At 38.0% G+C, this 46142-nt stretch carries 42 protein-coding genes and 1 rRNA gene; 28 read left to right on the top strand and 15 right to left on the bottom strand.

The genetic code is table 11. The features are described from left to right. Positions 1 to 114 precede the first annotated feature (114 nt). The 5 genes from ACFYKT_RS21890 to ACFYKT_RS21870 all read right to left on the bottom strand — a co-directional run bounded on the left by ACFYKT_RS21890 (position 115) and on the right by ACFYKT_RS21870 (position 4103). Positions 115 to 822: a sulfite exporter TauE/SafE family protein gene (locus ACFYKT_RS21890; protein WP_389224193.1), complete on the bottom strand. Its 708-nt coding sequence runs from the start codon at positions 820 to 822 to the stop codon at positions 115 to 117. Between the two features lie 51 nt (positions 823 to 873). Then, a complete protein-coding gene (locus ACFYKT_RS21885; RefSeq protein WP_389224190.1) occupies positions 874 to 1266 on the bottom strand; it encodes a hypothetical protein in 393 nt (130 codons plus the stop codon). A gap of 3 nt (positions 1267 to 1269) precedes the next feature. After that, entirely contained in the window at positions 1270 to 1467 is a 198-nt protein-coding gene (locus ACFYKT_RS21880) for a helix-turn-helix transcriptional regulator (RefSeq protein WP_389224187.1), read from the bottom strand. Between the two features lie 133 nt (positions 1468 to 1600). Continuing rightward, on the bottom strand, positions 1601 to 3736 hold the full coding sequence (locus tag ACFYKT_RS21875; protein ID WP_389224184.1) for a heavy metal translocating P-type ATPase: 2136 nt from the start codon (positions 3734 to 3736) through the stop codon (positions 1601 to 1603). Further along, complete coding sequence (locus ACFYKT_RS21870) at positions 3705 to 4103, bottom strand: ArsR/SmtB family transcription factor (protein ID WP_389224181.1); 399 nt, start codon at positions 4101 to 4103, stop codon at positions 3705 to 3707. Before ACFYKT_RS21870 ends, ACFYKT_RS21875 begins: the two co-directional genes overlap by 32 nt. Before the next feature lie 338 nt (positions 4104 to 4441). Here ACFYKT_RS21870 and ACFYKT_RS21865 point away from each other — a divergent pair, with 338 nt between their 5' ends. Together ACFYKT_RS21865 and ACFYKT_RS21860 are read left to right on the top strand one after the other, a co-directional pair. After that, positions 4442 to 4939: a sigma-70 family RNA polymerase sigma factor gene (locus ACFYKT_RS21865; RefSeq protein WP_389224178.1), complete on the top strand. Its 498-nt coding sequence runs from the start codon at positions 4442 to 4444 to the stop codon at positions 4937 to 4939. Further along, positions 4939 to 6252 carry a DUF4179 domain-containing protein gene (locus ACFYKT_RS21860; RefSeq protein WP_389224175.1) on the top strand — a complete coding sequence of 438 codons (1314 nt, stop codon included), beginning with the start codon at positions 4939 to 4941 and terminating at the stop codon, positions 6250 to 6252. The genes ACFYKT_RS21865 and ACFYKT_RS21860 overlap by 1 nt, the downstream gene beginning before the upstream one ends. Positions 6253 to 6366: 114 nt before the next feature. Here ACFYKT_RS21860 and ACFYKT_RS21855 read toward each other — a convergent pair whose 3' ends face one another. Then, positions 6367 to 6585: a hypothetical protein gene (locus ACFYKT_RS21855; RefSeq protein ID WP_389224172.1), complete on the bottom strand. Its 219-nt coding sequence runs from the start codon at positions 6583 to 6585 to the stop codon at positions 6367 to 6369. A gap of 483 nt (positions 6586 to 7068) precedes the next feature. Between ACFYKT_RS21855 and ACFYKT_RS21850 the strand changes: the two genes are divergently transcribed. Beyond that, positions 7069 to 8811: an ABC transporter ATP-binding protein gene (locus tag ACFYKT_RS21850; RefSeq protein WP_389224169.1), complete on the top strand. Its 1743-nt coding sequence runs from the start codon at positions 7069 to 7071 to the stop codon at positions 8809 to 8811. Then, the gene (locus ACFYKT_RS21845; protein WP_389224166.1) at positions 8808 to 10544 is read left to right on the top strand and encodes an ABC transporter ATP-binding protein; all 1737 of its coding nucleotides are present in this window, start codon (positions 8808 to 8810) and stop codon (positions 10542 to 10544) included. Before ACFYKT_RS21850 ends, ACFYKT_RS21845 begins: the two co-directional genes overlap by 4 nt. A 140-nt stretch (positions 10545 to 10684) precedes the next feature. On the opposite strand, the gene ACFYKT_RS21840 is transcribed toward ACFYKT_RS21845, so the two are convergent. Next, positions 10685 to 11932: an ATP-binding protein gene (locus tag ACFYKT_RS21840; protein WP_389224163.1), complete on the bottom strand. Its 1248-nt coding sequence runs from the start codon at positions 11930 to 11932 to the stop codon at positions 10685 to 10687. Between the two features lie 243 nt (positions 11933 to 12175). Between ACFYKT_RS21840 and ACFYKT_RS21835 the strand changes: the two genes are divergently transcribed. The 5 genes from ACFYKT_RS21835 to ACFYKT_RS21815 all read left to right on the top strand — a co-directional run bounded on the left by ACFYKT_RS21835 (position 12176) and on the right by ACFYKT_RS21815 (position 16353). After that, positions 12176 to 12931 carry an SDR family NAD(P)-dependent oxidoreductase gene (locus tag ACFYKT_RS21835; RefSeq protein WP_389224160.1) on the top strand — a complete coding sequence of 252 codons (756 nt, stop codon included), beginning with the start codon at positions 12176 to 12178 and terminating at the stop codon, positions 12929 to 12931. A gap of 26 nt (positions 12932 to 12957) precedes the next feature. Then, positions 12958 to 13392 carry a MarR family winged helix-turn-helix transcriptional regulator gene (locus ACFYKT_RS21830; protein WP_389224157.1) on the top strand — a complete coding sequence of 145 codons (435 nt, stop codon included), beginning with the start codon at positions 12958 to 12960 and terminating at the stop codon, positions 13390 to 13392. A 21-nt stretch (positions 13393 to 13413) separates the two neighbouring features. After that, complete coding sequence (locus ACFYKT_RS21825; RefSeq protein ID WP_389224154.1) at positions 13414 to 14148, top strand: glucose 1-dehydrogenase; 735 nt, start codon at positions 13414 to 13416, stop codon at positions 14146 to 14148. A 144-nt stretch (positions 14149 to 14292) separates the two neighbouring features. Continuing rightward, positions 14293 to 15474, top strand: a complete 1182-nt coding sequence (locus ACFYKT_RS21820) for an MFS transporter (RefSeq protein ID WP_389224151.1) — start codon at positions 14293 to 14295, stop codon at positions 15472 to 15474. A gap of 45 nt (positions 15475 to 15519) precedes the next feature. Beyond that, a complete protein-coding gene (locus ACFYKT_RS21815; RefSeq protein WP_389224148.1) occupies positions 15520 to 16353 on the top strand; it encodes a MerR family transcriptional regulator in 834 nt (277 codons plus the stop codon). 85 nt (positions 16354 to 16438) lie between these two features. Here the strand turns inward: ACFYKT_RS21815 and ACFYKT_RS21810 are convergent, their stop codons facing one another. The 6 genes from ACFYKT_RS21810 to ACFYKT_RS21785 form a co-directional block, all read right to left on the bottom strand. Then, on the bottom strand, positions 16439 to 17365 hold the full coding sequence (locus ACFYKT_RS21810; RefSeq protein WP_389224145.1) for a ketopantoate reductase family protein: 927 nt from the start codon (positions 17363 to 17365) through the stop codon (positions 16439 to 16441). A 61-nt stretch (positions 17366 to 17426) separates the two neighbouring features. Next, positions 17427 to 17597 carry a hypothetical protein gene (locus ACFYKT_RS21805; protein WP_389224142.1) on the bottom strand — a complete coding sequence of 57 codons (171 nt, stop codon included), beginning with the start codon at positions 17595 to 17597 and terminating at the stop codon, positions 17427 to 17429. After that, positions 17579 to 19030: a carbon starvation CstA family protein gene (locus ACFYKT_RS21800; protein ID WP_389224139.1), complete on the bottom strand. Its 1452-nt coding sequence runs from the start codon at positions 19028 to 19030 to the stop codon at positions 17579 to 17581. Before ACFYKT_RS21800 ends, ACFYKT_RS21805 begins: the two co-directional genes overlap by 19 nt. Positions 19031 to 19188: 158 nt before the next feature. After that, positions 19189 to 19920, bottom strand: coding sequence for a LytR/AlgR family response regulator transcription factor (locus tag ACFYKT_RS21795; protein WP_389224136.1), 732 nt, complete (start codon positions 19918 to 19920; stop codon positions 19189 to 19191). Next, positions 19889 to 21658, bottom strand: a complete 1770-nt coding sequence (locus ACFYKT_RS21790; protein WP_389224133.1) for a LytS/YhcK type 5TM receptor domain-containing protein — start codon at positions 21656 to 21658, stop codon at positions 19889 to 19891. Before ACFYKT_RS21790 ends, ACFYKT_RS21795 begins: the two co-directional genes overlap by 32 nt. Before the next feature lie 128 nt (positions 21659 to 21786). Further along, on the bottom strand, positions 21787 to 22626 hold the full coding sequence (locus ACFYKT_RS21785) for a TetR/AcrR family transcriptional regulator (protein ID WP_389224130.1): 840 nt from the start codon (positions 22624 to 22626) through the stop codon (positions 21787 to 21789). Between the two features lie 98 nt (positions 22627 to 22724). Between ACFYKT_RS21785 and ACFYKT_RS21780 the strand changes: the two genes are divergently transcribed. Together ACFYKT_RS21780 and ACFYKT_RS21775 are read left to right on the top strand one after the other, a co-directional pair. After that, positions 22725 to 25808 carry an efflux RND transporter permease subunit gene (locus ACFYKT_RS21780; protein ID WP_389224127.1) on the top strand — a complete coding sequence of 1028 codons (3084 nt, stop codon included), beginning with the start codon at positions 22725 to 22727 and terminating at the stop codon, positions 25806 to 25808. 204 nt (positions 25809 to 26012) lie between these two features. Beyond that, a complete protein-coding gene (locus ACFYKT_RS21775; protein ID WP_389224124.1) occupies positions 26013 to 26432 on the top strand; it encodes a VOC family protein in 420 nt (139 codons plus the stop codon). A 317-nt stretch (positions 26433 to 26749) separates the two neighbouring features. Here ACFYKT_RS21775 and ACFYKT_RS21770 read toward each other — a convergent pair whose 3' ends face one another. Beyond that, the gene (locus ACFYKT_RS21770) at positions 26750 to 27658 is read right to left on the bottom strand and encodes an NERD domain-containing protein (RefSeq protein ID WP_389224121.1); all 909 of its coding nucleotides are present in this window, start codon (positions 27656 to 27658) and stop codon (positions 26750 to 26752) included. Between the two features lie 152 nt (positions 27659 to 27810). On the opposite strand from ACFYKT_RS21770, the gene ACFYKT_RS21765 reads away from it, so the two are divergent. The 10 genes from ACFYKT_RS21765 to ACFYKT_RS21720 all read left to right on the top strand — a co-directional run bounded on the left by ACFYKT_RS21765 (position 27811) and on the right by ACFYKT_RS21720 (position 39090). Further along, a complete protein-coding gene (locus ACFYKT_RS21765; protein ID WP_389224118.1) occupies positions 27811 to 28278 on the top strand; it encodes a DinB family protein in 468 nt (155 codons plus the stop codon). A 133-nt stretch (positions 28279 to 28411) separates the two neighbouring features. Then, positions 28412 to 29299 (top strand): ROK family protein, encoded by an 888-nt coding sequence (locus ACFYKT_RS21760; protein ID WP_389224115.1) that lies wholly within the window; start codon positions 28412 to 28414, stop codon positions 29297 to 29299. 261 nt (positions 29300 to 29560) lie between these two features. Beyond that, positions 29561 to 30862, top strand: coding sequence for an ABC transporter substrate-binding protein (locus ACFYKT_RS21755; RefSeq protein WP_389224112.1), 1302 nt, complete (start codon positions 29561 to 29563; stop codon positions 30860 to 30862). An 86-nt stretch (positions 30863 to 30948) separates the two neighbouring features. After that, positions 30949 to 31809, top strand: coding sequence for a carbohydrate ABC transporter permease (locus ACFYKT_RS21750; RefSeq protein ID WP_389224109.1), 861 nt, complete (start codon positions 30949 to 30951; stop codon positions 31807 to 31809). Further along, on the top strand, positions 31809 to 32624 hold the full coding sequence (locus tag ACFYKT_RS21745; protein ID WP_389224106.1) for a carbohydrate ABC transporter permease: 816 nt from the start codon (positions 31809 to 31811) through the stop codon (positions 32622 to 32624). Before ACFYKT_RS21750 ends, ACFYKT_RS21745 begins: the two co-directional genes overlap by 1 nt. 25 nt (positions 32625 to 32649) lie before the next feature. Beyond that, positions 32650 to 33672 (top strand): LacI family DNA-binding transcriptional regulator, encoded by a 1023-nt coding sequence (locus tag ACFYKT_RS21740; RefSeq protein WP_389224103.1) that lies wholly within the window; start codon positions 32650 to 32652, stop codon positions 33670 to 33672. A 39-nt stretch (positions 33673 to 33711) separates the two neighbouring features. Further along, on the top strand, positions 33712 to 35376 hold the full coding sequence (locus tag ACFYKT_RS21735) for a glycoside hydrolase family 13 protein (RefSeq protein ID WP_389224100.1): 1665 nt from the start codon (positions 33712 to 33714) through the stop codon (positions 35374 to 35376). Positions 35377 to 35461: 85 nt separating this feature from the next. Beyond that, positions 35462 to 36043, top strand: coding sequence for a peptide deformylase (gene def, locus ACFYKT_RS21730; RefSeq protein ID WP_389224097.1), 582 nt, complete (start codon positions 35462 to 35464; stop codon positions 36041 to 36043). A gap of 25 nt (positions 36044 to 36068) precedes the next feature. Then, positions 36069 to 36914, top strand: a complete 846-nt coding sequence (locus tag ACFYKT_RS21725; protein WP_389224094.1) for a pentapeptide repeat-containing protein — start codon at positions 36069 to 36071, stop codon at positions 36912 to 36914. 178 nt (positions 36915 to 37092) lie between these two features. After that, positions 37093 to 39090, top strand: coding sequence for a methyl-accepting chemotaxis protein (locus tag ACFYKT_RS21720; RefSeq protein ID WP_389224091.1), 1998 nt, complete (start codon positions 37093 to 37095; stop codon positions 39088 to 39090). 119 nt (positions 39091 to 39209) lie between these two features. Here the strand turns inward: ACFYKT_RS21720 and pdxR are convergent, their stop codons facing one another. Then, positions 39210 to 40652 (bottom strand): MocR-like pyridoxine biosynthesis transcription factor PdxR, encoded by a 1443-nt coding sequence (pdxR, locus tag ACFYKT_RS21715; protein ID WP_389224088.1) that lies wholly within the window; start codon positions 40650 to 40652, stop codon positions 39210 to 39212. Between the two features lie 130 nt (positions 40653 to 40782). Here pdxR and ACFYKT_RS21710 point away from each other — a divergent pair, with 130 nt between their 5' ends. The 7 genes from ACFYKT_RS21710 to ACFYKT_RS21680 all read left to right on the top strand — a co-directional run. Further along, complete coding sequence (locus ACFYKT_RS21710) at positions 40783 to 41397, top strand: LysE/ArgO family amino acid transporter (protein ID WP_389224085.1); 615 nt, start codon at positions 40783 to 40785, stop codon at positions 41395 to 41397. 72 nt (positions 41398 to 41469) lie between these two features. Next, on the top strand, positions 41470 to 42093 hold the full coding sequence (locus ACFYKT_RS21705; RefSeq protein ID WP_389224082.1) for a nucleotidyltransferase family protein: 624 nt from the start codon (positions 41470 to 41472) through the stop codon (positions 42091 to 42093). Positions 42094 to 42132: 39 nt separating this feature from the next. Continuing rightward, positions 42133 to 42693, top strand: coding sequence for a GNAT family N-acetyltransferase (locus ACFYKT_RS21700; RefSeq protein WP_389224079.1), 561 nt, complete (start codon positions 42133 to 42135; stop codon positions 42691 to 42693). A gap of 107 nt (positions 42694 to 42800) precedes the next feature. After that, positions 42801 to 44015 carry a multidrug effflux MFS transporter gene (locus ACFYKT_RS21695; protein WP_389224076.1) on the top strand — a complete coding sequence of 405 codons (1215 nt, stop codon included), beginning with the start codon at positions 42801 to 42803 and terminating at the stop codon, positions 44013 to 44015. 66 nt (positions 44016 to 44081) lie between these two features. Further along, positions 44082 to 44969, top strand: a complete 888-nt coding sequence (locus tag ACFYKT_RS21690; RefSeq protein ID WP_389224073.1) for a DMT family transporter — start codon at positions 44082 to 44084, stop codon at positions 44967 to 44969. 87 nt (positions 44970 to 45056) lie between these two features. After that, complete coding sequence (locus ACFYKT_RS21685; RefSeq protein ID WP_389224070.1) at positions 45057 to 45512, top strand: GNAT family N-acetyltransferase; 456 nt, start codon at positions 45057 to 45059, stop codon at positions 45510 to 45512. A gap of 520 nt (positions 45513 to 46032) precedes the next feature. Further along, positions 46033 to 46142 (top strand): 16S ribosomal RNA (locus ACFYKT_RS21680); the annotation flags it as partial.

Below are 46142 nucleotides of genomic sequence, written 5' to 3'. Positions count from 1 at the left end.
GCGTACCCATGTGTTGGAATAGATTCACATAATATGAAAGTAATGTTAGGAAGCGTGTCGAAAAATATTTTTTTGACACCCCACCAACGGGTCAAACCGTTGATAAATCAATATTTATAGAGGGAGGTAAATACCTGTACAACTTAAGAGGATGTATGTAAATATTCTAAAAATCTGCTGATTAATCCTCTTGAATATAATCTGCCCAATTACTAGCCCAATAAATACCAATGGCATTGCATAAAGGCTGGATACCCATATTATTTGGTCCGTGCCACTAAAGATTATTTGGGTTATTAAACTAATAAAATATATAAACAGATAAAAAGCTAACGTAGTTGCTCGTAGCTTTCCCTTTTCGGTATCCGTCCCTGTGAAGTAAAGCAATAATGGAGGTCCTGGCATACCGATACTTGTTGTTAATAGACCAGATAACCCACCAATTACAAAATCCCTATATGGTGTTTGTTTAACCTTGAAATTTCCCATCAATAGCAATGTTAATATTAAAAGTAAGATGCTTACGGTTATTTTAAAAACGTTTATATTAATGGAAATAAAGATTAATATCCCAAAAGGGACACCAACTATACTTCCTAAAGTAAATCTTTTTAGTATGACAAAATCAATGTCCGATCTTATTTTCCAAATGAGTGACAAGGAAATAATTAAAGATAAAATAATGTTAATTTGTATGGCTTCTTGTGGCAAGAATAACATTAGCAAGAAAGGCGTAGCCATTATAGAAAAGCCAAAACCTGTACTTGTTTGCAGAATAGAGGCCACTAAAATAATACATATAAAAATTAATTGATCCCCCAAAACAGACCTCCTACTAATTTGGGACTTGTAGAGAAAAAATATTCTCTGTTACTAAATGAGCTTAGAATAAACAATCATTGTTCCAGGAATAGTGAGAACCATGATGGAAAAAAGCACAGCCAGTACTTGGGTCGAATCAAGTGTTAGTGACCCAAGGGGACCAGTTAGCCTAAAAAGAATAAGCATTGTGCCGAATAACACAAAATAATTGACCATCATTGCTTTTCCTTTAATTTCTTTAGAACGTTCATCGTTTGGAAATAAATGTGGTGAAAGATAGGCAAACATTAGCTGACTTAATCCTAGAGCTAGCAGCATGATTGAATTGGGAAATTCCCCATTGAATAGATCCTGGTAATTTAAATAAATACCCATCCCAGTTAGAAAGATACCTAGAAAGAAATAGATCATTTGATTTTCTTTGGTTTTATTTCTTCTAGCCATTCGTCAGTCCTCCTCATAAATAAAAATATCTTCAATTTGACAGTGAAATACACGAGAAAGTTTAAATGCTAACGTAATAGATGGATTGTAGCGCTCCTTTTCTAGTGAAATGATCGTTTGCCTTGATACATTCAACTGCTCAGCTAATTCATCCTGAGTTAAATGGTGTACCGCGCGCAAAGCCTTAATATTATTTTTCATATGATCACCTACTCGAGGTAAATTTTACTTTACGTTAAGTGTACTTTACAACTCTTCTTTTTATAAGTCAAGTTCACACGGATACAAATGTATTAAAAAGTGGGACAAGGAATCTGTCCCACTGTCCCACTTCTTATTCTTTAACCTTCAATAATCGGAGTGAATTGAAAACCACAATGAGTGTAGCGCCCATGTCTGCGAAAATGGCCATCCATAAGGTGAGCCAGCCTGGAACGATTAAGATGAGTGCCAGTAATTTGAGTCCGAGGGCGAATATAATATTTTCTTTAATGATTCTTAATGCCCTGCGGCTTAATTGAATGGTATAAGGTAATTTATTTAAGTCATCAGCCATTAATGCAATATCAGCTGTTTCAATGGCTGTATCGGTTCCAGCACCGCCCATGGCAATTCCAACCGTTGCAGTGGCCAAGGCTGGTGCATCATTAATGCCATCTCCTACCATTGCCACTTTCCCGTATTGTTTCCTTAATGATTTAATGGCTGCTAATTTATCCTGCGGCAATAATTCGGCCTTTACCTCGCTTACTCCGACCTGCTTGGCTATTGCTTGACCTGTTGCCTCATTATCTCCAGTTAGCATAATAGTCTTTTGAATACCAATAGCTTGCAATTTTTGAATCACTTCAGAGCTGCTCTCACGCACCTGGTCGGCAACAGCAATTAACCCAATAATCTCCTCAGTGGTACCTACTAACATAACGGTTTTTCCTTGAATCTGTAATGTGTTCACTTCTTCATGTACAAAACTAGAAAGAGGAGTCATTTCTTCAAAGAGCTTCGGACTCCCTATATAATACTTCTGACCATTTACGAAAGCTTTTGCACCTTTACCTGTAATGGAATGAAAATCATCAGCTCTATAATCATTTAGGGAAATCCCTGCTTCTTCAGCTTTGCGAATAATCGCAGAAGCTAACGGATGCTGTGAAAATTTTTCAATGGCCATTGCAATCGCTAATAATTCATTCGTATCATGCCCGTCGATAGCTTTCATATTTGTTACTTCAGGTGTTCCTTTTGTTAACGTACCTGTTTTATCAAAAGCAATGACCTTTAATCTTCCTGCTTCTTCTAAATGAATGCCGCCTTTAATTAAAACGCCTTTCTTTGCTGCATTCCCAATCGCTGTAACAATAGCAACAGGAGTAGAAATGACTAATGCACAAGGGCAACCGACAACGAGGACAGCAAGGCCGCGGTAAATCCATTCAGACCAATCGCCTCCTATAAAAATTGGAGGAATAATCGCGATTAATAAAGCAATTAACATAATTGCAGGTGTATAGTATTTCGCAAACTTATCAACAAAAGCCTGAGAAGGAGCTCTTTCGGCCTGTGCTTCTTCTACTAAATGAATGATTTTTGCAAGGGTTGTGTCTCTAACGCGCTTTGTTACCCTTACTTCTAATGATCCCTCTTCATTTAATGTTCCCGCAAATACCTCATCACCAATCGTCTTTAAGACGGGGATGGATTCTCCAGTGATGGCTGCTTGATTGATCGAGGATTGCCCTTTTATTACTTCGCCATCCATGGCTAGCTTTTGCCCTGGTTTTATGATTAAAGTATCGCCTAATTCAATGTCTTCAACAGCTAATTCTAATTCTTGCTGCCCGCGTCTAATGAGTGCTGTCTTTGGTGCAATATCCATTAGCGAGCGGATCGATTCGCGTGCTTTATCCATTGAATAGCTTTCTAATGCTTCGCTTAAGGCGAATAAGAAAACAACGACTGCTCCTTCACTCCATTCACCGATAATGGCAGCACCGATGATTGCGATCGTCATGAGCGTTTTCATATCAAATTGAAGTTTTGTCAGATTTCTTAATCCTACTATAAATAAGTTATAACCACCGATTAGAATAGCTAAGGCAAAAATTAATATGGTGGCCAAATGCTCTTCTCCAAGTGAATATATGGAGATGTAGCCGAAAAGGAGAAAAATAAGCGAAGCCATTGTTGTCCGATTTTCTGCCTTTTTCCAGAAAGGTATTTTTATCTCTGGGACCTTTTGATTCTCAGGAAGTACTTTAATACCATCGAAGGCGCCAGCTTTTTCTAGCTGTTCAACTGTTGCCTCTCCGATCACAGTTAGCTTTGAAGCGCCAAAATTTAATTGAACATCATTGACGGTTTCAATCTCACGAACATTCCTTTCAAATTTTGCTGCACAGTTGGTACAGGAAAGACCTTGTAAACGATATATTTCTTTATTATTTTCGATTGCTTTCCCCAATATGGACACCTTCTTTGGAATGAATGGATGCGATAGACACTAGTTGATGTACATGTTCATCTGCAAGGGAATAGAAGACAAGCTTTCCTTCTTTTCGATGCTTGGCTAATCCCATATCTCGCAAAAGCCGTAAATGATGGCTTGCTGTAGCTGTTGATGAGCCGATAATATTTGCTACATCACAAACACATAATTCTTCTTCTATTGTTAGGGCAAATGCAATTTTTATTCGGGTTGCATCAGCCAATGCTTTAAAAAGTAATTCTACACCACTTACTTCATCTACCCTCCTTTTTACGCGATTGACCTTTTCCTCATCAAAGCAAAATGTTTCACATGTATCATTCGTACTTAAATATTTATTGTTTTTACTCACATTCGCACCTCATTCAAATGATCATTTGATTGTATTTAATTATAGTCTATGTGGTAAAATCCAAATTGTCAAAATATTATTTGGAACAAATATGTTGATTGATTGGAGCGGAAGGTGCGAGACTCCTGCGGGAGTAGTGGGACAGGTGAGATCCCGCAGGAGCGTAAGCGACGAGGAGGCTCAGCGCCCACCCCGCGGAAAGCGAGCGGCCTGGAGCGGAAATCAATCTGTACAAACTAGTGCTAATTAGCAACAATGTTTGCGAAAATAGCCTATTTTAAAAAAAGATGAACGATTGGCCATCTTGAACGGTCTAATATGTAGCAGGGGGTGGGAGTGTGGATTTAGATTTGGCGAAACAGGCAATAGCAGGTGATGAACAAGCATTATTAGAACTATTAAAGCTGCATGAAGATATGCTCTATCGAACAGCATATGCCTATTTGAAAAATGAGCATGACGCGATTGAAGCCATTCAAGAGCTTACGTATCGGACATTAAAAAAGATCCATACTGTAAAAGAACCGACATATATAGGAACATGGCTTGTACGAGTATTAATTAATATTTGTTTAGATATGAAAAAGAAACAAGAGAAACTCCTCTACAATTATGAACATGATATCCCATCAACAAATGATCAACGATTAGAAATGGCAGATATAATCGCACGCCTTCCAGTAGATCAACAGGAACTCATTTATTTAAAATACTTCCAAGATTTAAAGAACGGAGAAATTGCGCAGTTGAAGCAAATTCCAGAAGGCACCGTGAAATCAAGATTACACAAGGCGTTAAAAAAGTTACGTGTACTCATTGGAAGGGGGGAAGTATAATGCCAAACGTTAATGAACGTGATTTGATGAAGCTAGAAGAAGAACTGGAAAGTATTGAAGTGCCGAAAGAGGCCTTACACCAAGCACGTTTAAGAGCGGCAAACCAGCATCGTTCGGAGAGGAAAAGAAAGCATCGGCTGTACTCGGTCATAAGTGCAGCAGCTATTTTTATATTGCTGTTTGTCATGTCGGTTCGTGTATCTCCAGCTTTTGCGCAGACTGTTGCGAAGATCCCCGGACTTGCTTCTATAGTTGAAATGATTGCCTATGATAAGGGAATTGAAGATATTGTCGAAAATAATTACTTTGAGGAGCTCGATATTGTTGTAAAAGAGGGAGATTATACACTTACTTTACAAGGTGTAGTAGCCGATTATTCGGGAATGATAGTATCGTATAAGCTAGAAGCACCATTTGATCTTTCAAAATTGGAGAGTAATGAGGTGTTCGTATCCCAGCAAGGTACTCGACTGAATGCCTCAAGTACGTATAGTGGACCTCCTTCAGACGAAACGAAGGTAATAGAACAAAAGATTGAAATTGTCTCAAGCGAAGGGCTATCATATGGAAATAAATCATTTGAGTTCAATCTTCTCCTAAGTGATGCGGATAAGACTAAATTTACTGTACCATTTACACTAACCAAACCAATTGAGCAGCCAAAGGTTTATGAGGTCAACCAATCCACTGTCGTGGACGGTCAAAAAATTCATATTAAACAACTGAAAGTTTCGCCATCACGGGCAGAGATTCAACTAGCGATAGATGAACAAAATAACATGCAGATATTAGATTTCACCTCGATTAAGTTGGTTGATGAAAAAGGGGAAGATTGGGGTAAAATTCAAAATGGCATTGTTGGGTTCGGAACCGTACGCGACGGGGAAGTAAGCATTTTTATACAAAGTAATTACTTTAGAAGGCCAAAAAAACTCACATTAATTATGGAGAAGATCGAAGCACTTCCGAAGGGTGAGGACTATATAGAAATTGATTTTGCGCAAAAGAAGGTTTTAACTGTGCCGGATGGATTGGATATTGATATTGAAGTGATGTCGAGTCATTCTATAAAAGTACTACACCCAATAGCAGATTCCAAACATTTTAAAGCAATGTTCTCATATGGAGTAGATCAAGATGGCAATAGGTATTATCCCGGTCATTTAGCACAACTATCAAGTGAAGCAGATCCATATCTAGAATCAACCCACACATTTGATTTTGAAAAGGAAATGAATCTGCTTCGTATGTATATCAGTAACTATCCGCTCTATTTAGATGGGAAAATAGAAGTTGACATCCCACTAGATTAATCTGCTGCAGTTTTAAATAAGCTTAACTTGGCTGGAGCAAGAAATGTAACCACTTGTCCAGCTTCTTCAAAGATTAGATTTGAGACAAGGGGATTATTTCGTCCCCTTGCCTTATTATCTTTTCTTCTTTTTTGAGTTGTCTACAACCGTTTTGCCTTTGTTGACTTTTTCTAGAAGAACTTGTACGTGGTAGTTTTTATTGTCTGAGCTTTTTACACTTGAAATACTCCCTTTACGTCCTTTAATGATTACATTTTCACCGACAGATGGAACACGTTTAAGCAGCTGGCTTAATAACAGGTTTTTGTTTTCATAAAAATAAACAACAAACATTTTCGTCTCACCTATTTCATTTAAAATGTGATATTCTATCTCTCTAATAAAATATATAAATTTCGTTACTTATAGACCAAAATAGATGATAAAAAATATTATCTGACTGTTGACAATTATCGGATAAAAATGGTAATCTTCAAGAACACTAAATAAATTTTTCAGGGAAAGGAGGAATGGGCAATGAGAGATCGCAAAGTGTGCACCTTAACAATTAATTTCATACATTGTCCATACCTCTTCTCTGTGTAATTGCGAATTCCAAATACAAAGAAAGGCATAGGCGCGACTTCTATACCTTTCCTAAAGATGTATGCTCTTTTTAGGGTATGCATCTTTTTTTGTTTTCGGAATCATTAGTGAACAAACCTAAAAGGAGAAGATGACAATGTGGAACAAACAAAGAAGATTGATTTTCAAAAAGGAGTTGCTAGATTGTGGGTAGCCATTGTAAAAGCTTAAGCAAGGAAGAAGGTATGATATATGTTTGATGTTTTAGGGAAGTTAGGCTGGTTTTTTAAACAGTATTGGAGACAGTATACAATAGCGATTATCTTATTATTGCTCGCCACTTTATTGGAAGTGGTTCCGCCATATTTTCTTGGTTCGGTTATCGATATTTTAACAGCAGGAGAAATGACTAAAGCAATCTTAGGCCAATATATTCTTATATTTATTGCCATTATTGTCTTTGGCTACTTTTTGAATTTCTTTTGGCAATATCGCTTATTTGAAGGGGCACTGAATCTTGAAAAATTAATGCGCCGTAAGCTAATGCGTCAATTTTTAATAATGACACCGACCTTTTACGAAAAAAATCGTACAGGTGACTTAATGGCACGTGCAACAAACGATCTAAATTCCGTTTCTTTAACGGCGGGATTCGGGATCATGACATTAATGGATTCTACATTATTTTTGGGCGCAATTATTTTTGCGATGGGCTTTATGATTTCATGGAAATTAACGTTCTTTGCGATGCTGCCAGTGCCGATTATGGCCGTGTTGATTCAGTATTTAGGCAAGCTTGTCCATGAACGATATATGAAGGCACAGGATGCATTTGGTGAATTGAACGATAGTGTTTTAGAATCGGTTGCAGGTGTGCGTGTGATTCGTGCTTACGTACAAGAGAAAAAAGATGAAGTAACTTTTGCTGATATGTGTGAAGAAGTATACGAGAAAAATATGCATACAGCAAAAATTAATGCCTTTTTCGGGCCAATTACAAAGGTCGGAACAGGGATTAGCTATGTTGTGGCACTTGGTTATGGCGCAGTCCTTGTATCCAATGGGGAAATGACTGTTGGCCAACTCGTCACGTTTAATGTTTATTTAGGGCTTGCCGTATGGCCAATCTTTGCGATAGGTGAGTTAATAAATGTCATGCAGCAAGGAAATGCTTCACTTGATCGAGTGCAAGAAACCCTTGACTATAAAGCAGATGTGCAAAATACGGAGAAGCCAGTTGCAATAGCAACTCCTAGTGCTATTGGATTTGATGACTTAATGTTCCAGTATCCAACAAGCCAGGTGAAAAATTTACAGCAAATTTCCTTGTCGCTGAAAAAGGGAGAAACCCTTGGGATTGTAGGGAAAACAGGGGCAGGCAAAACGACCTTCCTAAGACAATTACTACGTGAATATCCACTTGGTGAGGGCCAATTAAATATTAGTGGAATTGATATAGCCTCACAAACAAAAGAACAGATTCTTGATTGGATCGGATATGTACCACAGGATCATGTGCTATTTTCACGTACGATCAAAGAAAATATCTTATTTGGTAAAGAAGATGCAACAGATGCTGATTTGGAGAAGGCAATTCACCTTGCTTATTTTAAAAAGGATTTAGAGAATTTACCGATGGGACTTGAAACCCTTGTTGGAGAAAAAGGGGTTTCATTATCAGGAGGACAAAAACAGCGGGTGTCAATTGCACGTGCACTTATTAAGGATCCTGAAATACTCATTCTTGATGACTCACTATCAGCTGTCGATGCCAAAACAGAGGCTAGTATCATAAGGAATATTCAAAATGAGCGTAATGGCAGGACAACGATTATTACAACCCATCGTTTATCAGGTGTACAGCATGCAGATCAAATTATCGTGCTGGACGATGGGCAAATTATCGAACAAGGGACGCATGAAGAACTTCTGCAGCAAAATGGCTGGTATAAAGAACAATTTGACCGTCAACAGTTAGAAGGAGGCGGGGCATGAGTACGAGTAAACGGCTAACGAAATATGCATTACATTATAAAGGGACTATTTTTCTTGGTCTATTTTTCTTAACACTTGCTGTATTTACGGAGCTAGCGGGTCCATTCATTGCCAAATATATTATCGATGAACATATGACCATTGGAAAAATAGAAGTTGAGCCAATTGCTTGGCTGCTTAGCTTATTTTTTATTTTAGCAATTGCCACTGCGATCTTACGTTATTTTATGTATATTTACTTGCAAATGGGCGCAAACCGGGTTGTGCAAAAGCTGCGTCAGGATGTATTTGGGCATATTCAGACATTGCCTATTCAATATTTTGATCATCTTCCGGCTGGGAAAATTGTGGCACGTGTGACAAATGATACTGAAGCAGTAAGGAATTTATATGTGCAGGTGCTTTCGAATTTCGCGACAAGCTTCATATCTATTGCGGGTGTGTATATTGCGCTGTTTATTCTAAATTGGAAAATGGCGCTGATTGCCCTAGTCATGATTCCGATTGTTTATCTTTGGATGATTTTATACCGAAAATATGCTTCACAATATAATGAAGTCATTCGTACAAAAATTGCTGATATTAATGCCATGATTAATGAATCTATTCAAGGGATGACAATCATTCAAGCTTTTCGCCGTGAAAAGCAAATGACGAAGGAATTCGATGAGATGAATGAAGAGCATTATGCATATGGGCGAAAACTATTGTTTCTAGATTCAGCCACATCATTTAACCTTGTCAATACACTGCGGCTTACTATGTTTACGATCTTCATCATTTACTTTGGAACACAATCGTTTACAACGGTTGAGGTTGTTTCAGCAGGAACACTTTATGCTTTTGTTGATTATTTAACGAAATTATTCAATCCGATAACGAACGTCGTTAATCAATTTTCGCAGCTCGAACGCTCACTAGTTGCAGGGAAGCGTGTATTTGAGGTATTAGATACAAATGGGGAAGAAGTATCTCAGGAAACGATGCCAAGGTATGAGGGACATGTCGTTTTTGAGGATGTTTCATTTGCTTATAAAGACAATGACTATGTTCTGAAGAACTTATCTTTTGAAGCGAATCGTGGAGAAACAGTAGCACTTGTCGGCCATACAGGTTCAGGGAAAAGCTCGATTATGAACTTGCTATTTCGCTTCTACGATCCATCGAAGGGGAAGATTTCTATTGATGGTGTAGATGTAACCGCTGTGCCAAGACAGTCGATGCGTCAGCATATGGGGATTGTTTTGCAGGACCCATATTTATTTACCGGAACGATTGCCTCAAATGTAAGCTTGAACGACCCAAGTATCACACGAGAAAAGGTAGAAGAAGCCTTGAAAGCGGTTGGAGCAGAGCGTGTACTTGGGCACCTTGAAAAAGGGATAGATGAACCAGTTATTGAAAAAGGCAGTACACTTTCTTCTGGGCAGCGTCAGTTAATTTCCTTTGCACGGGCACTTGCCTTTGACCCTGCGATTTTAATATTAGATGAAGCAACATCTAATATTGATACAGAGACAGAAGAAATCATTCAGCATGCGATGGATGTTCTAAAGAAAGGCCGTACAACATTTATCATTGCTCACCGCCTTTCAACGATAAAAAATGCTGATCGCATCCTTGTACTAGAACGCGGTGTCATTAAAGAACAAGGCACTCATGACGAATTACTTGAGCAAGGCGGCATCTATGAGCAAATGTATCAAATGCAAGCAAAATCACTGCAGGTATAAATGCGGGATTAGAATATACATAAAAAGCCATCTGACTGGGATCAGATGGCTTTTTATTATAGGCTCTTTTCATAAACTTTCGTTCTAACTTGGATCTTGTTGAAGCCTGTACTTTTTGCTATTGGAGTCTTGGACATTGTTCATTTAACAATTGGGAAAGTAATTTTAGCTATCGTCCCTTTATTGACCTCGCTTTCATATTCAATCGAACCATTCAGCTCCCGGATAATTTTGTTTGTCACCATGCTGCCAAGCCCTGTCCCTTTAGATTTTGTTGTGTAATAGGGCAGGCCAATTTGCTTTAACTGTTCGTTTGTCATACCTTTCCCATTATCTTTGATCCTTATTTCTATAATATTGTTAGAATGGTCATGATCGATATCAATAAAAACAGTTCCTTGATTCGATATGGATTCTACTCCGTTTTTTATCACATTCATGATAGCTTGCTTTAAATGAGGCTCGTCCCCGTGAATGTAAAATGGCTCTTTATTTTCAAAGTCGATGGTCACATTAGAATAGGTGGCAAGTGGCCTCATTAATTGAACACAGTCATTAATTACATCATTTATGGAAATAACTGATAATTGAAACGGTTCAGGTTTGGAGACTTTCAAATAGTTTGTAATAATATTGTTGGTACGATCTAGTTCTTCCAAAATCAAGGGTGAAAATTTCTTCAATTGCTCATCTTTAGTATCGGTACTTAGAAATTGGATAAATCCTCTAACAGTTGAAAGCGGGTTTCTAATTTCATGTGCAATAGAAGCTGTAAGCTGGCCAACCATCGTCAACTTATCGACATAAACCATTTCCTCAAATTGCTTATTAATCTTTATCAAGTTTTCAATGACAAAGATTAGGGCTATATTTGTAAGATATAAGATAATAAAGTAAATGATATAAAAGGATAATTTTAAAAAATTTAAACTAAAATAAATGATTGTAATATAGATTATAAAATAACAAATAACGACCAGTGACCCCATCAGAAGTCTAGACTTCGCGTTAAGAAAATATCTCCTTAAAAAAATTGTAACTAAGAAGGCAGCGATGGATACCATGATTCCAGTTATAAAGAACTGTCCGCCAATAAAATAGCGGACCAAACATACGCTAACTAAAACAATGCCTCCAGGAAGCCAGCCTCCATACAGTGACAGGATGATGATGGCGCACATCCTTAAGTCAAAATTTGTGGCACCTAAGGTTTCAATTGGATAAAGCATACAAAAGAATGCACCAAAGGATCCAATCAGTCCATAAATTACTTTTTGCTTTAAAGAGATGGGGACTTTCGTTTGAAATGGGAAAAATAAATTCGCATTAAAGGTGAAAGAAAATAATATTGTGATATTAACTAACAGTGGTTTGATTAAACTAAGCAAAAAATCCCTCCCACTTAAATTAGAGCTGATCTTCTATATGCATCCTATCTAGGGATATAAATGAATGTTCAATACTAGGAAATTAGTCTACTATGAATGATACCCAAATCCTAGAAGCATGTACACCCTTCCTTCATGAAAAATGTGGGACATGAAACTTCTCCCAATAAGCAGAAATACTTTTAATTAAAATAGTTTAGTGCTAAACTATATATGAAGTTGAATGTAAGGGGGATGTTTTGGTTGGGTAAATTACAAGATAAGGTTGTCATTATTACTGGGGGTGCCGGCGGGATCGGCAGTGGAATGGCAAAGGCCATGACGAAAGAAGGGGCAATCGTAACGATTGTAGATTTAAATGAAGAAACTGGAACAGCGATGGCAAAGGAATTACAAGCCATTTCTCCCAAATCAATGTTCCTTCAAGCGAATTTAATGGATCGTGAAAATCTTGGTCAAATTATCAAAACTGTCGTAGAAAAATACGGTAGATTAGATGTATTAGTAAATAATGCACATGCTTCAAAACAAGTAACCATTGAAGAAACCACACAAGCGGATTTAGATTTATCATTTGGGACAGGGTTTTATCCAACATTTTATTTAATGCAAGCGGCACTTCCTTATTTAAAGGAAACAAAAGGGAATATTATTAACTTTGCTTCTGGTGCTGGGTTAGCTGGACATGAAACCCAAGGTGCTTATGCAGCAGCGAAAGAAGCCATTCGTGGACTTTCACGTGTAGCTGCCAATGAATGGGGCCGATTTGGTATTAATGTTAACTTAATTAGTCCGATTGCCTATTCACCTGGTGTGGAAGCCTGGTCAAAAGCACAGCCTGAATATTACGAAGCAGTGAAGAATAAAATTCCATTAGGACGCTTTGGGGATGTAGAAAATGATATCGGCCGAGTGGCTGTGTTCTTAGCTTCTGAGGATTCACAATATATTACTGGCCAAACCATCATGGTTGATGGCGGCTCAATCATGCTTCACTAATACTCTAGTTTTTTAGGAGGAATTTTTTGAACCAAACAAATATTTTTAAGCTTATTCAAGCCATTGAACAAATGAACAATGAGAATATCATGAGATTTACGAAGGCATTTCCTTATCCACTTGGCATTTCACCTATTTTAGTATTGCATGAATTGCGTAAAAAGGGGCCTCAGAAGCAGGTAGAATTAGCAGAAACGGTCGGCTATACAAAAGGGGCCATGACAAATATTGCAACGAAGCTCGTTAATCTAGGGCTGGCTGAAAGATTGTATGATGAAAATGACCGTCGCACCATTCAGCTAAAGATAACTGCTGCTGGAGAACAAGCACTAACAGAAGCTCAAAAAATTGGCCAAGACGTTTTTACACAACTTTTTGAAGTGTTGAATGAAGAAGAAATTAATCAATATTTAAAGATTCAAGAAAAGTTAGTAAAGGGCATACAAGATAGAAAAAACTAAAAAATTTTAGGAGGAATTAACATGGGTAGATTAAATGGAAAAGTGGCTATTATTACAGGTGGGGCACGTGGAATGGGAGCATCTCATGTACGTTTATTTGTTAAAGAAGGCGCAAAAGTAATGATCGCTGATATTCTTGAACAAGAAGGACAAGCACTAGCTAATGAATTAGGAGAAAATGCGAAATTCATGAAGCTTGATGTAACAAAGGGAGCTAATTGGGAAGAAGTCGTTTCTGAAACTGAAAAGGCTTTTGGTCCTGTCAGTGTATTGGTCAACAATGCGGGCATCAGCATGAACAAATCAATTGAAGAAACATCAGAAGAGGATTACAGAAAAATTCTTGATATTAATCAGGTTTCTGTATTTCTTGGCATGAAGTCAGTTATTTCTTCAATGAAAAAGGGTACTGGTGGATCAATTGTTAACATTTCATCTATTAACGGCCTTGTTGGTGGTGCGATTGGCTATACGGATACAAAATTTGCAGTAAGAGGAATGACAAAAGCTGCTGCACTTGGATTAGCTCATTATGGCATTCGTGTAAACTCAGTTCACCCAGGTGTTATTGAGACGCCGATGATTGTACAAGAGGATTCCAAAGAAGCGATTAAAGAGTTTGCGAAATATATTCCAAACGGCAGAGTGGCAAAGCCTGAGGAAGTATCTAATCTTGTTTTATTCCTGTCTTCAGATGAATCAAGCTATAGCACGGGTTCTGAGTTTGTAGTAGATGGTGGATTAACTGCACAATAAGAAACGGTTTAAATGGAGATCCTAATAGGGCTCCATTTTTTTATGTTTTTTTTAAGCGTTACAATAAAATGATTGACTCTATAGTTACTATAGGGTTTATATTGTTTGTTATACGTTTTTGTATGGAAAGTGAGAAGACATACGATGAAAAATCAAAATACAACATTATTCATTTTATTAGCAAATTTATTTATTGCGTTTTTAGGCATTGGTCTGGTTATCCCAGTTTTGCCGACAATCATGAATGAGCTGGATTTATCAGGTTCGGTTGTTGGTTATATGGTTGCAGCGTTTGCTGTTACACAATTACTTGTATCCCCGCTTGCAGGCCGTTGGGCAGATATGTTCGGCCGAAAAAAGATGATCGTTCTTGGCCTGCTATTTTTTAGTGTTTCGGAATGGCTATTTGGCGTGGGGAAAACAGTTGAAGTACTCTTTATTTCTCGTATGCTTGGCGGGATCAGCGCAGCGTTTATTATGCCTGCCGTAACAGCCTTTATAGCTGATATTACGACAATTGAAACACGTTCAAAAGCGCTTGGCTATATGTCAGCAGCCATTTCTACAGGTTTTATTATTGGACCGGGAATCGGTGGCTTTTTAGCTGAAATTGGACCGCGTCTTCCATTCTTTTCTGCGGCGATCCTTGCGTTCGTAGCAGCCGTATTATCAATAATTACACTTCGTGAACCAGAACGAAATCAAGAAGAGGCAATGGATAAGCAGAAGTCAGGCGTGAAGCGAATTTTTGCACCGATGTATTTCATTGCCTTTATGATTATTCTCATTTCTGCATTTGGTTTAGCCTCCTTTGAATCATTATTTTCTCTATTTGTAGATCATAAATTTGGTTTTACACCGAAGGATATTGCGATTGCCATTACAGGCGGGGCGATTATAGGAGCCATTGCACAGGTTGCCTTGTTCGATCGTTTAACAATGGCTTTTGGAGAAATCCGTTTGATTCGCTATTGTCTAATTTTTTCAGCTATACTAGTTTTGATTATGACTGTAGCTAGCTCCTATTTCAGCATTCTAATTGTCACTTTTGTTATTTTTGTGGGCTTCGATCTTATGCGGCCAGCCGTTACATCGTATTTGTCGAAAATTGCAGGGAATGAACAAGGTTTTGTTGGTGGAATGAACTCAATGTTTACAAGTATCGGAAATGTATTTGGCCCCGTTATTGGTGGAATTTTATTTGATATCGATTTTAATTATCCGTTCTATTTTTCAGCAGTCTTTTTAGTGATAGGTATCGCGCTATCCCTTGTTTGGAGACAGCCGAATCAACTGCAGAAGGGAAGTCCTCAAGAAGTAAGATAGACAAATGGGCAATAATAAAGCTAGCTGTTAAAAGGGAATGATGTAATGGAAGAAGCACTATACACAATTGGAGAAGTAGCAAAATTAGCGAATGTCTCAATTCAGACGCTTCGGTATTATGATCAAATAGGATTATTTAAACCTGCTTATGTCGACCCAGAAACCAATTATCGATATTATAAAGATTTGCAGCTCTATCACTTGGATTTAATTAAATCACTCAAATATATTGGTACATCGTTAGAGGATATAAAGAAGGTTCAGCAGTTAACAAGAGAAGATCTATTGCTGTTTATGAACGAACAAGAGAAGATTATTGAAGGGAAGCTGATCCGTTTAAGAGAGATTCAACAAAATGTTGTACATGCGAAGAGGCGTATTCAAAAACAGTTGAACTATCCTGTTTTTGGTGAGGTGGTTATTCGGGATGAGGATGAAATGCGCATTATACAAGCTGCCGCCAATAATCTGACCCCACTTGATCTTTTAAATGCATCATACAGTAAATTAAAACGAATTGTTGAGGAGGAAGAAGGCGTTATTAATAATAGCTATGTGGCCATTATTACTAATCAGCCATATTCCTATATTGAGGAAATTACCTATACGAAAATTTTCACGCCAATCTTAACAGATAAACGAATTTCCACGATTTCTACTGAGATAGAGGTTTCGAAAATACCAGAGGGCCGTTATGCTTGTATTTATTATATCTTTTCTCCAGAAGTATACTTCTCTAATTTAAAAAAACTAATGGATTATGTATCCAATCATCATCTGCAAGTAACAGGGGATATATATGAACTATTTACATCTAGCAACTATTCTCCCAGTGAACAGGAATACATCGTTGAAATGAAAATCCAAATAGCTGATTAACAGGGACGAGGGGCAGGAACCTCGTCCCTGTTTTTTGTAAATAGCATTTCACCTATACCAGCTTTAATTTTGTTTATTTTGTCTGTTATTTCAGGGGTAAGAGACCCGCCCCATATACAGTTAAATTTGCATATATGGCTGAAAGTACAGGGGCTTCGATTCCTTTTTCCGCTGCGTGCTGGAGGAAGTAGCCGAAGAAGTGATCGGCTTCTGTTGGCTGTTGTTTCTCCATATCTCTTTGTAGAGAAGATTTCATTCCGTAGCTGAGTCCTATTATTCTTTTCAACTGTGTTTCTTCAATGTTGATATCAATTGGGGCCTTAATCTCCTTCATTATTGCAGCTGTTTCATTTAGGAGCTTTTGAATGGTTTTTAAACCGTGCTCCTGCTCAAGAATTGGCCCAATTGGCGAGCGGAATAGGGAAGTAATGCCAGCAACAGTTGTGATAAATAAATATTTATTCCACATCTCCTGTTCGATATTTTCAGAAAGAGTAAAGGACGCTTTAGTTCCAGAAAAAGAATCCTGAAGTTTAAGAATCCGTTCTGTCTTTTCTCCTGAACGTTCACCAAAAACTAAATCATGAGCAGGGCTTGTTTGAAGGATTTTTCCACTGCTATCAAGTGTGGCCTCAATAAAACATAAACCTCCAAGGACACGTTCTTCCCCAAATTCACTAAGTAATTTATCAAGATATGCATAACCATTTAAAAGGGGGAGGATCATCGTGTTTTCACTTACATAAGAGCGAAAACTTTCCATCGCACCATTAAGCTGATATGATTTTGTTGAAACAAGAATAACATCAAATGAGCCTGCATTTTCTCCGCTCAAAAGGGTCTTTGGCTTCAGTTTCAAATCCCCATAGACGCTTTCAATTACTAGCCCATCCTGATCAAGCTGCTGCTTTCTTTTTTCTCTAACTAGAAAGGTTACATCTTCTCCCTTCTCCATCAGACGGCCGCCAAAATATCCTCCAATGGCTCCAGCTCCTACGACTAATATTCTCATTCGGATTGCCTCCTATCTTAATTTAAAAGTGCACGTCGAAACGTGCACCTTTTGTGTCTGACTATACTAAAATAACCGTTATTAAACCTCCCGCAATGACAATGGCTATAATGATGATTTTTATAAATAAAGAGAGAGAATCACTTCCCTTGAGATTTACATTTTCTTCTTGTTCGTTCACTGTTTTTCGATAATTAGGGTTGCAGCAGCCCATTAGGCTGCCTTTTTCCAATTAGAAACATCATCTTCAAGCGGTAGGGAAAGTGCTCGATTCTTTTTAGCGGTATGGAAAAATAGAGCGACAAGGATAACTGTTCCAATGGCAGCACCAATCCATGAAGTTGTCATCGGCAAGCGGAACCCAATTTGAGCATTTAAAATATACGCTAAAACCATAACTAGCATGAAAGTTCCGGGTATGAGTGAAACCCAGTAATTTTTCTTTGCAATATATAGATACATCGCTCCAACAAATAAAGCAATGACAGCCGTGGATTGGTTGGCCCAGCTGAAATATCTCCATAAAATATTAAAGTCAATTTGTGTTAATGCTAGTGAAATAACGAATAATGGAACAGCGATCCATAAACGGCTTGATAATTTTTTCTGTGCAAATTTAATGTAATCAGCGATAATCATACGTGCACTTCGGAAGGCAGTATCTCCAGAAGTAATTGGCAATACAACAACACCAAGTACTGCAAGTGTTCCACCGATACCCCCAAGCATCATCTTAGATACTTCACTTACGATTAGCCCTGGTCCCCCGGCTGCCAATACATCACTTAACCCGTTATATCCATCGAATAGGCTCATAGCAGCTGCCGCCCAAATCATGGCAATGATTCCTTCTGCAATCATCATTCCATAGAAAATTTTACGTCCTTGGTTTTCATTTTGTGTTGTCCGAGAGATAATGGGTGTTTGTGTAGCATGGAAGCCTGAAAGAGCACCACAAGTAATGGTAAAGAATAGTAATGGAAAAATAGGTGCATTAGCAGGGTGGAAATTGCTTAAAGAAATTTCCGGAATTTTAGCGCCTGTAACAAGAAGTCCGACAAATACACCTACAGCGCTTATTAATAATAAGGCACCAAAATACGGATATAGACGTCCAATGATTTTATCAATTGGCAAAAGTGTAGCTAAGATGTAGTAAAAGAAAATGGCTCCAACAATAAAAAATAGCGCTACTTTGCCATCCATTAGTACATAAAGGAGATCGGCAGGTGTGGTAACAAAAACGGTTCCAACTAATAATAGAAGAAGGAGAGCAAATGCGTTAACGACATGCTTCATCGCTTTACCTAGAAACTTAGTAGCGAGTTCAGGTAAATGAGCACCACGGTTACGAATGGAAATCATTCCTGTTAAATAATCATGAACAGCCCCAGCGAAAATACAGCCGACAACAATCCAGATAAATGCCACGGGTCCATAAAGGGCTCCCATGATTGGTCCGAAAATAGGACCGGTTCCAGCGATATTAAGCAGTTGGATCAATGAATTCTTTTTTGTGCTCATTGGAATATAGTCGACACCATCCGCTTGAGTGAGAGCAGGTGTTGGGCGTGCTGCTTTCACACCAAACATTTTTTCAATGTACTTTCCATAAGTAAAATAACCAACAATTAATAGTACGATACTGGCCAAGAATGTAAACATAACAAACCTCCTTAGGGAAAATGAATACGTTTACATGAAGTATAAGAGAGTTAGATTCATTTGTGACCATTCTGTGACTAAAATGTTAGAATGACAGATTAAAAGACATTTTAAGCAGATTAAGATGCAAAGTAGTAGTCTGTATTATCTGATAACTATCAGATTTCTAATCGTGCTCTTAATGCCTTCACATAGTTTCGGCTGACAGACAGCATTTCCTTCCGATTCTCCATTTCTACTTGGTAGGCTCCATTAAACCATGGGGTTAATCGAGTAACATATTCTAGATTTACAAGATAACCTTTATGAATCCGAAAAAAGGAGAATGGATTTAAACGGCTTTCCAGTTCTTTGAGCGATATTTTTGTTTCATAGCTTCCGGATTTAGCAATGATTCTAGAAACCTTATCATCCCTAAACAAATAGATAATATCTTTTGGTTCAACATAAATGATTTCTCCATCCTCTTCGATGGCAAGTTTTCCAGTTGTTTTAATCGTTTCATGTCTATTTGCAGGCAGCAATTGCTTTTCAATTCGTTGAACTGTTTGTCTGACCATTTCTTCGTCATACGGTTTAAGTAAATAATCGGTTGCTTCATAACGAAATGCTTCTGCTGCAAATTGCGGATAAGCAGTTGCAAAAATGATTAGCGGAACCCGCTTCAGTGCCATTAATGATTTAGCAACCTCCATCCCATTCATTTTTGGCATCTCAACATCGAGAAAAACAGCATGGGGCTGAAGATGGACGGCCTTCATAATAGCTGCCTCCCCGGATTCTGCTTCACCAATGACTTGTAACGAAGGAAACGCTTTTAGTAAATGTTTTAGTTCGTCCCTACTGTAACGTTCATCATCAGCTATTAACACTTTGATTGTATTCTCCATTTATTACTTCCTCCGATTGTGGAATGGCAAAGCCGATTGTGGAACCTTTGCCAAGCTCACTTTTGATGGAAAGGGCTGAATTGGTTCCGAACATCATTGTCAGCCTTCGATTGACATTATAAAGTGCGAGTCCTGAGCCTGATTCAGATTGAATCGTTTCTTTACCCATTCTTTTTACTTTATCTTTGTTTATTCCGTGTCCGTTATCTATGACTTTCACATAGGTCATTGCCTGTTGTTTTTTAATAGAAACGACAATAATGCAATTGTGATCCCTGTCTTTAATCCCATGCTTGATGGCATTTTCCACAATAGGCTGTAAGGTGAGCGGAGGGACTCTTTCAAGAAGAGTATTCTCATCAATTTCATAGAAAACCTTTAGTTTATCAACAAAGCGTGCCTCTTCGATTGATAGGTATGCCTTCGTGTGCTTAAGTTCTTGTTCAAGAGTAGTCGTGGTGACGGTCGTTGATGTTAGGTTCTGCCTTAAAAAGTTGGAAAGGGAAACGAGCAGCTTTCGAGCTTTATCGGGATCGATTCGAATCAGGGAAACTATGATATTCAACGAATTAAATAAAAAGTGAGGGCTGATCTGTGCTTGCAGTGCTTTAATTTCTGCTTCTTTTGCCAGCTGATAGGCCTTGTCTGCCTCGGAAATTTCAAGTTGGTTACTGAGAAGTGCACTGAGACCGGAAATCAGTTCAATAGCTAGGCTAGTTACTTCTTTGTCATTGCTGAAATAGAATTTAAGCGTGCCGATTGTTTCGCCGCGCTGTTTTAACGGAGCAATGACTGCTGCACCAAGCGGACAACGTGATACTCGGCAATGTATTGTTTGATCGTTTGCGACAATCAGCTTTCCGTTTTGGATGACGTCTCTTGTTATCTGAGTCTGAATTGAGCTGTTTGGCTTATGATGGTCATCGCCAACACCTACATGTGCGAGAATATCAGTCAAATTCGTCAGAGCAACAGCTTTTGTTTGGATTTCGTTATGTAGGATTGTACAAACAGCAAGAGCAGATTCCGTATTAAGGCCTTTACGCAAATAGATGAGTGTTTGATCAGCGATCCTTAGCGCCAATTGTGCTTGTGAGGCTCCTGCTTTTTCTTCCTCTTTCATGACATTTTTGATGATAAGCAGGAAAAGAGCAGAGCCTAATCCATTGGCAAGGATCATAGGCAGCCCGATAATTTCAACTAATGTAACAGCTTTATCGAATGGACGAGCAATGAATAGGATAATAAGCATCTGTATACTTTCTGCCAAAGCTCCTATAAAAAAGGCAGTGGATAACTTGACATGCTGATTTTTCCAATGGAAAAACCCTGCAAGGAGGCCGGAAATAATCGTGGCTAATCCACAAGCAATACCAGTAAATCCTCCGAGGGTAAAGCGGTGAATTCCTGCGATTAAACCAGCTCCAATCCCAACTTTGTATCCCCCAAGTAATCCTGCTAGTACAACCCCAATGACTCTTGAATTAGCAAGGGCCTCATTTGAAGAGAGTTCGGTTGCCCATCGGTTAAAACTTTGAGTATCGGTATCTAAGGAAAGGCCAGAATAGGTGCCGATAATGCCGAAAAAACCAAAAAACAGAATAGCTGTATATTGCTGATGTCTGTTTAATTTTTCACCATAAATCATATCCCTGAAAAATTGAAAACGCGTTAAAATAAATGCAATCGTCACGATAATGCCAAGCCGTTCAAGCATAGTAAGCAGCAGTTCAAACATGCGAATTCTCCTTCTGAAAGATACCATTTGATGTTTAATCCTAGTTTACTAAAGTATTCAATTTTTAGAAATATCTAATATTAACGAAAAATAAGAAAGGCAGAATGCACGTATGCACTCCGCCTTTCTTATTTTTCAATCTCATAATTTCTATATAGTAAATAAGAAACCCATTTACAATGAGGATGATTGCGAATATTTTCAAGCAAGCCTTTAACAATGACTGGGCTTAAAGTTGGTTCTAGTAACTGCTCCTTTAATAGAAATAAAGATTCTTTTACGATTGGCTCCTCTATTTCTTTTCCTATTTGTTCAATCATTTCGATAATCTGCTCACTTGTTATTTCTTCTTTTATTGGATGCTTAAGCATTTGGAAATCTTCATGTGTGATAAATGGAACAGTCGTATGCCTCGCTAATAGATTTGTTTTTTCTACAAGTGATTGGCAGAGTAAGTCTCTGTCCAAAGGGGCATTATTAAATAAGAATAACGCAGAATAACTGTTCATTAGGCCTTTGATGCAATAAATTAAATCATATTTTGTATGCTTGACCTTTTCCCCGTATAAACGCTCAATTAATGATAATATAATCCCTTCCATTAATCGGTCGTAATAATGAATTTTTACTATAAGATCCTCATTAAATGATTGTGATTGTTCTTTAATAAAGATTTTAGCAAAGTCGGAATGCTTATGAAAAGAATCGAATGTTGTGTAGTAAAAGGTATATAAAAGTTCTTCATCATTACTCGTGTTTTTGACCATATAGTCAATATCGGCGATGATTTGTATCATGAAATGGTCAATCAATGCGAGGATCAGCTCGTCCTTTGACTTGAATGATAGGTAAAAGGCACCTTTTGAAATACCGCAATAATCAGTTATCTGCTGAACAGGAGTTGCTTCGATTCCTTGCTTTGCAAAGAGTTCTAACGCTTTCTCCATAATCAATTGTTTTTTAATCATCTATATAATCGCTCCTAGGCCTTTATGTTGACAAATGACTCGTTAGTCATTATTATAAAAAAATGAGCTTAATAAGTCAATTAAGGGTAGGTGTAATAGTGAAAGGATTAGTCAATTTTGTCCTGAAGAATAAACTAGCAGTATGGTTGCTTACGATAATTATTACTGTATCTGGTATTTATTCAGGTACTCAAATGAAAACGGAGACGATTCCGGATATTTCGATTCCATATTTAATGGTAATGGGTGTATATCCTGGAGCAACTCCTGAACAAGTGATGAATGAAGTATCCATGCCATTGGAGAAAGCGGTAGAAAATCTTGAAGATGTGAAATCCGTTTATTCAAATTCATATTCAAACATGGCAAATCTTCAAGTGGAATATGAATATGGGATTGATATGGATGAGGCAAAACGTGCATTAGAATCTGCGATCGATGCAGTCAAATTACCAGAAGGTGCACAAGCGCCGACGATTACAGCGATTAGTATGAACATGATGCCAGTCGTTGCATTAAGTGTAAGTAGTGAAACAGAGGATATTGTTGAATTAACATCAACAGTGGAGGATGTCATACTTCCAAAAATCGAAAAAATTGATGGAGTGGCATCTGCGACGATTACAGGTCAGCATATTGAAGAAGTGCAGCTGACTTATGACGAAGCAAAAATGGCTGAGCTTGGTTTAACGGAAGACTCGGTTAAACAAATGATTCAAGCAAGTGATTTAGCCGTTTCATTAGGTCTTTACGAATTTAAAGAAGGTGAACAGGCTGTAGCAATTGACGGCAAGTTCATGACAGCTGATGAATTAAAGGAAATGCTTATCCCTGTCACACCTTCTGCAACACAACCATCTCCTTTTGTGAAGCTCAGCGATATTGCTTCTATTGAGGTAGTGGGTAAAGTACAATCTGTTTCACGTACGAACGGTGAGAATGCGATTGCGATTCAGATTGTTAAAGGACAGCAAGCAAACACAGTTGATGTTGTAAACAGTGTGAAGGATTTAGTTAAAGACGAAGAGAAAAAGATCGATGGTCTTGTTATTGATATATCGCTTGACCAAGGGAAACCAATTGAAGATTCTGTATCAACGATGGTTGAAAAGGCATTATTTGGCGGCGGAATCGCTGTATTAATCATCCTTCTTTTCTTGAGAGACTTTAAATCAACAATTATTTCGATTATCTCTATTCCAGTTTCTATTTTTATGGCTTTATTGCTATTAAATTGGATGGACATTACGTTAAATATTATGACACTCGGTGCGATTACTGTGGCGATCGGCCGTGTAATCGATGACTCGATTGTAGTAGTAGAAAATATTTATAGACGTTTGCATTTAAAAGAGGAAAAGTTAAATGGCCGTGCGCTTGTACGTGAAGCGACGATTGAAATGTTCAAACCTATTCTGTCATCTACATTAGTAACGGTTGCGGTATTCGCTCCGCTTATCTTTGTTGGCGGGATGGTCGGTGAACTCTTTATGCCATTCGCATTAACGATGACGTTTGCACTTGGAGCTTCGTTAATTGTAGCGATCACAGTGGTGCCTGCATTATCCCACTTCTTATTTAAGAAGAAGTTATATGGTGAAAAGACAGAAAGCAGTCATAAAGAAGCTGGCAAATTAGCTAAATCGTACAAAGGAATTCTGAACTGGACATTGAACCATAAAGTGATCACGTCCATTATTTCTATTGCATTATTAGTTGGAAGTTTGGTTTTAACGCCATTAATTGGTTTTAGCTTCATGGGCAGTGAAGAGGAAAAAGTGATGTACTTAACGTACACGCCAGAAGCAGGAGAATTAAAGGAAGACACATTAGATAACGTAGCAGCAGTAGAAGAAGAGTTATTAAAACGTGGTGACATTGATATCGTTCAAGTTTCTGTAACAGAAAGTGGCGATGAAATGTCTGCCATGATGGGCGGAGGAGCTGGCGGTGCATTAATGTACCTTATCTTTGACCCTGAAATGAAGGACTTCCCAGAAGTACGTGAGGAAATTGAAGACTATGTGTTTAACATTGGTCAGACTGGCGAATGGAAGAGCCAGAACTTTACGTCTATGTCGATGTCAACAAATGAAGTGAGCTATACTTTCTACAGTGAAGATTTAAATAAACTAAATAATGCTGTGGAAATGGTTGAAGATGTCATGAAGGAAACGGATGGTTTAGAAGATGTTTCCTCAAGTGCAGAAGATGCTTATGTTGAGTATACGTTCAAAGTAGAACAAGATGAGTTACTGCAGTATGGTCTAACAACCGGTCAGATCGTTATGATGTTAAGTCCACATAAAACACAAGATGTATTAACGACCGTTGAAAAAGAAGGCGATACACTAGAAGTCATCGTTCAGCAAGAACAAGCAGAACAGCCGAAATCGGTTGATGATATTTTAGCAACAGAAGTACCAACAGCACTTGGTACGACGATGCCACTTTCTAAACTTGTAACTGTTGAGAAAGGGACAACGTTAAATACCCTTGCACGTAGTAAAGGGGAATACTATGCAACTGTTTCTGGAACCATCATTGGTGATGATATTTCAAAAGCAACATCTAAAGTAGATAAAGCGATAGATAAATTAGATTTACCTAAAGGTGTAACAGTTGGTGTTGCTGGTGTTCAGGCAGATATGACTGAAACATTTACACAGCTTGGTGTAGCGATGCTTGCGGCAATCGCGATTGTCTACTTCATTCTTGTTGTTACTTTCGGTGAAGGTGTCGCACCATTCTCGATCCTATTCTCGTTACCATTTGCGGTTATTGGTTCATTTGTTGGTTTATTAATCGCGGGCGAAACAATTTCTGTATCGGTTATGATGGGTCTATTAATGTTAATTGGTATCGTTGTAACGAACGCAATTGTCCTTGTCGACCGTATCATTCATATGGAACGTGATGGAATGACAATGCGTGAAGCGATCCTTGAAGCGGGTGCAACGCGTCTGCGTCCAATCCTAATGACAGCTATTGCGACAATCGGAGCTCTAATCCCATTAGCAATTGGCACAGGGGGCGGCGGTCTTATCTCGAAAGGCCTTGGTATTACTGTAATCGGTGGTTTAACAAGCTCAACGCTATTAACACTAATCATTGTACCAATCGTCTACGAAGTATTATCCAAACTATTTAAGAAAAACCGTAAAGAAATTCAGGAAAACTAAAGGAACATGGGGACGGATCCCTTGTTCCAAATATAAATGAAATGTGGCCTACAAGGTGGAAATCGCCTTGTAGGTTTTTTATGATGGCGATTAACTGAAACTTGTTGGAAATATTCTGAATAATTATGTACAAGTTTATCTCTTTTGGGTTATATTATTGATGAAAGAATAGCATACTATCATTATTTAAGATGGGGTGAAAAAATGGGATTGCAAGCGAGACAGCTTTATCTAAATTTGCCTGTGAAAGATCTAAATAAGTCTGTTGAATTTTTTACACAAATAGGATTTGAATTTAACCCACAGTTTACAGATGAAAATGCAACGTGCATGGTAATTAATGAGAATACATTTGTGATGTTATTGGTAGAGGACTTTTTTAAGACCTTCACGAAAAAGGACATTTCGGATGCGACAAAAAGTACAGAAGTAATCGTAGCATTATCTGCTGACAGCAAAGAACATGTAGATGAGATTGTAAACAAAGCGTTAGCTGCTGGTGGAAAGCATTCCAATGAACCAATTGACCATGGATTTATGTATGGATGGAGCTTCCAGGATCTTGATGGCCATCTATGGGAAGTTTCCTATATGGATGAAAGCGCGTTTAGCCAAGAGGGTTAATTTGAATACTTTAGGGAAATACAAAATCCGCATTGATTTATTTTTTCAATGCGGATTTTGAGTCAAAAGACAAATTGGTACCCGAACAAGAGTAGTAATAGAGGAAAGGGTAGCCAATAAGAGTGATTGGCGACCGAACAATAGAGAAAAAGGAGTTAAAAGTATCCAATAAGGGTCATTAGCGACCGGATAAGGAAAGAAAAAAGGAGCTGGGTAGCCAATAGAGGTTATTAGCTACCGTAAAACAAAAAAAGTGGATATATGAGTATCCAATCAAATTATTTTCAATTAAACTCCTGAAGTTTTCAAAAATGGATTCACTCATAATAGGACCATTGGCCATAACCTATAGCTTGATAATTTTGCCTTAATATTCTCCGAATCATCTTTTTAGACTCTACTAGTTGGCACCAATCATAAATCCCGTTAGTCGTAACCTTTTTATCTGGAAAAAGCAGCTTGAATTCCTCGACACTACGAATGATAGCCTCCTGTGTATGTTCCCAATGCCCGCATTGATCGCAAACTACTCTTCTTTCGTCAACAGTAAGAATAAATGATTGGCAAGCCACACAAATTATCCCCTTCTGCAGCTGATCGTAGTGATAAGCAGGTAACCGTGTGTAAGGCGATTCTGAGATATGCGCCTTTATTAATTGGTCAGCTAATTTTTGGTGCCAGCCATTAAGTTTTGATGGTTTCATATTTAAGTTTTTTACAAATTGATTTAATTGTGGCGGGAAGATCATTTTTTCATTTTGAGGTGCGTTATATAAGAAGAACTCGGGGTTAACAAAGGTGAGATAACCCTTTACAGAGAGGTTGAATCCATGCTTTTGAAGAAAATGACGAAGCAGTGTTTCCATTCGATTTAATTGATGCAGTGGATTCGTAATTTCTTTCTCAGTGGTACAAGTATAGAAATTCCCATCTTTGTAATAGTAATTGCCTTCATAGTTTTTTACTTCGCATGGGATAAGCGCATCTTGTGTAATAATCACAGAATCAATTTGATAGATTGTATTGTTGCTTTCAAGAAGCAGGTCATTCAATATGAGAAATTTACTATGAAGATTGGCTAATAATAAATCAAACTTTATTTCTCCTTCATGGCCTTTCTTTAGGTTCAAGTATTGCTGCTGTTGACTTGCATTCAAGCTCATTCTGGCATTTAGCAATCTTAGAATCAGTAATTCCATCGGTTCCCTTCTATTTTTTATAAACATACTTCACTTCCTTTCCTATTAACTTCATTCTATTAAAAATAGAGTGAGAAACTTATGGAGAAATCATGAACTTTAACAGCGCCTTTTCATTAAGTATTAGTTAAATTTAGTATAGAATAATGAGTGAATAGAATAATAAGGAGGCTACTAAAATGAGTGAGTTATTATATAAAAATATGGAATTAACAAGGGGGTTCTTTTTAAAAAATATTACTGGCTTAAATGAAGAGATGGTAGAGGTTCAGCCCGAAGGCTTCAACAATACGATCAAATGGCATATTGGCCATGTGTTAACTTCAGCAGAGCAATTTATGTTTGGATTTCCTAAAAATTCAACAAGCATCCCTGCGAATTATATGGAGCTATTTGCAACAGGCACAAAACCTTCAGATTGGCAGGGTGAGGTTCCTTCTGTTTCTGAACTAACAGCACAGTTAAAAGATCAATTAATGCGCATGAAAGAGATCCCAGCTGAACGATTTAGTGATAAATTGCAAACGCCGTTTTTAGGTCAGGAAACGTTCGGAGAGATTAGTAACTTTTCATTATTTCACGAATCCATGCATTTAGGACAAATTCAAGCAATGAAACGTGTAATAGAAGCAGCACAAGCAAAATAAATTAGTAGGGGGGAGCAATGAAAATGCGTGCTCTCTCTTTTTTATAATGCAAACGCTTGCATACATGTTGTTTAAATATTAAAATAATTCCAATGGGTTAGAATAGGATTTGGATTTGAAAGGAGGCAGCAAAGTGAAAAAAATAGCAGGTGTTGATATCGGAGGAACAAAAATCCGTTTTGGTGTTGTGGGTGAGACAGGAGAAGTACTAGCTGATTGGACGATACCTACAAAGACTCCGCTTTATCCTTATTTAGAAGAGCAGATTATTAAGATAAAAAAGAATTTCCCTGATCTTACAGGGATAGGAATTGGGACAAGAGGAATGGTAGATGCCGAAACAGGTGTCGTTACCTTTGAAAAGGAGCTTGAGGGCTGGCAGGGAACTTCCGTAAAATCCCAGTTAGAAGCTGCAACGGGACTGCAGGTTGAAATTAATAATGATGCGAACTGTGCGGCTCTTGCAGAAGTACGATTAGGTTCAGCACAAGGTTATCGAAGGGTTGTTTGTTTGACAGTTGGGACAGGGCTCGGAGGAGGCCTAATTTTTGATGGGAAAATCATGAATGGATCCCATGGAGGAGCTGGAGAAGTGGGCCACATGATCCTCTATCCAAATGGGCTGCTTTGCGGATGCGGAAGAAAAGGCTGCAGTGAACAATATGTATCTGGTACGGCATTGAGAAGGCTGATTCAAGAGGAACATGTAATCAATCCTGGAACAGGTGAAACAGCATTGCCACAAGATCTTTTCCGATTAGCAGCAGAGGGAGTGGCAGGCGCCATCACGGTTCGCGAACGTTTTCTTTGTGATTTTGCTATTGTGATTTCCAGTCTGCAGGCCGTACTGGACATGGACTGTGTTATAATAGGCGGAGGAGTAGCCGATTCAGCGGACGATTGGTGGGAACTCCTTCTTGAGAAGGTGGAACCGTTAAAGCTTAAGCCATTAGAGTTGAAGCGGGCTGTTTTTGGCAATGAAGCAGGCATGCTTGGTTCAGCAATGCTAATCATCGATTAATCTAGGAAGAAAATTGAAATCTGAATCCCAGAAATAATGTGCGTTTTAGTGACCGAATGCCTGGAAATTTTTTTAAAAATAAAAAATACCTGTCGAAAAAAATAAACAGAATTTTTCATAAATTAGTTGTAACCGCCCATATGATTGTGATAGGATAAATTTAAATCTAAAATGCGCAAACGCTTTCACTAGCTTTGCTCTTCTTTTTTGACAATTTGCGCAAACGTTTTCATAAAATAATTAATTTTGGGGGAAAGAAAAATGAAAAAGAAATGGCGAGCAGGAATATTAGCAGCTTCAATCGGTTTAGCTGGGTTTTTGACCGGTTGCAGTTCAGATGAAACAGGAAAGTCGAGTAACAATTCGAAAGAAGAGCAAGTTGCATTAGATATTTTTCAATTTAAAGTAGAATTTAAAGATCAATTCGAGGCGGTTGCAAAAGCGTACGAAGAAGAGAACGAAAATGTAAAAATTAATATAACAACTGTTGGTGGAGGAGAAGATTACGGTGCAGCACTCCGTTCAAAGTTTGCATCCGGAAATGAGCCAGCTATTTATAATATTGGAGGACCCCAGGATGTAGAAGATTGGATGGATAAATTAGCAGATTTATCCGATTCAGTAGCAGCCGATGCAGCACTAGATGGAACGCTTGATGGAGTCACAGTAGATGGGAAGGTGCTAGGACTTCCGTATAATCAGGAAGGCTATGGATTTATATATAACAAAAATATATTCGAAAAAGCTGGAATCGATCCTTCGACTATTGTTGATTTTGCTTCTTTAGAGGCAGCGGTTAAAGAACTGGACAGCCAAAAGGACAAATTAGGTCTTGAAGCGGTATTTGCTCTGCCAGGGAAGGAAACATGGGTAACTGGATTGCATTTATCCAATACGTTTATTGCTCCTGAGTTTGATCACAACGTCTTAACAGCTTTTGATTCAAAAAATATTGAATTCCAATATGGGGATGCATTCCAAAAGGTCCTTGATCTGCAGAATGACTTTTCTGTGCAGCCGACTGTCAGCCTTGATTATTCGAAACAAGTAGAAGAATTATTCTCTTTACAAAAAGTAGCAATTATTCAACAAGGTAACTGGGTGTATGGATCAATTGCAGGAATTGATGAGGAATTTGCAAGTAATGGGATTGGATTATTGCCGATTCCAGTAGAAGGATACAAAGGAGATCATATTCCTGTTGGGATTCCAATGTATTGGGGAGTAAACAGCAATGCAGATGAAACTGTTATTAAAGAAGCAAAGAAATTCTTAGATTGGCTTTACACTTCAGATACAGGAAAAGAAACGGTGTTAAACGATTTCAAATTTATTCCGGCTTACAATGGCTATGATTCTTCGAAAATCTCAGATCCTCTTTCAAAAGCGGTATATGAATACGCAGAAAATGGTAAAACAATTGGCTGGACATTCATGGGCTATCCAACTGGATGGGGACAGGATGAATTAGGTGTTGAGATTCAGAAATACTTAAGTGATGAAGCGAGCTGGGAAGACGTGATCGATGCTACGAAGAAGGCATGGGAATCTTCTCGCCAATAAGCATACATCTAAATTAGAAACAAAGTAGCATTCGTGCTACTTTGTTTTGTGAAATCGAATCTTTCACTTAGAAGAGAGGTGAACAAATGCGTAAACGAGATTTATCCTACTGGCTATTTTTAATGCCGGTGCTAGCTGCGTTGCTGTTAGTTGTCATCGCCCCTTTATTACTTGGGATCTATTATTCTTTTACAGATTGGAATGGCATTCAGACGAAGGGATTCGTAGGGTTTGATAATTATATCGCATTATTCCAGGACGAGCGGTTCATGGATTCACTATGGTTCACGGTAAAGTTTTCAATTGTTTCTGTGATTCTAATTAATCTAATCGGTTTATCACTTGCATTAATCGTTACAGCAAAATTAAAAACAAATAAAGCCATGAGGACCATTTTCTTTATGCCAAATTTAATTGGCGGATTGATCCTGGGATTTATTTGGCAGTTTATTTTTACTAAGGCATTTGCAGGCTTTGGTTCCATTGTGGGAATTGAGAGCTTACAAGGATGGCTTTCAACGCCAGGAACTGGGTTCTGGGGACTTGTTATATTGATGAGCTGGCAAATGTCCGGGTATATTATGGTGATTTATATCGCTTATTTAGAAGGTATTTCGAAAGAATTAATTGAAGCAGCTGAAATAGATGGTGCGAATGCTTTCCAGCGTTTCCGCTATGTCGTGTTTCCGTTAGTGGCTCCAGCTTTTACGGTAAGTATGTTTTTGACTTTGTCGAATACGTTTAAGCTGTATGATCAAAACCTCTCTTTAACGGGAGGGGGGCCATATAATTCAACACAAATGGTTGCCATGGAGATTTTTAACACTGCATTCGGCCGTTATGATATGGCCTATGCACAGGCCAAAGCGGTTATCTTTTTCATCATTGTAGCAGTTATTGCTTTATTGCAAGTCTATCTTTCTAAGAAACGTGAGGTGGAAATGTAGTGCGGAAAAAGCATTTAGTCCCTCTAGAGGCAGCTGGGATATTTTTAGCACTTATTTGGCTGGCACCTTTTTATTTAATGATTGTAAACTCGCTGAAAACCAAACGGGAAATTTTTGAGGACACATTAAAGCCGCCTAGTACTGTTACATTTGAAAACTATGTACAGGCATTTTCAGAATTGGATTTTTTAAGAACCTTCGCCAATTCGGTTTTGATTACCGTGCTTAGCGTAGTCATTATTGTTATTTTTTCATCGATGGCAGCATATGCCCTTTCACGTGTAAAGAGCCGTCTAAGTACAATGATCTTCTTTGTATTTGTAGCTGCGATGCTTATTCCATTCCAATCTGTCATGATTCCTCTCGTGACAATTTTTGGGAAGTTTGAAATGCTCAATCGCGGCGGATTGATATTTATGTATTTGGGGTTTGGAGCAAGCTTATCAATCTTTTTATATCATGGCGCCCTATCTTCCATTCCAAAATCATTAGATGAGGCTGCTACAATTGATGGAGCGAACAAATTTCAAATTTTTTGGTACATTATCTTCCCAATGCTCAAACCGATAACAGTAACTGTGGCCATTTTGAATACGATTTGGATATGGAATGATTACTTGCTTCCATCGCTTGTTATAAACCAGAAAGGGATGGAAACAATTCCGTTAAAGATGTTCTTTTTCTTTGGTGAGTATACGAAACAATGGCATCTAGCATTGGCTGGATTAACATTGGCGATCATCCCAGTCATTATCCTGTATTTCTTTGCTCAAAAAGAAATAATAAAAGGTGTGTCAGAAGGAGCCGTAAAGTAAAATGTAAAAAAAGGAGGGTGTTTGAATGGCTGTGACAATCATTGATGTGGCGAGAGAAGCCAATGTTTCCCCATCTACCGTTTCGCGTGTCATTGCAGATAGTCCGAGAATTAGTGAACAAACTAAGCGTAAAGTGAGAGAGGTAATGGAGCGTTTAGCATATCATCCAAACTTTCAAGCAAGAAATTTAGCTGCAAAAAGCACGAAAACCATTGGCGTAATAATGGCACATTCAACTTCACTGGCATTCCAAAATCCTTTTTTTCCAGAAGTTATTCGTGGAATTTGCACAAGTGCTCACTCAAGCCACTATGGAATTTATTTATCGACAGGCGGCACGGAGGAAGAGATTTATCAAGAAGTTGTGTCAATGGTACAAGGAAGAAAGGTAGACGGAATTATTCTGCTTTATTCTCGTATGAGTGACCGGACAATGAACTATTTAAAGGATTCAGGCTTCCCATTCACAATGGTAGGGCGTCCGTATCAATACGAGGATGAAATTACATATATTGATAATGATAATAAAAAAATAGCACATGAGGTAGTTGATTATCTTTGTAGCTTAGGGCACGAACAGATTGCCTTTGTTGGAGGAAATCTTGACTATGTTGTATCGTCTGACCGCTTGGAAGGATACAGGCAAGCATTAATAGAAGCAGGTCTTTCCTATTCAGATGCATATTTTATCCATGATGATGGATTTAAATCAAAAGGTAAAAGCGCTATTCACGACTTAATGAAGCAAGAGATTCCGCCGACTGCCATTGTTGCGCATGATGATTTAGTTGCCTATGAGATTATACGTTATTTAGAAGAGCTTTCCATTCAAGTCCCTAAGGATGTCTCTATCGTTAGTTTTAATAACCATGCGCTGTCGGCATATGTGAAGCCGCCCCTGACATCTGTTGATATTTCAATCTTTGAACTAGGATTCGAAGCAACGAACTTTTTATTAGAGATGGTTAGTAATCCTGAGGCGGAAGTAAAATCCCATTTTGTTTCAACTGCTTTAATTGAAAGAGAATCTTGTAGAAGAATGAAATGATTAGCTGTAAAAAATGACAGAAAGATAAAGAGGGAGAATATGGAGAAAATTTGGTGGAAGGAAGTAGTTGCTTATCAGGTCTATCCACGAAGCTTCCAAGATTCGAATGATGATGGGATTGGAGATTTGCAGGGACTTCTTTCTCGATTAGATTATATACAAGATTTAGGGATTGATGTTATCTGGATCTGCCCCATGTATCAGTCGCCAAATGATGATAATGGATATGATATAAGTGATTATCAAGAAATTATGAGTGAGTTCGGTACAATGGAGGATTTTGATCAGCTCCTTCAAGAAGTTCATCAGCGCGGCATGAAGATTATTATTGATTTAGTGATTAATCATACGAGTGATGAGCATCCTTGGTTTATTGAATCTAGATCTTCAAAAACCTCTGAAAAACGTGACTGGTATATATGGAGAGATGGGGTGGAGGGGAAAGAGCCAAATAACTGGGGAAGTATTTTTAATGGGTCGGCATGGGAATTTGATCATGAGACAGAGCAATATTATTTACATTTGTTTTCAAAAAAACAACCAGACTTAAATTGGGAGAATAAGAATGTAAGAGATGCTTTGTATACGATGATCAATTGGTGGCTAGATAAAGGAATTGATGGATTCCGTGTGGATGCAATTAGTCATATTAAAAAAGATCCCACTTTTGCAGATATGCCAAATCCAGAGCTTCTTCCATACACCCCTGCGTGGGAGAAATATATGAATGTTTCTGGTATTATGACTTTCCTAGCGGAATTAAAGCAAGAGACATTTGCGAAATATGACATTATGACTGTTGGAGAGGCAAATGGTGTCAGCACGGAGGATATTCATGACTGGGTGGATTGGAAAGATGGAAAGTTCAATTTGATTTTTCAGTTTGAGCATTTAAGCTTATGGGATGCAGAGACGAAGCAAAAGATCGATATTCCAGAACTTAAACGTGTGTTAACGAGGTGGCAGAAAGCGTTAGAAGGAAGCGGGTGGAATGCTTTATTTATAGAGAATCATGATCAAGCTCGTTCTGTATCTACTTGGGGGAATGATGAAGAATTTTGGAGGGAAAGTGCGACGTCACTTGCAATGATGTATTTCTTTATGCAAGGAACACCATTTATCTATCAGGGACAGGAGTTAGGAATGACCAATGTAAACTTCCAGGCCATTGAAGAGTATAATGACGTCGCTACGAAAAATTTATATGCTCACCGAATAAAACAAGGGGAATCCTCTGAACATGTGATGAACATTATTAGGAAAACGAGTCGAGATAACTCGCGAACGCCTATGCAATGGTCTGCCGAAGAACACGCAGGATTTACAAAAGGGAAACCATGGCTCGGAGTAAACCCGAACTATACTAAAATTAATGTAAACACCCAGAAAAAAGACCCGTACTCCATTTTAAGTTTTTATAAAAAGATGATACATTTGCGTAAAACAAATGAGCTGTTTATTTATGGGACATATGATTTGGTAGTAGAGGAGCACCCGTCGCTGTACGCTTATACCCGCACACTTGGGAAAGAGAAGGCAATTGTATTGTGTAATCTATCAGAAAAGCTAGTGGATGTAGACCAGGTGGAAGGTATAACCTATAAAAAGGAGAATCTGATGCTGGCAAATCTTAAAGTAGAAGAACATCCAGACGTTCAAACGATTCAGCTTGCACCATATGAAGCAAGGATTTATAAATTGTAAACACAAAAAAGATGTCCAATATGCTGGACATCTTTTTTGTATATATTATATGTTTTAAATAAGAAAAATGATGAGGTGTTCATATATGAGTAAATTCCATTTAGATTACATGATTACAATGAAAGATATAGTGAAAGAAGGAACGGACGTATTACGAATAAAAACGAAGGAAGTTGATATCCCACTTTTAGAAGAGGATAAAGAAGCACTCCTATGCATGCTGCAATATTTAAAAAACAGCCAGGATCCCTCGATTGCAAGAAAATATAAATTACGCCCGGGCTCCGGGTTATCCGCCAACCAAATTGGTCTTGATAAACGAATGTTTGCATCCCTTTTTGTGAATGAAAGAAATGAAGATACGGAATATATGATGATCAACCCGAGAATTGTCAGCCACTCTGTTAATATGATTTATCTGCCAGAGGGGGAGGGCTGTCTTTCAGTAGACAGGGATGTGAAGGGATATGTACCAAGATATGAACGAATTAAAGTAAAAGCGTATGATATCAATGGAAAAGAAGTTGAATACAAATTGAAAGGCTATGGTTCAATCGTTACTCAGCATGAAATCGATCATTTAAATGGCATTATGTTTTATGATCGCATCAATAAAGACAATCCATTTAAATTGCCCGAAAATGTAGAAATACGAAGCTTGTATTGACGAGTGAAAGGAATGAAAGGCCCTTATGAAAAAGAATTCAATACCCAATCACTTACGTTCAGATTGTGAAAATTGTTTTGGCTTGTGCTGTGTTGCCCTTCCCTATGCGAAATCTGCTGATTTTGCCGTTAATAAGGAGGGCGGTACTCCCTGTTCCAACTTACAAGCAGATTTCCGTTGTATGATTCATAATCAGCTTAGAGAAAAAGGATTTCGAGGGTGTGTTGCCTATGAATGCTTTGGTGCAGGGCAAAAGGTATCGCAGGTCACATATGGAGGAAAAGATTGGCGTGACTATCCAGCAACAGCTAAAGAAATGTTTGAAATACTCCCCCGTATGCAGCAGCTTCATGAAATGCTCTATTATTTAAATGAAGCCGTCGGTCTTGATGAGGCAAGTCCGATATTTGAAGATTTACAGGCAACTGTGGAGGAAACAGAATCTCTTACAAACCAAAGCTCAGAATCTATTTTGAGTCTAGATATACCAGCCCATAGAGTGAAAGTAAATGAATTGCTTCTTCGTACAAGTGAACGAGTACGGGCTAAGGTTAATTTAAAGAAAAATCAAAAGAGAAACAACAAAATAGGCAAGGGAAGCGATTTAATCGGGGCAAAATTAAGAGGGGCCGATCTTAGAGGTGCCAATTTAAGGGGAGCTTTGTTAATCGCAGCAGATCTAAGAGAGTGTGATTTGAGAGCGGCTGACTTAATTGGAGCTGACTTCAGGGACGCTGATTTAAGAGGAGCTGATCTCTCAGGAAGCATCTTTCTAACCCAAGCGCAAGTTAACGCGGCAAGAGGAGATATCCATACGAAATTGCCAGTCTCATTGAGAATGCCATCCCATTGGCTTAATAGCGGAAAATAAATGATGAGGTTTCTCAGTTATGAGAGCCTCTTTTTCTATATATCTTTCAATATGTGTTGGAAAATATTTTAGATTGAAGAGCCCTGCCACTATGGTTAAAATAATAAAGCACTAAAAAATTGGAAGTGAAGTTCCAGTTTACTATAGGCTTTGTATAACTAGGCAATGGGGGAAAGGTATGTTTAAAAAGTTAAAATGGAAATTAGTATTTACCTTTGTGATACTTCTCACAATCATTGTGGTTTCAACACAGCTTGTTTCTACTATCATGATAAAAAAAGATGTAGTAGAAATGGCATTACAGCAAGGGAAACAAACAACAGAGAATTTAGAAAGTGATGTGGTTACAGGGCTGCGAAATTTCACAGATACTTTAAAAATCTATAGCCAAAATGACCAGTTGATTCAAATTGTCCAAAAGGCTGATGACAAGAAGTGGGAAGAGTTTAATCATGAATTTGAAAATTATCTTTCTATTACACCTGAAGTGACTTCTATATATTTTGGGACAAAGGATAAACGAATTTATTCCAATCCCATGCCTGATTTAGGAGAGGGCTATGATCCTACAGCCACGGCATGGTATAAGCTTGCGTTAGAGGATCCGGGTAAAATTTTGTGGACGGAGCCGTATAAAAATGATGAAGATGGTGAATTTGTTATCACTGCTGTTAAGGCAATTCAATCTAAAGGTTCTAGTGAAACAATCGGTGTAATTGCATTAAACTTTAATCTCTCTGTTATAGAAAACATTGTTAATCAGAGTAATGTAGGTAATGGCGGATATGCATTTCTTTTTGACAAAGATGGTTTTGCCCTCGCTCACCCTACCTTAAAAGGTGAAAATGTAAAGGATATCGAGGTTGTTAAAAAGGTCTATGAAAAGGATGCTATCTCACAGTTCATTTCCTATAAACAGGACGGAGCAGCTAGAAAGCTTTACTATACAACACTTGATGAATTGGGCTGGAAGCTTGGTGTTGTCTATGATGAAAAAGGTTTGTATTCAATGGCAACAAATGTCCGAAATATTAGTATAATACTCGGATTAATTGGTATAGCAGTAACTATCGTTACGGTTATTTTTATGTCTGCGAGAATTGCAAAACCCATTATATTGTTAAATGAGAAGGCGGAAGAGGTAGCTAATGGGAATCTCAGTATAGATATCCATTCAAAAAGCAGAGATGAAATTGGCATGCTCACACGAAGCTTTAATCAAATGATTGAACAGCTTAGGTTAATGGTTTCTTCAATCAAACTCTCTGCGGGTGAAACATCTGCTTCTGTTGATAGTTTAAGTGCTGTTACGGAGGAAACGATTGCATCGAGCAGTGAGGTTAAAAAGGCGATTGAAGACATTGCAAGAGGTACGGAGCAGCAAGCTGAAGATGCAGAACATACGAAAGCACTGACGATGTCCTTTGCAAGCCAGCTGCTTAATGTAAATGGAAAAATGGAAACAATGAATCAAAAGTCAGCAGCTGCTGAAAAGTTAGTGGATCAAGGTACAGTAGCTATCGAACAATTAACGATTCTGTCACAGCAATCACAGCATGAGCTACTGACTGTAGAAGAAGTAATCAATAATCTACTGACTAAATTGCAAAATATTGAAGAGATCATTGGTACAATTACTGATATTTCTGATCAAACGAATTTACTTGCACTAAATGCAAGTATTGAAGCAGCTCGTGCAGGGGAAAGTGGAAAAGGCTTTGCTGTTGTGGCTGACGAAGTGCGAAAGCTTGCTGAACAAACGGCAATGGCTACTGCAAAGGTACAATCAACCCTAATTGAGTTAGAGGAAGGCTCAAACAAAGTCATTCATTCAATGAAGCAATCAAAAAAAAGCAAGGATTTAGAGAATGAGGCGGTTGCTTCTACTAAGACAGTCTTTGAAAATATAAATGAAAATATTCGATTGTTAATGACCTCTATTCATGAGGCAGCTAATGAAGTAATGGCGATGAATGAAAACAAAGATCGAGTAGTAGGGGCGATTTCAAATATTTCAGCAGTTACGGAGCAAGCTGCGGCATCGATCCAAGAAATTAATGCTTCTATAGAAGAGCAGGTTACGGCGATAGAGACAATTGGGTCTTCATCCCTTCAATTAAGTGATATGGCAAATGATTTAAGTAAGACGGTGAAACGTTTTAAAATTGAGGAATAGCTAGAATTTCCTTTGTGAGAGGAAAAGAACAATGATGGAGCGTATTTTGAATTATTTCAGAAATACGCTCCATTTTGCTTTAGGGGATGAAATCAAGCAAGTGAAGAGTGTGAATAACATTAGCTATTGAGTTCTTGAATGATTTCTGCCAGTCGAATAAGCCCCTTTTCTAGTTGGACCATCGTGGCAAAAGAATACGATAAACGTATATGTTGCTGGTTATTTCGATCATATACATTTCCCGGATTTAGTAGAATCCCTGCTTTTAAGGCTTTTCTAAACACTTGATGAATGGAAATCTGTTTATTTATAGAAAGCCAAATATAAAAGCCTCCTTTCGGTACATTCCAAGTGGCAATCTCCTTGAAATATGTATTTAGAATATTGATAGTAAAATTTCTGCGTTCAAGTAATTCAGTGCGTATCCCCGTTAAATGGTCCTCATAAAGCCCACTTGATAGCCACTCTGCAACTGCAAATTGTGATAAAGAGCTTGACCCATAATCTGTTTGCATTTTTATATCTGATAAACGATCAATGACAGGCTCAGGACCAACCATCCAGCCAATTCTCAGTCCTGGCCCAAGAGTCTTTGACATGCTCCCTATGTATAAAATTTGCCCTTGCTCATCCATTGATTTTAATGGATTTGGTGGTGGACTTTCGAACCAAAGGTCTCCATATACATCATCTTCAATAATAGGGATACTTTCTTTCTTGCACGTATTTAGCAGCTCCCTGCGTCTATCAATAGACATTAAAATCCCTGTTGGATTATGGAAAGAAGGGATTGAATAAAGTAAAGCGCCATTGTGCTGCCTTTTTAAGCGGCCAATTGAATGGGTTTGAATGCCTTTATTGTCCATAGGAATACCGAACAAGTTCATTCCTGCAGACTGGAAAACATGAACTGAATTAAGATAAGAAGGGGTTTCGTGAAATATAGTGGAGCCCCTGTACAATAAGCCGACGGAGATCAATTGTAATGCTTGCAGTGCGCCAGACACAATCATAATCGAAGATGGGGAGGCGTTAATCCCTTTAGATTTGATATATTCACTTACCATTTCTCGTAAGTGCAAACTTCCCTTTGGTTCCGAATAACCCAAAGAAAGCGAATGGGCTCTATGAAAGATTTGTTTTATTTTTTGTGAAGGTAAAAGTTCAGGAGAAAGCTCTCCAGTACCGAGACGTATGATGGCAGGATCTGCTTCTGCTGCATTAATTTCTTGAATGATTTGCATATTTGGATGATAAGCACCTGATTTTACATAGCTGATCCAATCGGGAGGTGGAGAAGCTGTAAGTACACTCCATGTGTTATTTGCTACAATTGTTCCACTCCCTACTTTTGAAACGATTAGTCCATCTGCACACAGCTCTCCTAATGCATAAACGATTGTACTGCGATTCACCTGGAATTTTTGGGCTAGTTTCCTTTGGGGAGGGATTTTCGTTCCAACTGGCCATTCCCCATTGATTATTTTTCTTTTGATGAAATCGTATATTTGTTGATGAAGTGGTAGCGAAGATGCTTTATTTAGTTTCCATTCTTCCGACATAAAAACACACTCTCTATTTTTACCTTTATTATAAATGAATTGGTTGGGGTTAAATACAACCAATTGGATGGAGAATGACCCATTTAATTTTTATACAATGGAAGCATTAAGAAAAGTGGGGGATGTAATTATGTTAGCAGCAACTCTTCATGGGTTTATCTTAGCATTTGGATTAATCTTGCCATTGGGTGTGCAAAATGTATTTGTTTTTAATCAAGGTGCAGTTCAGCCCCAGTTTCGACGGGCGCTGCCAGTAATTTTGACTGCCTCTCTTTGCGATACGCTATTAATTTCCTTAGCTGTTTTAGGAGTGTCGGTTGTAGTTCTTGAGTACATTTGGTTGAAATCCATCCTTCTCATTGCAGGTAGTTTATTTTTAATCTATATGGGTTTTGTTACTTGGAGAAGTAAGCCTGCAGAAAATGAGGAGAAAACAATCGTTTCTTTTACCCCAAAGAGACAAATTGTATTTGCGATGTCTGTCTCGTTGCTTAATCCACACGCGATTCTAGATACGATCGGTGTAATAGGTACGAGCTCATTAAAGTATGCAGGAAATGAAAAGGCGGCATTTGCTGTTGTGTGCATCCTTGTTTCCTGGGCATGGTTTATGGGGTTAGGCATTGCTGGAAGAATAACAGGGAAGATGGACAAATCAGGAAGATTGCTTACGACAGTAAATAAAGTCTCGGCGATCGTCATGTGGGGAACAGCTGTTTATATTGGGTATTCGCTTATCATATGAACCTCGTTAAAAGGAATTTCACAAAAATAGACGAAATAGTTAACTATCCCTTTTATGAAGGAGTTTACTAGGATGCTTAAAAGTAAGGAAGATATCATTGCAATAATTGAAGAAGATCAATGGATGATGGAGCTTTTACGGACTGTAAAGGAACTGAATTTGCCTGATTGGTGGATATGTGCAGGGTTTGTACGATCAAAAATTTGGGATGAGCTTCATGGATTTAGTGAGAGAACGAGAATACCAGATATAGATGTAATCTATTTTGATCAGACAAATCTGAATGAATCGGCAGAGAAAAGGCTTGAAAAAGAACTTCATTCACGTCTGCCGGCTATTCCTTGGTCGGTAAAAAACCAGGCGAGAATGCATGTTATTAATAATTTTCCTCCGTATTTATCCTCTGTTGATGCAATTTCGAAATTTCCTGAAACGGTTACTGCACTAGGAGTTAAGCTTGATGATGATGATAATCTGATTTTGACTGCACCTTGTGGAATTAGGGATGTATTAAAAATGGAGGTAAATCCTACCCCTTTTTTCAAAGAAGCGAGAGAACTGACGTTAATTTATGAGCAGCGGTTGAAGAAAAAGGACTGGAGCTCTGTTTGGAGTAAGGTTACAGTCATTCACCCTCCATTTTTAATATTTATAATTTTTATAATTGAAATAAAATTACTTGTGATATTGAAGTGAATTCGTTATAACTATATAAAACGCTGAAGGGTGAGACTCATGAATCCAATACTACTTGATTTTCCAGACGAATTTGAAACAGAGAGATTGCTAATACGCACGCCCCGACCAGGAGATGGAAGGGCAGTATGTGATTCTATTAAAGCTTCAATCACTGAGTTGAAGCCATGGATGCCATTTGCTCAGAAGGAACAGTCGGAAACGGATGTAGAAATCAATATTAGAGAGTCATATATTAACTTTTTAAAGAGAGAAGACTTGAGGTTACTTGTCTTCTTAAAGGAAACAGGTGAATTCATCGCTTCCGCCGGTTTACATAGAATCGATTGGGCGATTCCGAAATTTGAAATAGGCTACTGGATCGATACAAGGCATAGCGGCAAAGGATATATGACAGAGGCTGTTCAAGGAATTATAGACTTCGCAGAAAAAGAGTTAAAGGCCCGAAGAATAGAAATACGATGTGACTCAAAGAACCTGAAAAGCCGGGCAATCCCGGAAAGATTAGGTTTTAATTTGGAAGGCATCTTAAAGAATGAAGGGTTATCTGCAGATACGGATGAACTAAGAGATACTTGTGTATATGCAAGAGTAATATAATAATTGAAATATAGGGCTGTCGAAAGGCGGTCTTATTTCGTTATTAATGATTTAATGAAACTGCTTCTAATTGTCGAACACGAAGAAGAAAGGAATCATCAGAAACTATGAATTCTCTGCAGCAAGTTCAAGTCAAAAAACCATTAGCAAAAGTATGGATGGTCCTCATATTAGGCTCCTTGACAGCCTTCGGTCCATTATCGCTTGATATGTATTTACCGTCCCTGCCAATTGTGGCAGATGACTTGCATACAACAGCTTCTCTTGCGCAATTAAGTTTAACCTTTTGTTTATTAGGGCTTGCATTGGGGCAGTTATTTTTTGGGTCATTAAGTGATATACAGGGAAGACGTAAACCATTAGTACTGACATTAATCATTTATTCGGTTTCATCTATTTTATGTGCTTTTAGCCCAAATGTATGGATCTTGGTTTCCCTCCGTTTTGTTCAAGGTCTAACAGGGGCGGCTGGAATTGTGATTGCCCGAGCGACTGCTCGTGATCAATATTTTGGCAAAGACTTAACGAAGTTCGTTTCGCTATTGGCCCTTGTTAATGGCGCTGCGCCAATTCTAGCGCCTATATCAGGTGGTGTAATTTTGCAGTTTGCTAGTTGGCAAACCGTCTTTATTATTCTAGGACTCATCGGATTGGTCATGTTTCTCGTAGTAGCTCTTTTTCTGCCAGAAACCTTGCCTGAAGAGAAGAGGTCTGAAAGCGGTATGCTTGCTACACTGAAGACGTTCCGTAATCTTATTAAGAATCGCCTGTTTATGGGATTTGCGTTGACGCAGGCATTTATTTCTACAAGCATGTTTGCCTATATTGCTGGATCTCCATTCATCTTGCAAAACCTTTACAATGTAACGCCACAGCAATTCAGTTTATTGTTTGCGCTGAATGGAATGGGAATTATTCTCTCTGCTCAAATCACAGGGCGCTTAGCAAGTAAGATTAATGAAGTAAAATTATTAATGAGTGGGATTGTTATCGCAGCTGCGGGAAGTATATGCTTGCTTTTTGTTACCTTTCTACACCTTCCGTTATTTGCAATGGCTTCCGCATTATTTCTAGTTGTCTCAAGTGTCGGGATTGTATCGACAACCTCTTTTTCGTTAGCTATGCAAAGTCAAGGAAGGTCAGCCGGAAGCGCTTCTGCACTTCTTGGATTATTGCCATTTATAGGGGGAGCTATTGTTTCTCCACTGGTAGGTATTGCTGGCGAACAAAGTGCTGTTCCGATGACGATCATTATTGTGGTTTTTAATCTAGGTGCTCTGCTTTTGTATAGTTTTCTTTTACATAAGCGAAATAGATCATAATTAAATAGCGGAAATTACCATTTGCTTAATTAAGATTTAGAATCTCTTTGAGAAGGAGGGAACAATATGTACCCAAAACTAAAATTTGCCCTTTCTATGGCTATATTCGGTTCCATTGGTCTTTTTTCCATAAAAACAGGTCTCCCCTCCATCGAATTGGTTTTTGTGCGCTGTGTTTGTGCAAGTGTTCTTCTGGGATTAATCTGGGGGTTCCATTCATTAAAAACAAGGAATCAGACAAAGGTAGTAATTCCTCGCAAGGAGTACCTCTCAGCTTTACTTTGTGGTGTATTTCTTGTCGTTAACTGGGTATTTTTCTTTCGTTCATTCGAGGTAATGCCCATTACTGTGGCGGTGTCTATCTATCATTTAGCACCCGTTATTGTTCTTCTTCTTGGCACTTTCATCTTTAAAGAAAAAATAACTAGTTTAGGATTATTGTTTTTCTTTATATGTTTTTTAGGCACATTGTTGGTTGGGGGAATTCACCAACAATCATCTATCGCTGATTTCTTATCGAATGGGGTTCTTTGGGCATTTGCAGCAGCACTCTTCTATGCGCTAACTTCAATTACGGGTAAGGGAATTCAAATTCTTAGTCCATTGGCGACAACAATCATTCAAACGACGTTGGGGATTATTTTATTGTTACCGCTAGTAGACTGGTCAAATTTCATGCATCTTTCTATTGAAAATTGGTTTTACATACTTGTTACGGGGTTTATACATACGGGATTTGTCTTTTACTTATTTTTCAGCAGCTTACGTGAATTAAAGGCACAAACAATTGCTATATTAGTGTTTATTGATCCGATTGTTGCTATCTTACTAGATGTTCTTATTTTGAATTATCGCCCGGATACTTTTCAATTAGTGGGAATTCTTCTTGTGTTTATGGGGATTAGTTATTCTCCAAAAAGGGCAAAGAAATTGGAAAAAGTAGCTACTAGTTAGCGGGTTATTTTGAAGGGAAGGTTAATATAGATAATAAGGTAAGTTATTTCATATCAACGGTAGAAAAATAGAAAGTGAGATGGAAATATGTCTCTTCACATACGTGAAGTTACAGTAGACAATTGGCGTTTAGTGGCAGGTTTATCGGTATCTGAACAACAAACTCAATTTATTGAAAGCAATACTTACTCTTTGGCGGAATCAAAGTTTGAGAACAAAGGAATTTCTGTGGGGCTATATAATGATGAAACACTTGTTGGTTATGCCATGTATGGATGGCCGTCAAACGAAAATCAAAGTGTATGGCTTGATCGCTTTATGATTGATAGTCGATATCAAGGAAATGGATATGCTAAAAAATTTTTGCCTCTTTTAATTCAACGTATTCAGAAGGAATATGCTTGTCAAAAAATTTATTTAAGCCTTCATCCTGATAATAAACTTGCTCAGAGATTATATGAATCATTTGGATTTTATTTAAATGGGGATGTGGATGAGAGTGGACTTGTTTTTGGTGTTGTTATGGAATTAGAGATAAATTAATAATGGATGAACAGTAATCGGTCATTTGGAGCCAATTTCACGTGCGTATTGCTGAATGAATATGTGCAGAACCCTGTCCGTAATAGAAACGAGTATCTTTAATAAGATAGAATAGGCATTTCAATTTATTATGTACAAGTGAGGTGAACGCGACTTTATGCCGTTTAGGATAAGGTCGCGTTTTTTTATTTAGGGATCTATTTATAAAAAACAAAAAAATTTTTAAATTGCTATTGATTTTCTATGAAAATGATTGTAATATAGTAAATCTCAGCTGAAAGATAAATAAGTAATAAAGCAAATCTTATTTTACTTTATCTTTAGTTGTTGACAAATGGTCATTTACTTTGATAATATATAAATCTGTTGTTAATACAGAGAAGTTATTTTAAAAAAAGTAATTGACAACAACTTGTTAGAATGGTATGATTTAATCCTGTTCTAAAAAATAGTTCTTTGAAAACTAAACAAAGCAAAAACGTCAACGTTTTAAATTTTTATTTATGAGCTAATCAACTCTTTATTGGAGAGTTTGATCCTGGCTCAGGACGAACGCTGGCGGCGTGCCTAATACATGCAAGTCGAGCGAATCTGAGGGAGCTTGCTCCCGAAGATTAGCGGCGGACGGGT

Origin of the sequence: Cytobacillus mangrovibacter (genome assembly GCF_042865275.1) — a bacterium.
GTDB lineage: Bacteria > Bacillota > Bacilli > Bacillales > Cytobacillaceae > Cytobacillus > Cytobacillus mangrovibacter.
Note: the sequence above shows the minus strand (reverse complement) of the source record. Positions and strands in the feature narration are given on the sequence as shown.

What these genes read in the sequence shown, in the direction of transcription:
- ACFYKT_RS21885 (WP_389224190.1), bottom strand. Translation starts at nt 1,266, where the DNA reads ATGGCTAGAAGAAATAAAACCAAAGAAAATCAAATGATCTATTTCTTT.
- ACFYKT_RS21880 (WP_389224187.1), bottom strand. Translation starts at nt 1,467, where the DNA reads ATGAAAAATAATATTAAGGCTTTGCGCGCGGTACACCATTTAACTCAG.
- ACFYKT_RS21860 (WP_389224175.1), top strand. Translation starts at nt 4,939, where the DNA reads ATGCCAAACGTTAATGAACGTGATTTGATGAAGCTAGAAGAAGAACTG.
- ACFYKT_RS21855 (WP_389224172.1), bottom strand. Translation starts at nt 6,585, where the DNA reads ATGTTTGTTGTTTATTTTTATGAAAACAAAAACCTGTTATTAAGCCAG.
- ACFYKT_RS21850 (WP_389224169.1), top strand. Translation starts at nt 7,069, where the DNA reads ATGTTTGATGTTTTAGGGAAGTTAGGCTGGTTTTTTAAACAGTATTGG.
- ACFYKT_RS21845 (WP_389224166.1), top strand. Translation starts at nt 8,808, where the DNA reads ATGAGTACGAGTAAACGGCTAACGAAATATGCATTACATTATAAAGGG.
- ACFYKT_RS21825 (WP_389224154.1), top strand. Translation starts at nt 13,414, where the DNA reads ATGGGTAGATTAAATGGAAAAGTGGCTATTATTACAGGTGGGGCACGT.
- ACFYKT_RS21820 (WP_389224151.1), top strand. Translation starts at nt 14,293, where the DNA reads ATGAAAAATCAAAATACAACATTATTCATTTTATTAGCAAATTTATTT.
- ACFYKT_RS21815 (WP_389224148.1), top strand. Translation starts at nt 15,520, where the DNA reads ATGGAAGAAGCACTATACACAATTGGAGAAGTAGCAAAATTAGCGAAT.
- ACFYKT_RS21810 (WP_389224145.1), bottom strand. Translation starts at nt 17,365, where the DNA reads ATGAGAATATTAGTCGTAGGAGCTGGAGCCATTGGAGGATATTTTGGC.
- ACFYKT_RS21800 (WP_389224139.1), bottom strand. Translation starts at nt 19,030, where the DNA reads ATGTTTACATTCTTGGCCAGTATCGTACTATTAATTGTTGGTTATTTT.
- ACFYKT_RS21795 (WP_389224136.1), bottom strand. Translation starts at nt 19,920, where the DNA reads ATGGAGAATACAATCAAAGTGTTAATAGCTGATGATGAACGTTACAGT.
- ACFYKT_RS21790 (WP_389224133.1), bottom strand. Translation starts at nt 21,658, where the DNA reads ATGTTTGAACTGCTGCTTACTATGCTTGAACGGCTTGGCATTATCGTG.
- ACFYKT_RS21785 (WP_389224130.1), bottom strand. Translation starts at nt 22,626, where the DNA reads ATGATTAAAAAACAATTGATTATGGAGAAAGCGTTAGAACTCTTTGCA.
- ACFYKT_RS21775 (WP_389224124.1), top strand. Translation starts at nt 26,013, where the DNA reads ATGGGATTGCAAGCGAGACAGCTTTATCTAAATTTGCCTGTGAAAGAT.
- ACFYKT_RS21770 (WP_389224121.1), bottom strand. Translation starts at nt 27,658, where the DNA reads ATGTTTATAAAAAATAGAAGGGAACCGATGGAATTACTGATTCTAAGA.
- ACFYKT_RS21765 (WP_389224118.1), top strand. Translation starts at nt 27,811, where the DNA reads ATGAGTGAGTTATTATATAAAAATATGGAATTAACAAGGGGGTTCTTT.
- ACFYKT_RS21755 (WP_389224112.1), top strand. Translation starts at nt 29,561, where the DNA reads ATGAAAAAGAAATGGCGAGCAGGAATATTAGCAGCTTCAATCGGTTTA.
- ACFYKT_RS21750 (WP_389224109.1), top strand. Translation starts at nt 30,949, where the DNA reads ATGCGTAAACGAGATTTATCCTACTGGCTATTTTTAATGCCGGTGCTA.
- ACFYKT_RS21740 (WP_389224103.1), top strand. Translation starts at nt 32,650, where the DNA reads ATGGCTGTGACAATCATTGATGTGGCGAGAGAAGCCAATGTTTCCCCA.
- ACFYKT_RS21735 (WP_389224100.1), top strand. Translation starts at nt 33,712, where the DNA reads ATGGAGAAAATTTGGTGGAAGGAAGTAGTTGCTTATCAGGTCTATCCA.
- def (WP_389224097.1), top strand. Translation starts at nt 35,462, where the DNA reads ATGAGTAAATTCCATTTAGATTACATGATTACAATGAAAGATATAGTG.
- ACFYKT_RS21725 (WP_389224094.1), top strand. Translation starts at nt 36,069, where the DNA reads ATGAAAAAGAATTCAATACCCAATCACTTACGTTCAGATTGTGAAAAT.
- ACFYKT_RS21720 (WP_389224091.1), top strand. Translation starts at nt 37,093, where the DNA reads ATGTTTAAAAAGTTAAAATGGAAATTAGTATTTACCTTTGTGATACTT.
- pdxR (WP_389224088.1), bottom strand. Translation starts at nt 40,652, where the DNA reads ATGTCGGAAGAATGGAAACTAAATAAAGCATCTTCGCTACCACTTCAT.
- ACFYKT_RS21710 (WP_389224085.1), top strand. Translation starts at nt 40,783, where the DNA reads ATGTTAGCAGCAACTCTTCATGGGTTTATCTTAGCATTTGGATTAATC.
- ACFYKT_RS21705 (WP_389224082.1), top strand. Translation starts at nt 41,470, where the DNA reads ATGCTTAAAAGTAAGGAAGATATCATTGCAATAATTGAAGAAGATCAA.
- ACFYKT_RS21700 (WP_389224079.1), top strand. Translation starts at nt 42,133, where the DNA reads ATGAATCCAATACTACTTGATTTTCCAGACGAATTTGAAACAGAGAGA.
- ACFYKT_RS21695 (WP_389224076.1), top strand. Translation starts at nt 42,801, where the DNA reads ATGAATTCTCTGCAGCAAGTTCAAGTCAAAAAACCATTAGCAAAAGTA.
- ACFYKT_RS21690 (WP_389224073.1), top strand. Translation starts at nt 44,082, where the DNA reads ATGTACCCAAAACTAAAATTTGCCCTTTCTATGGCTATATTCGGTTCC.
- ACFYKT_RS21685 (WP_389224070.1), top strand. Translation starts at nt 45,057, where the DNA reads ATGTCTCTTCACATACGTGAAGTTACAGTAGACAATTGGCGTTTAGTG.